General features: G+C 73.7%; 47 protein-coding genes (1 of these 47 running past the window's edge). 34 read left to right on the forward strand and 13 right to left on the reverse strand.

Annotated features, from left to right (window positions below):
• Window positions 1-29: 29 nt before the first annotated feature.
• From AB0A74_RS13125 to AB0A74_RS13200, 16 genes are read left to right on the forward strand one after another with little or no spacing between them, the layout of a single operon-like run.
• Window positions 30-5,801: an amino acid adenylation domain-containing protein gene (locus tag AB0A74_RS13125; RefSeq protein ID WP_358249015.1), complete on the forward strand. Its 5,772-nt coding sequence runs from the start codon at window positions 30-32 to the stop codon at window positions 5,799-5,801.
• Window positions 5,801-6,907: a cysteine synthase family protein gene (locus AB0A74_RS13130; protein WP_358249016.1), complete on the forward strand. Its 1,107-nt coding sequence runs from the start codon at window positions 5,801-5,803 to the stop codon at window positions 6,905-6,907. The genes AB0A74_RS13125 and AB0A74_RS13130 overlap by 1 nt, the downstream gene beginning before the upstream one ends.
• Complete coding sequence (gene vioC, locus AB0A74_RS13135) at window positions 6,904-7,920, forward strand: arginine beta-hydroxylase, Fe(II)/alpha-ketoglutarate-dependent (RefSeq protein ID WP_358249017.1); 1,017 nt, start codon at window positions 6,904-6,906, stop codon at window positions 7,918-7,920. The genes AB0A74_RS13130 and vioC overlap by 4 nt, the downstream gene beginning before the upstream one ends.
• The gene (gene vioD / locus AB0A74_RS13140; RefSeq protein ID WP_358249018.1) at window positions 7,920-9,038 is read left to right on the forward strand and encodes a capreomycidine synthase; all 1,119 of its coding nucleotides are present in this window, start codon (window positions 7,920-7,922) and stop codon (window positions 9,036-9,038) included. Before vioC ends, vioD begins: the two co-directional genes overlap by 1 nt.
• A gap of 46 nt (window positions 9,039-9,084) precedes the next feature.
• The gene (locus tag AB0A74_RS13145; protein ID WP_358249019.1) at window positions 9,085-10,332 is read left to right on the forward strand and encodes an MFS transporter; all 1,248 of its coding nucleotides are present in this window, start codon (window positions 9,085-9,087) and stop codon (window positions 10,330-10,332) included.
• 14 nt (window positions 10,333-10,346) lie between these two features.
• A complete protein-coding gene (locus tag AB0A74_RS13150) occupies window positions 10,347-13,517 on the forward strand; it encodes an amino acid adenylation domain-containing protein (protein ID WP_358249021.1) in 3,171 nt (1,056 codons plus the stop codon).
• Complete coding sequence (locus AB0A74_RS13155) at window positions 13,514-16,372, forward strand: amino acid adenylation domain-containing protein (RefSeq protein WP_358249023.1); 2,859 nt, start codon at window positions 13,514-13,516, stop codon at window positions 16,370-16,372. The genes AB0A74_RS13150 and AB0A74_RS13155 overlap by 4 nt, the downstream gene beginning before the upstream one ends.
• Window positions 16,369-17,115, forward strand: a complete 747-nt coding sequence (locus AB0A74_RS13160) for a thioesterase domain-containing protein (RefSeq protein ID WP_358249024.1) — start codon at window positions 16,369-16,371, stop codon at window positions 17,113-17,115. The genes AB0A74_RS13155 and AB0A74_RS13160 overlap by 4 nt, the downstream gene beginning before the upstream one ends.
• On the forward strand, window positions 17,112-18,758 hold the full coding sequence (locus tag AB0A74_RS13165) for a condensation domain-containing protein (RefSeq protein WP_358249025.1): 1,647 nt from the start codon (window positions 17,112-17,114) through the stop codon (window positions 18,756-18,758). The genes AB0A74_RS13160 and AB0A74_RS13165 overlap by 4 nt, the downstream gene beginning before the upstream one ends.
• Window positions 18,755-19,906: an acyl-CoA dehydrogenase family protein gene (locus AB0A74_RS13170; protein ID WP_358249027.1), complete on the forward strand. Its 1,152-nt coding sequence runs from the start codon at window positions 18,755-18,757 to the stop codon at window positions 19,904-19,906. Before AB0A74_RS13165 ends, AB0A74_RS13170 begins: the two co-directional genes overlap by 4 nt.
• A gap of 2 nt (window positions 19,907-19,908) precedes the next feature.
• The gene (locus AB0A74_RS13175; protein WP_358249028.1) at window positions 19,909-20,907 is read left to right on the forward strand and encodes an ornithine cyclodeaminase; all 999 of its coding nucleotides are present in this window, start codon (window positions 19,909-19,911) and stop codon (window positions 20,905-20,907) included.
• Window positions 20,904-21,791 (forward strand): ornithine carbamoyltransferase, encoded by an 888-nt coding sequence (locus AB0A74_RS13180; RefSeq protein ID WP_343936832.1) that lies wholly within the window; start codon window positions 20,904-20,906, stop codon window positions 21,789-21,791. Before AB0A74_RS13175 ends, AB0A74_RS13180 begins: the two co-directional genes overlap by 4 nt.
• A complete protein-coding gene (locus AB0A74_RS13185) occupies window positions 21,784-22,989 on the forward strand; it encodes a condensation domain-containing protein (RefSeq protein ID WP_358249030.1) in 1,206 nt (401 codons plus the stop codon). The genes AB0A74_RS13180 and AB0A74_RS13185 overlap by 8 nt, the downstream gene beginning before the upstream one ends.
• 8 nt (window positions 22,990-22,997) lie before the next feature.
• Window positions 22,998-23,186, forward strand: coding sequence for an MbtH family NRPS accessory protein (locus tag AB0A74_RS13190; RefSeq protein WP_121228839.1), 189 nt, complete (start codon window positions 22,998-23,000; stop codon window positions 23,184-23,186).
• Window positions 23,183-24,937: an amino acid adenylation domain-containing protein gene (locus AB0A74_RS13195; RefSeq protein ID WP_358249033.1), complete on the forward strand. Its 1,755-nt coding sequence runs from the start codon at window positions 23,183-23,185 to the stop codon at window positions 24,935-24,937. The genes AB0A74_RS13190 and AB0A74_RS13195 overlap by 4 nt, the downstream gene beginning before the upstream one ends.
• A 5-nt stretch (window positions 24,938-24,942) precedes the next feature.
• Window positions 24,943-26,289: a lysine 2,3-aminomutase gene (locus tag AB0A74_RS13200; RefSeq protein WP_358249035.1), complete on the forward strand. Its 1,347-nt coding sequence runs from the start codon at window positions 24,943-24,945 to the stop codon at window positions 26,287-26,289.
• Between the two features lie 135 nt (window positions 26,290-26,424).
• Here the strand turns inward: AB0A74_RS13200 and cph are convergent, their stop codons facing one another.
• Window positions 26,425-27,270: a capreomycin phosphotransferase gene (gene cph / locus AB0A74_RS13205; RefSeq protein ID WP_358249037.1), complete on the reverse strand. Its 846-nt coding sequence runs from the start codon at window positions 27,268-27,270 to the stop codon at window positions 26,425-26,427.
• 220 nt (window positions 27,271-27,490) lie between these two features.
• Between cph and AB0A74_RS13210 the strand changes: the two genes are divergently transcribed.
• The gene (locus AB0A74_RS13210; RefSeq protein WP_358249039.1) at window positions 27,491-28,327 is read left to right on the forward strand and encodes an NYN domain-containing protein; all 837 of its coding nucleotides are present in this window, start codon (window positions 27,491-27,493) and stop codon (window positions 28,325-28,327) included.
• On the opposite strand, the gene AB0A74_RS13215 is transcribed toward AB0A74_RS13210, so the two are convergent.
• Window positions 28,328-29,065: a polyprenol monophosphomannose synthase gene (locus tag AB0A74_RS13215; protein ID WP_358249041.1), complete on the reverse strand. Its 738-nt coding sequence runs from the start codon at window positions 29,063-29,065 to the stop codon at window positions 28,328-28,330.
• Window positions 29,066-29,112: 47 nt separating this feature from the next.
• Window positions 29,113-30,555, reverse strand: coding sequence for an NAD(P)/FAD-dependent oxidoreductase (locus tag AB0A74_RS13220; protein WP_358249043.1), 1,443 nt, complete (start codon window positions 30,553-30,555; stop codon window positions 29,113-29,115).
• 261 nt (window positions 30,556-30,816) lie between these two features.
• Between AB0A74_RS13220 and AB0A74_RS13225 the strand changes: the two genes are divergently transcribed.
• The 4 genes from AB0A74_RS13225 to AB0A74_RS13240 are packed head-to-tail and all read left to right on the forward strand — an operon-like array spanning window position 30,817 to window position 33,153.
• The gene (locus tag AB0A74_RS13225) at window positions 30,817-31,074 is read left to right on the forward strand and encodes a hypothetical protein (RefSeq protein WP_358249045.1); all 258 of its coding nucleotides are present in this window, start codon (window positions 30,817-30,819) and stop codon (window positions 31,072-31,074) included.
• Complete coding sequence (locus AB0A74_RS13230; protein WP_358249047.1) at window positions 31,071-31,598, forward strand: hypothetical protein; 528 nt, start codon at window positions 31,071-31,073, stop codon at window positions 31,596-31,598. Before AB0A74_RS13225 ends, AB0A74_RS13230 begins: the two co-directional genes overlap by 4 nt.
• Window positions 31,599-31,635: 37 nt before the next feature.
• The gene (locus tag AB0A74_RS13235; protein WP_358249049.1) at window positions 31,636-31,998 is read left to right on the forward strand and encodes a hypothetical protein; all 363 of its coding nucleotides are present in this window, start codon (window positions 31,636-31,638) and stop codon (window positions 31,996-31,998) included.
• Between the two features lie 33 nt (window positions 31,999-32,031).
• A complete protein-coding gene (locus AB0A74_RS13240; RefSeq protein WP_358249050.1) occupies window positions 32,032-33,153 on the forward strand; it encodes an acyl-CoA dehydrogenase family protein in 1,122 nt (373 codons plus the stop codon).
• 107 nt (window positions 33,154-33,260) lie between these two features.
• Here AB0A74_RS13240 and AB0A74_RS13245 read toward each other — a convergent pair whose 3' ends face one another.
• Complete coding sequence (locus AB0A74_RS13245) at window positions 33,261-34,592, reverse strand: endo-1,4-beta-xylanase (protein WP_358249052.1); 1,332 nt, start codon at window positions 34,590-34,592, stop codon at window positions 33,261-33,263.
• A gap of 246 nt (window positions 34,593-34,838) precedes the next feature.
• Here AB0A74_RS13245 and AB0A74_RS13250 point away from each other — a divergent pair, with 246 nt between their 5' ends.
• The 3 genes from AB0A74_RS13250 to AB0A74_RS13260 are packed head-to-tail and all read left to right on the forward strand — an operon-like array spanning window position 34,839 to window position 37,707.
• Window positions 34,839-36,386 (forward strand): SpoIIE family protein phosphatase, encoded by a 1,548-nt coding sequence (locus AB0A74_RS13250; protein ID WP_358249053.1) that lies wholly within the window; start codon window positions 34,839-34,841, stop codon window positions 36,384-36,386.
• The gene (locus tag AB0A74_RS13255) at window positions 36,383-37,384 is read left to right on the forward strand and encodes a B12-binding domain-containing protein (protein ID WP_358249055.1); all 1,002 of its coding nucleotides are present in this window, start codon (window positions 36,383-36,385) and stop codon (window positions 37,382-37,384) included. Before AB0A74_RS13250 ends, AB0A74_RS13255 begins: the two co-directional genes overlap by 4 nt.
• On the forward strand, window positions 37,381-37,707 hold the full coding sequence (locus AB0A74_RS13260) for an STAS domain-containing protein (RefSeq protein WP_358249058.1): 327 nt from the start codon (window positions 37,381-37,383) through the stop codon (window positions 37,705-37,707). The genes AB0A74_RS13255 and AB0A74_RS13260 overlap by 4 nt, the downstream gene beginning before the upstream one ends.
• Window positions 37,708-37,710: 3 nt before the next feature.
• On the opposite strand, the gene AB0A74_RS13265 is transcribed toward AB0A74_RS13260, so the two are convergent.
• Window positions 37,711-38,586 carry a hypothetical protein gene (locus AB0A74_RS13265; RefSeq protein WP_358249060.1) on the reverse strand — a complete coding sequence of 292 codons (876 nt, stop codon included), beginning with the start codon at window positions 38,584-38,586 and terminating at the stop codon, window positions 37,711-37,713.
• A 168-nt stretch (window positions 38,587-38,754) separates the two neighbouring features.
• Between AB0A74_RS13265 and AB0A74_RS13270 the strand changes: the two genes are divergently transcribed.
• The 3 genes from AB0A74_RS13270 (at window position 38,755) to AB0A74_RS13280 (ending at window position 40,751) form a co-directional block, all read left to right on the forward strand.
• Window positions 38,755-39,150 carry a nuclear transport factor 2 family protein gene (locus AB0A74_RS13270; protein WP_358249061.1) on the forward strand — a complete coding sequence of 132 codons (396 nt, stop codon included), beginning with the start codon at window positions 38,755-38,757 and terminating at the stop codon, window positions 39,148-39,150.
• Window positions 39,151-39,297: 147 nt separating this feature from the next.
• On the forward strand, window positions 39,298-40,047 hold the full coding sequence (locus AB0A74_RS13275) for a hypothetical protein (protein ID WP_358249063.1): 750 nt from the start codon (window positions 39,298-39,300) through the stop codon (window positions 40,045-40,047).
• 176 nt (window positions 40,048-40,223) lie between these two features.
• A complete protein-coding gene (locus AB0A74_RS13280; RefSeq protein WP_358249065.1) occupies window positions 40,224-40,751 on the forward strand; it encodes a transposase in 528 nt (175 codons plus the stop codon).
• Between the two features lie 38 nt (window positions 40,752-40,789).
• On the opposite strand, the gene AB0A74_RS13285 is transcribed toward AB0A74_RS13280, so the two are convergent.
• Window positions 40,790-41,656, reverse strand: a complete 867-nt coding sequence (locus AB0A74_RS13285; RefSeq protein ID WP_358249066.1) for a hypothetical protein — start codon at window positions 41,654-41,656, stop codon at window positions 40,790-40,792.
• 394 nt (window positions 41,657-42,050) lie between these two features.
• Here AB0A74_RS13285 and AB0A74_RS13290 point away from each other — a divergent pair, with 394 nt between their 5' ends.
• Complete coding sequence (locus AB0A74_RS13290) at window positions 42,051-43,565, forward strand: M28 family peptidase (protein ID WP_358249068.1); 1,515 nt, start codon at window positions 42,051-42,053, stop codon at window positions 43,563-43,565.
• 37 nt (window positions 43,566-43,602) lie between these two features.
• On the opposite strand, the gene AB0A74_RS13295 is transcribed toward AB0A74_RS13290, so the two are convergent.
• On the reverse strand, window positions 43,603-43,740 hold the full coding sequence (locus AB0A74_RS13295) for a hypothetical protein (RefSeq protein ID WP_358249070.1): 138 nt from the start codon (window positions 43,738-43,740) through the stop codon (window positions 43,603-43,605).
• A 56-nt stretch (window positions 43,741-43,796) separates the two neighbouring features.
• Window positions 43,797-45,587 (reverse strand): helicase-associated domain-containing protein, encoded by a 1,791-nt coding sequence (locus AB0A74_RS13300; protein ID WP_358249071.1) that lies wholly within the window; start codon window positions 45,585-45,587, stop codon window positions 43,797-43,799.
• A gap of 111 nt (window positions 45,588-45,698) precedes the next feature.
• Between AB0A74_RS13300 and AB0A74_RS13305 the strand changes: the two genes are divergently transcribed.
• From AB0A74_RS13305 to AB0A74_RS13320, 4 genes are all read left to right on the forward strand, one after another.
• Complete coding sequence (locus tag AB0A74_RS13305; protein WP_358249072.1) at window positions 45,699-46,853, forward strand: glycoside hydrolase family 6 protein; 1,155 nt, start codon at window positions 45,699-45,701, stop codon at window positions 46,851-46,853.
• 132 nt (window positions 46,854-46,985) lie between these two features.
• On the forward strand, window positions 46,986-47,522 hold the full coding sequence (locus AB0A74_RS13310; RefSeq protein WP_358249073.1) for a hypothetical protein: 537 nt from the start codon (window positions 46,986-46,988) through the stop codon (window positions 47,520-47,522).
• A 91-nt stretch (window positions 47,523-47,613) separates the two neighbouring features.
• Window positions 47,614-48,543 (forward strand): aminotransferase class IV, encoded by a 930-nt coding sequence (locus AB0A74_RS13315; RefSeq protein ID WP_358249074.1) that lies wholly within the window; start codon window positions 47,614-47,616, stop codon window positions 48,541-48,543.
• A gap of 355 nt (window positions 48,544-48,898) precedes the next feature.
• Window positions 48,899-49,990, forward strand: a complete 1,092-nt coding sequence (locus tag AB0A74_RS13320) for an acyltransferase (RefSeq protein WP_358249075.1) — start codon at window positions 48,899-48,901, stop codon at window positions 49,988-49,990.
• A gap of 36 nt (window positions 49,991-50,026) precedes the next feature.
• Here AB0A74_RS13320 and AB0A74_RS13325 read toward each other — a convergent pair whose 3' ends face one another.
• The 3 genes from AB0A74_RS13325 to AB0A74_RS13335 form a co-directional block, all read right to left on the reverse strand.
• Window positions 50,027-52,882 carry a glycoside hydrolase N-terminal domain-containing protein gene (locus tag AB0A74_RS13325; protein ID WP_358249076.1) on the reverse strand — a complete coding sequence of 952 codons (2,856 nt, stop codon included), beginning with the start codon at window positions 52,880-52,882 and terminating at the stop codon, window positions 50,027-50,029.
• 164 nt (window positions 52,883-53,046) lie between these two features.
• Window positions 53,047-53,535 carry a SigE family RNA polymerase sigma factor gene (locus AB0A74_RS13330; protein ID WP_358249077.1) on the reverse strand — a complete coding sequence of 163 codons (489 nt, stop codon included), beginning with the start codon at window positions 53,533-53,535 and terminating at the stop codon, window positions 53,047-53,049.
• Window positions 53,536-53,580: 45 nt separating this feature from the next.
• Window positions 53,581-54,006 carry a DUF6196 family protein gene (locus tag AB0A74_RS13335; RefSeq protein WP_358249079.1) on the reverse strand — a complete coding sequence of 142 codons (426 nt, stop codon included), beginning with the start codon at window positions 54,004-54,006 and terminating at the stop codon, window positions 53,581-53,583.
• A 181-nt stretch (window positions 54,007-54,187) separates the two neighbouring features.
• On the opposite strand from AB0A74_RS13335, the gene AB0A74_RS13340 reads away from it, so the two are divergent.
• The gene (locus AB0A74_RS13340) at window positions 54,188-55,234 is read left to right on the forward strand and encodes a glycosyl hydrolase (protein WP_358249168.1); all 1,047 of its coding nucleotides are present in this window, start codon (window positions 54,188-54,190) and stop codon (window positions 55,232-55,234) included.
• A gap of 304 nt (window positions 55,235-55,538) precedes the next feature.
• Window positions 55,539-55,979, forward strand: coding sequence for a hypothetical protein (locus tag AB0A74_RS13345; protein ID WP_358249081.1), 441 nt, complete (start codon window positions 55,539-55,541; stop codon window positions 55,977-55,979).
• Here AB0A74_RS13345 and AB0A74_RS13350 read toward each other — a convergent pair.
• Window positions 55,960-56,508 carry a hypothetical protein gene (locus AB0A74_RS13350; protein ID WP_358249083.1) on the reverse strand — a complete coding sequence of 183 codons (549 nt, stop codon included), beginning with the start codon at window positions 56,506-56,508 and terminating at the stop codon, window positions 55,960-55,962. The genes AB0A74_RS13345 and AB0A74_RS13350 overlap by 20 nt on opposite strands.
• Before the next feature lie 104 nt (window positions 56,509-56,612).
• A protein-coding gene (locus AB0A74_RS13355) for an aromatic amino acid ammonia-lyase (protein ID WP_358249085.1) crosses the window boundary here: on the reverse strand, window positions 56,613-57,671 show its 3' portion. Its footprint extends 627 nt past the window's final position; only the last 1,059 of its 1,686 coding nucleotides appear in the window; its start codon lies off the right edge, out of view — the gene reads right to left on this strand; its stop codon occupies window positions 56,613-56,615.

Consider the following 57,671-nt stretch of genomic DNA (forward strand, 5'->3'; position numbering starts at 1 on the left):
GCGACCGGTTCGCCGCCGACGGCCCGCCCGTGCTGGTGACCGACGACGACGCGACCCGGTTCGCCCACCACCCGAGCAGCGCGCCGCCGGCGTCGTCCGGCCCGGACGACCTCGCCTACGTCGTCTACACCTCGGGATCGACCGGGCGGCCCAAGGGCGTGATGGTCGAGCACCGGGGCATCGCGTCCTACCTGCGCGGAATGCAGCACGACTTCCCGCTCACGCCCGAGGACCGCGTGCTCCAGGCGACCTCGCTGTCCTTCGACGTGTCGGTGTACGAGATCTTCTGGCCGTTGCAGGTGGGCGCGGCGGTGGTGCTGCCCGCGCCCGGCGGGCACACCGACCCGTACCACCTGTCGGAGCTGATCCAGCGGCACGGCGTGACGTGCCTGCACTTCGTGCCGTCGCTGATGCGGTTGTTCGTGGAGGAGGCCGACCCGGGGGCGGGCGCCGGGCTGCGGCGGGTGTTCGTGTCCGGTGAGGCGCTGGACCCGTCGCTGGTGGCGCTGGTGCACGAGCGGACCTCGGCGGAGCTGGTGAACCTGTACGGGGCGACGGAGGTGTCGGTCGACTCGACCTACTGGACCGCCGACCGCGCCAAGCCCGACCGCCCGGTGCTGGTGGGGCGGCCGATGGCCAACGCCACGGCGTACGTGCTGGACCAGCGGTTGCGACCCAAGCCCGCGGGCGTGGTCGGCGAGGTCTTCCTGGGCGGCGCGAGCGTCACCCGCGGCTACCACGCGCGGCCGGCGCTGACGGCGGAGCGGTTCGTGCCCGACCCGTTCGGGCCACCCGGGTCGCGGCTGTACCGGACCGGCGACCTGGGCCGGGTGACCCCGGACGGCGAGCTGGAGTTCCTGGGGCGGCGCGACCACCAGTTCAAGCTGCGCGGGTGGCGGGTGGAGGCCGGCGAGATCGAGGCGGCGATCACCGCGCACCCCGGCGTGAACGGCGCGGTCGTGGTGACCGAGGGGGCGCACGAGCACGCGACCCTGCTGGCCTACGTGGGCGCGGACGCGGGGCTGGACCAGGCGGCGCTGCGGGAGTTCCTGGCGCGGCGCCTGCCCCGACCGCTGGTGCCGGCGCGGTTCATCCGCCTGGACCGCCTGCCGATCTCCCCCAACGGCAAGGTGGACCGCGCCGCCCTGCCCAAGCCCGACCAGGCGCCCGCCGAGCCCGCGCCGACCACCGCGGCACCGCCGACGCACGCCGCGGACGGTCGGCCCGCGTTGGAGCACGCCGCGGACGGTCGGCCGGCGCTGGAGCGCGGCTCGGACGGTCGGCCGGTGTTGGAGGTGGTGCTGGCGGTCGCGGCCGAGGTGCTGGGCGCGCCGATCGGGCCGGAGGACAGCTTCTTCGGCTCCGGCGGCAACTCCATCCAGGCCACCCGGCTGGCCGCCCGCCTGCGCGCCGCCCTGCGCACCGACGTCCCGGTGCGGCTGGCGTTCGAGGCGCCCACGCCGGCCGCGATGGCGGCGCTGCTGTCCCCGCCGTCCCCCGAGCCCGTCGCCGAGGTCTCCCGGGCCGAGCAACGGATCTGGCTGCTCAGCCGGCTCGGCGGCCACCCCGCCGAGTACGCGATCCCCGTGGCGCTGCGCCTGGCCGGCCCGCTGGACGTCGCCAAGCTCAAGAACGCCGTGGACGCGGTCGTGCGCCGCCACGAAGGCCTGCGGCACGTCTTCCCCGAGGTCGACGGCTCCCCGACGCGGGCCGTGCTCGACCCGGGCTCGATCACCGTGGCCGAGGAGGCGAACCGGTCGGTGCGCGAGGTGCTCGCCGAGGGTGTCGCCGCGCTGGACCCCGCGACCGGCCCACTGGCCCGCTTCACGCTGGTCAACCAGGGCCCGCAGGACCACGTGCTGGCCATCGTGCTGCACCACCTCATCGCCGACGGCTGGTCGGTGGACGTGCTGCTGCGCGACATCGCCGCCCACTACACCGGCGCGCCGACCGCCACCCCCGGCCGCTACGCCGACTACCTCGCCCTGGAACGGGCCGAGGAGCAGGACGGCGCCCTGGGCCGCGCCCTGGAGCACTTCGTCACCGCGCTGGACGGCGTGCCCGACGAGGTCAGCTTCCCGCCCGACCACCCCCGCCCCGCGCAACGCACCGGGCGCGGCGACGTCGTGCGCCACCGGATCGACGCCGCGCCGGTCACCGCGCTGGCCGAACGCCTGCGCACCACGCCGTTCGCGGTGCTGCTGGCGGCGGTGGGCGTGCTGCTGCACCGCGTCGGCGGCCACCGGGACGTGGTGGTCGGCACGGCCGTCGCCCGCCGGCCCGACGCCGGGCTGGACCACCTGGTCGGCCTGTGCCTGAACACGCTCGCCCTGCGCTGGCCCGTGCAGCCGCACGACACGCTGGGCGAGGTGGTCCGCGCCGTGACCGACCGGCTCGCCGACGGCCTCCAGCACGACGCCGCGTCGTTCGACCGGGTGGTGGACAAGCTCGCCCCCGCCCGCGACAGCGGTCGCACCCCGGTGTTCCAGGTGATGGCCCTGTACGAGGAGCCGTACGAGACCGCGCTGGCGCTGCCGGACGTGACGACCACCGACGTGACCGTCCACTGTGGATCCGCGCAGGCGGACGCGGCGTTCGGGTTCGTGCCGCGCGAGGGCGGGATCGACCTCACCCTCCAGTTCTCCACCGACGTGTTCACCCGCGCCACGGCGAGCCGGTGGGCGCGCCGCCTGGCGACCCTGCTGGCCGGCGCGCGGGCGGACACCAGGGTCGCGGACCTGCCGCTGCTGCCGGAGGACGAAAGCCAGGACCTGGAACGCTGGAGCGGCACCACAGGGGAAGCGCCGACCACCACGCTGCACGCCCTCGCCCACGAGATCGCCCAACGCCACCCCGACCGCCCGGCGATCCACTTCGGACAGAACAGCCTGACCTACGGCGAGTTCGACGCGCGATCCGCTCAGCTCGCCCACGAGTTGCGCGCCCGCGGCGTCCGAGCCGAAACCCCGGTCGTGGTGTGCCTGGAACGCTCTCCCGAGGCGCTGATCGCCGTCTACGGCGTGCTGAAGGCCGGCGGCGCGTACGTGCCGGTGGAGACCAGCAACCCCGACCTGCGGATCGCCGAGCTGATCGCCGACTCCGGAGCGGCGCTGGTCCTCACCCAGCGGCGACTCGCCGACCGCCTGGCCGCGCTGGGCGCGGAGGTCGTGGTGGTGGACGAGCCGCTGCCCCGGCACCCCACCACCGACCCGGAGCCGCTCACCGGTCCCGACCACCTGGCGTACGTGATCTACACGTCCGGCTCCACCGGCCGCCCCAAGGGCGTGATGGTGCAGCACGGGTCGGTGCTGAACTTCCTCGACGCGCTGGACCGCCGCTTCGACCTCACCCCCGACGACCGGCTGCTGCACAAGTCCCCGCTGGCGTTCGACGTGTCGGTGCGCGAGGTCTTCTGGGCGCTGACCCGGGGCGCGTCGGTCGTCGTCGCCGAACCCGGCCGGCACGCCGACCCCGGCCACCTGGTGGACCTGGTCGAGCGGGAGCGGGTCACCGTCGCGCACTTCGTGCCCAGCTCGCTGGCGGTGTTCCTGGAGGGCCTGCCCGGACCGGGCCGGTGCCCGACCCTGCGGCACGTCCTCACCAGCGGCGAGACGCTGCCCGTGACCACGGCCCGAGCCGCGCGCGACCTGCTGGGAGCCCGGCTGCGCAACATGTACGGCCCCACCGAGACCACAGTCGAGATGACCGACCACGACGTCGTGGACGACACCGTGGACCGGCTGCCGATCGGCCACCCGTTCGAGGGCGCGGTCGTGCGCGTGCTGGACGCGGACCTGCGGCCGGTGCCGCCGGGCAGCACCGGTGAGCTGTGCGTCGGCGGCCTGCCGGTGGCGCGCGGCTACCTGGGCCGCCCGGCGCTGACCGCCGAGCGGTTCGTGCCCGACCCGCTGGGGCCGGCGGGCGCGCGGCTGTACCGCACCGGCGACCTGGCCCGGCTGCTGCCCGACGGGCAACTGGACTTCCTGGGCCGCAACGACTTCCAGGTCAAGGTGCGCGGGCACCGGATCGAGCCCGGCGAGGTCGAGGCGGTGCTCGGCGCGCTGCCCGGCGTGCACGGGGCGCTGGTCACCGCGCACGACGACCGGCTCATCGGCTACGCCGTCACCGACCGGGACGGCGAGGAGCTGCGGACGGCGCTGGCCGAGCGGCTGCCCGAGCACCTGGTGCCCTCGGTGGTGCTGACCCTGGACCGGTTCCCGTTGACCGGCAACGGCAAGCTCGACCGCGCGGCGCTGCCCACCCCCACCGGCCGGCACACCGGCGACAGCCGCCCGCTGACCGCGACCGAGGCGGCGCTGGCCGCGATCTGGCGCGACCTGCTGGACGTGCCGGAGGTGCGGGCGGACGACCACTTCTTCGCGCTGGGCGGCCACTCGCTGCTCGCGGCCCGGGTCGCCGCCCGCGCCGGCGCCGCGCTGGGCGTGGCGCTGCCCTTGCCGACCGTGCTGCGCTTCCCCCGCCTCGCGGACCTGGCGACCGCGGTGGACGGCACGCGCGCCGACCGCGAACCCGTCCGGCCCCGGCCCGACCGGCGGCGCCGCGCGCCGCTGTCGTCCGCGCAGCGCCGGCTGTGGATCGAGGAGAACCTGCGACCCGGCACCGCCACCTACACCGTGGCCGAGGCGTTCCGCCTGCGCGGCGAGCTGGACGAGGAGGCGTTCGCGGCGGCCGTGGACGACGTGCTGCGCCGCCACGACGCGCTGCGCGCCCACGTCGAGTCCGTCGAGGACGGTGAACCGGAGCTGGTGGTCGCGCCCGAGCCGCGCACCGCGCTGCGCGTCGGCGACCTGCCGGCCGACCGGGTGCGGGACGCGCTGGCCGCCGAGTCGGCCCGGGTGTTCGACCCGGCCGGCCCGCTGGTGGCCACGAGCCTGCACCGGCTCGCGCCCGACGAGTGGCTGTTCCAGTTCACCGCGCACCACCTGGTGGTGGACGGCTGGTCGCTGGACGTGCTGTGGCGCGACCTGGCCGCCTGCTACCACGACCGCCGCGCAGGCCGCGCGCCGCGACCGCGCGACGGGCTGACCTTCACCGACTACACGTGGTGGGAGCGGGACGTGCGGTCCCGCGACCTGGAACCGCACCTGGCGTTCTGGCGCGGGGAACTGGCCGGGTTGCGCCCGCAGCCCCCGGCCGACGCGCACGGCCCCGGCGCGGTGCTGGACTTCGCGCTCGGCGCGGCGCTGTCCGACGAGCTGCGCGCCACCGCCGCCGGCCTGGGCGTCTCGCCGTTCGTGCTCGGGCTGACCGCGTTCGCGCTGGCGCTGGGCGAGGACTCGCCGGGCGCGATCGGCGTGGAGGTGGCCAACCGGGCCTCCGCCGAGACCGCCGACCTGGTGGGGCTGTTCGTCAACCACGTGCCGGTGCGGGTGGCGCCGCGCGGCACCGGCCGGGCGGCGGTGGCGGCGGTGGACGAGGCCCGCCGGCGCGTCCTGCCGCACGAGCACGTGCCGTTCGACCTGGTGGTGGACCTGCTGGGGCCCGGGAGGGCGCCGACGAGCGTGGCGTTCTCGCACCTGGACGTGCGCGGGCACTCGCCGCGGCTGGACGGCGTCACCGCCACCCGGCTCACCCCGCCGCACAACGGCACCGCCAAGTTCGACCTCCTGCTGGAGGTGCTGGACACCGAGCACGGCCTGACCGGGGCGTTCGAGTACCGGCCCGAGCGGTTCACCGCCGCCCGCGTCGCGCAGGTCCGCAACCACTGGGAGGCCGCGCTGCTGACGCTGCTGGCCGACCCGGACCTGCCGGTGGACGCCCGCCGACCCGATTTCGCGTGATGTCGAGGGGGAACGACGTGCTGTCAACGGTCGATCCGGCGGCGGAGCTGAGCACCACCGCCGCCGAGGTCCTGGAACACGTGGACGCCGCGGTGGCGGCGTACCCGGAGGTGCCGATCGCCCGCGTGCGGGTCGAGGTCGCGGGCATCCCGCGCACCCTGCTGCTGAAGCTGGAGGGCCGCTCGCCGTGGCGGTCCATCAAGGGCCGCACCGCGCTGGGCCTGGTCCGCTCGATCGCGCCGCGCATGGCGTCGCGGGACGTCACGGTCGTGGAGTCCACCTCGGGCAACCTGGGCGTGGCGCTGTCGGCGATCTGCCGCGACCTGGGCCTGCCGTTCGTGGCCGTGGTGGACCTCAAGCAGTCGCCGGTGATCCAGGCGGCGATCGAGGCCAACGGCGCGCGGCTGGAGGTCGTGCGGACGCCGGCGGCGGCCACCACGCACCTGCTGGACCGGCTGGACCGGGTGCGCAAGCTGGTCGCCGAGATCCCCGGCGCGGTGTGGCCCAACCAGTACGAGAACGACGCCAACCGGCACGTGCACGAGACGTGGACCGCGCCGGAGATCGACCGCCAGGTCGGCGGCGAGGCGCAGGCGGTGTTCGTCGCGGTGTCCACCGGGGGCACGCTGGCGGGCCTGGCCGCCCACTTCCGCCGCGCCCGCCCGGCGACGCGCCTGGTGGCCGTGGACGTCGAGGGCTCGACGGTGTTCGGCGGCGTGCCCGGCGGGCGCGTGCTGACCGGCATCGGCGCGAGCCGCCGCTCCACCTTCCTGACCCGCGCCGAGTGCGACGACCTGGTGTACGTGCGGGAGGCGGCGGCGATCGCCGCGTGCCACGTGCTGCGCGCCGACACCGGGATCGCGGTCGGCGGGTCCAGCGGCGCGGTCGTCGCAGGCGCGCTGGACCACCTCGCCGCCCACCCCGGGCTGACCACCGCCGTGTGCGTGTGCGCCGACCTCGGCGAGAACTACGCGCGCACGGTCTACGACCCCGACTGGCTGGCGCCGCTGCGCCTCACCGACGACCCCGGACTCCTGCGGTCCCGCCTGCGCGGGGCGCGCTTCCACCACGCCGAACCGGACACCGGACAGGAGAGCACCCCATGACCGCCATCCGCGAGATCCGGCTCAGCGAGCCGGAGTCCGCGCAGGCCGCGCTGCTCGCGCTGGAGTGCGCGCAGCGCTACGCCGAACCCGACTCCGCCGACTTCCTCGCCGACGCCGCCGTGCTGGCCCACGACCTGCCCCGGGCGGTGCGCCGGGAGGTCGAGCGCGCCCGCCTGGACGACCGGCTGCACGCGCTGGTCGTGCGCGGCAACGACGTCGACCAGGACGCGCTCGGCCCGACCCCGCCGCATTGGCGGCAGGCGCGCACCGCCGCGTCCCGCCGCTACGGCTTCCTCCTGGTGCTCTACGCCTCGCTGCTCGGCGACGTGGTCGGCTGGGCCACCCAGCAGGACGGCCGCGTGGTGACCGACGTGCTGCCCATCGAGGGGCAGGAGGACTCGCTGGTCAGCTCCAGCAGCAGCGTGGAGCTGGGCTGGCACACCGAGGACGCGTTCTCCCCCTACCGGGCCGACTACGTGGGCCTGTTCTCGCTGCGCAACCCCGACTCGGTGGCCACCACCGTGGCCGGGCTGGACCCCGACCTGGTCGGGCCGGCCGTGGTGGACGTGCTGTTCGGCGAGCGCTTCCACATCCGCCCCGACAACTCCCACCTGCCCACGCACAACAGCGGCGGCCGGTTGAGCGACTACTTCGCCGGCATCGTCGAGGCGGTGGAGAACCCGCGCGCGGTGTCGATCCTGCGCGGGCACCGCGACGCGCCGCAGTTGTGCGTGGACAGCGACTTCACCACCGCCGTGGACGGCGACGCCGAGGCCGCGGGCGCGTTGGACACGCTCATCAAGCACCTCGGCGGCGCGCTGTACGAGGTGGTGCTGGGCCCGGGTGACGTGGCGTTCCTGGACAACCGCAACGTCGTGCACGGCCGCCGCCCGTTCCGGGCCCGGTTCGACGGCACGGACCGCTGGCTCAAGCGCATCAACGTGACCGCGGACCTGCGCAAGTCGCGGGCGGCGCGGCGCGACGCCCAGGCGCGCGTGCTGGGTGAGGCGTGATGGTGCGCGACCTGCCGGCCGCCGCGCTGGAGGACTGGTTGCGCGAGCGGTACTTCACCGCCCGCGTGGACGTCTCCAGCAGCGGTGTGGCCGACCACCGGCTGGCGGACCTGCGGCGGTTGGGCGGGATCACCGTCGAGGAGCTGGACGCGGTGGTGTTCCGCGACGGGCCGTCGCTGGGCGCGGAGCGGCTGCGGGCGGCGCTGGCGGACCGGCTGCGGCCCGGACCCGACCACGTCGTGATGACCGCGCACGGGTCCAGCGAGGCGTTGTTCCTGGCGATGACCGCGCTGGTGCGGCCCGGTGACGAGGTGGTGGTGCCCGACCCCGCCTACCACTCGCTGTCGGCGCTGGCGCGGGCGTGCGGGGCGGTGCTGCGGCCGTGGCCGGTGCTGGGCGCGGCACCCGACCCGGCGGACCTGCGGGCGTTGTTGACGCCCCGCACCCGGCTGGTCGTGGTGAACTTCCCGCACAACCCCACCGGGGTGACCGTGGACGCGGCGGTGCAGGCCGAACTGCTCGACGTGGTCGGGCGCAGCGGGGCGTACCTGTTGTGGGACAACGCGTTCCGCGACCTGGTCTACGACGCGCCGCCGCTGCCGGAGCCGACCGCGCTGGGCGGGCGGGTGCTGTCCACCGGCACGCTGTCCAAGGCCCACGGGCTGCCCGGCCTGCGGGTCGGGTGGTGCGTGCTGCCCGCCGACCTCGCGCCGGAGCTGGTCCGCGTCCGGGACTACCTGACGCTGAGCCTGTCGCCGCTGACCGAACTGCTCGCCGCGGTCGCCGTGGAGCACGCCGACGAGCTGATCGCGCCCCGGCTGGCGGAGGCGACCGCCAACCGGCGGCGGCTGCTGGACTGGGCCGCCGCGCACGGCGTGGACTGCCCCGCGCCGGGCGGCGGGGTGACCGCGTTCCCCCGGTTCCCGGGGGTGGCCGACGTGACGCCGCTGTGCGACCGGCTGATGTCCGAACACGGCGTCCTGACCGTTCCGGGCGGTTGTTTCGGATTCCCCGATCGAATGCGGATCGGATTCGGCTGCGACCCCGCGGTGTTCGCGGCCGGGTTGACCGCGCTGGGCGCCGTGCTGGCGGAAAAACGGTTGCCGGCAAAACTGTGACTGGTTGACTACGCAGCGCAACATCGCCGTTTCGAGAGGAATCACCGTGGCAGCCATCGAGAACGCGCCACGCAGGCTGCGCGACAACAGGGACTTCCGGTTCTGGTGGGGCGGCACCGTGCTGTCGGCCATCGGCGACGAGGTCACGCTGATCGCGTTTCCCCTGCTCGTGCTGTTCCTGACCGGGTCGCCGACGCACGCGGGCCTGGTCGGCGGCGTGGCGGCCGTGCCGCCGCTGCTGCTGAGCGTGCCGATCGGCGTGCTGGCCGACCGGACGTCCCGGCGGGCGCTCATGCTCGGCGGTTCGGTGGTCAGCGCGATCTCCATCACGTCCATTCCGGTCGTGCACCTCCTGGGTGAACTCACCCTTCCGCATTTGTACGTGGTCGCATTTGTCAACAGCGTTGCGGCGACCGTGTACCGGATCGCCGACACCGCCGCGCTGCCCCGGATCGCGGGCGAGGAGAAACTGGGCGAGGCGGCGTCCCAGAGCGAGACGATCTGGGGCATCTCGGCCATCGTCGCGCCGCCGCTGGCCGGTCTGCTGTTCGAGACCGCCGGGCCGACCTCGCCGTTCTGGATCGACGCCGTGTCGTTCGTCGCGATCATGGTGTGCGTCCTGGCGATCCGGGCCCGGCTCGGCGCGGACAAGCCCTACCCGGAGGTGTCCTGGCGGCAGGACCTCACCACCGGCGCGCGCGTCACGTTGAGCCGGCCGCTGGTGCGGGCCCTGACGATCCTGACCGTCGCGGGCGACTTCCTGTTCGCGGGCATCGGCCTGCTGCTGATCGTCATGGTGCGGGAGAACGGCGCGTCGGGGCTGGAGACCGGCACGGTGTTCACCGCCGCCGCGGTGGGCGGCATCCTCGGCTCGATGCTCGCCGGCCGGGTCGAGGACCGGATCGGGATGGTCCCGGCCGTGCTGACCAAGCACTGGCTGACCGCCGCGCTGTTCCCGCTGCTGCTGGTGGACCTGCCCGGCTGGGCCACCGGGCTGGTCTGGGGCCTGATCTCGTTCCAGATCTCGATCCTCAACGTGATCCAGATGAAGTACCTGATGAGCGTCATCCCCAACAGCAAGCTCGGCCGCGTCGAGGGGTTCCTGACGTTCATCGAGCAGGGCAGCCTGCCGCTGGGCTACGCGCTCACCGGCGTGCTGCTGGGCCTGCTCGGCACCACGTCCACGCTGCTGGCCTACGAGGCCGTGCTGCTGGTCCTGGCCGTCTTCGCGACGGTCAGCCGGGGCCTGCGCACCCCCGCGCACCCCGACGAGCCCGCCCGATCATCGGGCTGACGCCAGGAGAGCTGATGACCCAGGTCGACTTCACCCGGTGGGACCTGCGCACCGACGCCGAGAAGCACGCCACCCCGACCGTCCTGAGTGGACCGCCGCCGGCGTGGTCGCCGGACACCACGTTGGCGCGGCTGGTGCTGGACCAGGCCGACCGCACCCCGGACGCGGACGCGGTCCGCATCGGCCCGGACGCCCTGACCTACCGCGAGTTGGCCGCCGGCGCGCGGCGGGTCGCGGCCTGGGTGGCCCGGCAGCCGCACACCGGGCCGCCGCGCGTCGGCGTGCTCGGCGAGCGGTCCCTTGCGACCTACCCGGTGCTGCTGGGGGTGCTGCTGGCGGGCGGCGCGTACGTGCCGCTGGACCCGGCGGCGCCGCCCGCCCGGCTGCGCGCGGTGCTGTCCCGGGCCGACGCGCACGCCGTGGTGACGACCGCGGAGAGCTGGGCGTTGTTGGAGCAGCCGGGGCTGCCCGCGCTGCTGACCGACCAGCCGCTGCCGTTCCAGCGGTCCAAGGTGGACAGCGGGCGGGTCGCGGTGCTGGCGGGCCTGCCCGACGCGGGCGAGCCGGTCGGGCCGACGCCGGACGACGTGGCCTACGTGATCTTCACGTCCGGTTCGACCGGCACGCCCAAGGGTGTGGTGGTGCAGCACCGGGCGGCGGTGAACCTGACCTGCTGGGCCCGCGACCTGGTGCCGATGGGGCCGGGCAGCCGGGTCACCCAGAACGCGTCGCTGCACTTCGACGCCTCGGTGCAACAGATCTTCCCGGCGCTGGCCTCGGGGGCGACGCTGTTCCCGGTGCCGGAGCGGGTGCGACTGTCCGGGCCGGAGCTGGCCGCGTGGCTGGCCCGGCACCGGATCACGCACTGGGACTCGGTGCCCTCGCTGTGGACGCCCGTGGTGGAGCACCTGGCCGACCGGATCGCCGCGGGACAACGGGTGCTGCCCGACCTGCGGGCCGTGCTGCTGGCCGGCGAGCCGCTGCCGGCGCGGCAGGTGGACCGGTGGCGGTCGTGGGAGCAGGGGCACCGGCTGTTCAACGTCTACGGGCCCACCGAGGTGACCGTGAACGCGACCGCGTTCGAGGTGACCGGGCCGGTGGGCGCGGTGGTGCCGATCGGGCGGCCGTTGCCGGGGATCACCGCGTCCGTGCTGGACGCGCACGGCAACCCCTGCCCGGTGGACGCCGACGGTGAGCTGTTCCTGGGCGGGGTGGGGCTGGCGCGCGGCTACCTGGACGACCCGGAGGGCACCGCGCGGTCGTTCGTGGAGCGCGGCGGCGAGCGGTTCTACCGGACCGGTGACGTGGTGCGGGTCGGCGCGGACGGCCTGCTGGTGTTCGTGGGCCGCCGGGACGACCAGGTGAAGCTCAACGGCGTCCGCGTCGAGCCGGCCGAGATCGAGCACGCCCTGCTGGCGCACCCCGGCGTGACCGAGGCGGTGGCGGTGGTGCTGCGCGAGGAGGGCCGGGCGGAGCTGGTGGCCTGCGTGGCCTCGGCGGTCGAGCTGTCCACGGAGGACATCCGGGCCGGGCTGGCGGAAGAGCTGCCGGCGGCGCTGGTGCCGTCGCGGGTGGTGGTCGTGGAGTCGTTGCCGCACAACGCCAACGGCAAGCTGGACCGGGCCGCGTGCGCGGAGCTGGCGCGCGACCTGTCCGGCCCGTCGGGCGGCGCCGGGCCGCTCGGGGCGACGGCGGCGACGCTGCTGGGCATCTGGCGGAGCGTGCTGGGCCGTGACGACATCGGCCCGGACGACGAGTTCTTCCAGGTCGGCGGCAACTCGATCACCAGCATCCGGCTGCGCCGGGAGTGCGTGGAGGCGGGGTTGCCGATCCGGGCGGTGGACGTGTTCCTGCACCCGACCGTGCGGCGGCTGGCCCGGTACGTGGACGACAACCGGACCACGCTGGCCGCCCGCGCCCGTCCCGCGCCGGAGGAGTCGCCGACCGACGGCGAGTTCCCCCTGCTGCCCGCCCAACGGCCGCTCGCCCTGACGGCGCTGCTCAGCGACGGCGGCGCGCAGCGCGGTCTGGTGCAGGAGACCGTCACCTACCGGGTGCCGCTGGACGTGGACGCCGTGCGCGGCGCGCTGGAGGTGCTGCTGGAGCGGCACGAAGTGCTGCGGACGGCGGTCACGCCGGGGCTGGCGCAGCGGGTGCTGCCGAAGGTGCCGGTGCCGTTGGAGGTGGTGGACCTGACCGGCGTGGCCGACCAGTGGGGTGCGGTGCTGGAGGCCGCCGACCGGGACTACGCGACCCCGTTCGACCTGGCCGAGCCGCCGCTGGTGCGGGTGCGGGCGTTCGACCGGGGCGAGGTGTTCTCGCTGACCTGGACCCTGCACCACGTCATCTCGGACGGGTGGTCGTGGGAGATCGTGCAACGCGAGTTCGACCGGCTGCACGTGGCCCTGCGAGCGGGCCGGTTCCGCCCGCTGCCGCCACCGGTGCTGCCCCTGCGCGCGCTGGCCCGCCGCCTGGGGTCGGGCGGGACGCCGGACCCGGAGTGGGTGGCGCGCCTGGCCGCCACGCCCGCCCTGCTGCTGCCCGCCGACGGCAGCGGCGTCGGCGGTGAGCACATCGAGTGGCCGATCGACCCCGGGACGCACCGCGAGTTGGCCGCCCGCGCGCAGGCCGCGGAGGCGTCGCCGGCCGCGATCCACCTCCTCGCCTTCACCGAGGCCCTGCGGCGGGTGTGCCGGCAGGACTCGTTCGCCGTCGGCGTCGTGTCGTCGGGCCGCAACGTGGACGTGCCGGGCGTCGAGGAGGCCGTCGCGTGCCTGGCCCGGACCGTGCCGCTGCCGGTGGACGCCGTGGGCGGCGCCGAGGCCCGCCTGGCGCGGCTGCACCGCGACCTCGCCGTGGTGGTCGGCATGGACGACGTGGACACCGACGTGCTCCCGGCCGACGTGCCCGCCGGCGTCCGCCACCCGGTGGCGACCTTCGTCTTCCAGAACTACCCGGACGCCGCCGTGCCGCCCGGCCACCGGCCGCTGCCCGAGGTGCCCGAGGAGGGCCGCTGGCGCGAGGCCGGGTCCGACCCGCTGGCGCTGGTGTGCTTCGAGGACGACGGCGTGCCCGGCTGCCGGCTGGAGTTCGACACCGCCGCGGTGTCCCGGGCGACCGCCGAGCTGGTCGCCAGGGAGGTCCGCCGGGCCCAGAACCGACTCGCGAAGGGGATGCAGCCGTGACCGCGGACGCCGCGCTCGAACCCGACGAACGGGCCGCCTGGCTGGCCTACAACGACACCGCCGAGGACTTCCCCGGCCCGCACCTGCTCGCCCGCCTCGACGCCGTGGCGCGCGAGCACCCCGACCGCCCCGCCGTGCACGCCGTCGACGGCGTGTGGACCTACCGCGAACTGCACCGCCGCGCCGACGCGGTGGCCGCCTTCCTGGCCGCGCGGGGCGTCCGGCCGGGTTCGGTGGTGGCGATCGCGGCCACCCGCGCGCTCGCCCCGTACGCCGCGCTGCTCGGCGTCCTGAAGGCCGGGTGCGCCTACGTGCCGGTCAACCCGGACGACCCCGCCGACCGGGTGGCGTTCGTGCTGGCCGACGCCGGCGCCACGCCGCTGCTGCTGGACACCGACCCGGCGAGCCTGCCCGCCGCGCCCGCGCCGGACGTGCCGCACGAGCCGGACCGGGTCTGCTACGTCATCTACACCTCCGGCAGCACCGGCCGCCCCAAGGGCGTGGTGATGGCCGAACGCGCCGTGGACAACCTCACGCACTGGGTGGTGCGGCGGCACGACGTGCGCCCCGACGACCGGCTGGGCCAGACCGCGCCGCTGACGTTCGACCCGTCCGTGCAACAGGTCTTCCCCGCCTGGGCGACCGGCGCGTGCCTGGTCACCGTGCCCGACGACGTCCAGCGCGACCCGGCCGCCTTCCTGGACTGGCTGCGCGCCGAGCGCGTCACCCACCTGGACCTGGTGACCTCGCACTGGGTCCACCTGCTCAACGCCGCCGAGGCGCGCCCGGCGGAGCTGCCGGACCTGCGCTGGATCATCATCGGCGGCGAGACGTACTACTACCACCAGACCCACCGCTGGCACCGGGTCGTGTCCTCCCCCGCGCGGCTGAACACGATCTACGGCCCCACCGAGGCGGCCGTCAACGCCACCGAGCACCTCACCGAACCCGACCTGGACCACGGCCAGGTGCCCATCGGCGTCCCGCTGCCCAACTACCGCCTCTACGCCCTGGACGACGACGGGCGGCTGTGCCCGCCGGGCATCACCGGCGAGATCCACATCGCCGGCGCCGGCCTCGCGCGCGGCTACCGGTCCGCCGAGGCCACCGCGAAGGCGTTCCACGAGCTGGAAGTCCACAGTGGACGGACCGAGCGGCTGTACCGGACCGGCGACCTCGCCCGGCTGGTGCGCCACGCCGACCGGTGGGCGCTGGAGTTCCAGGGCCGGGTGGACAGCCAGGTCAAGATCTCCGGCTACCGCGTCGAGCTGGAGGAGGTGGACGCGGCGGTCAAGGCCGTGCCGGGCGTGCGGGACGCGGCCGTCGTGGTGCGCGGCGAACCGGCCGAGCAGCTCGTGTGCTGCTACGTCGGCGACGTGCCGCCGGACCGGCTGCGGTCGCGCCTGACCGAGCGGTTGCCCGCCTACCTGGTGCCGCACCTGCTGGTGCCGGTGGAGGCGTTGCCGTTCACCCGCAACGGGAAGATGGACACCGCCGAGCTGGCCGAGCTGGTGCGGCGGTTCGCGCGCGACTCCGCCGGCCGCGCGCCGCGCCCCGGCGTGGAGTCCGTGGTCGCGGCGGTGTGGGCCGAGGTGCTGGACCTGCCGGAGGTGTCGGCGGACGCGGACTTCCTGGGCCACGGCGGGTCGTCGCTGCTGGCGTTCCGGGTCGTGGACCGGCTGCGCCGGCGCGGGATCCGGGTGCGGCCGGCCGACGTGCTGCGCGAGCGCACGGTCGCGGGCCTGGCCGCCGTCGCCGAAGAGGACCTGGTGCTGACGCCCTCGACGCGGCTGGCGCTGCGCCGGCCGGGCGGCAACGCCACCCTCGACATCGGCCTCCCCGCCGACGTGCCCGCCGAACGGGTCCGCGCCGTGCTGGAGGACATCGTGCGGCGGCACCCCGTGCTGCGCGCCCGGATCGACGACGACGGCCCGCGCGCGGTGCCGGTGGACCGGTTCGAGCTGCACACCCCCGACGGCCCGGTGGACGACGCCAAGGCCCGGCTCGCCGAGTCCACCGACCTGACGACCGGGCTGCCCACGGCAGCCGCGCTGGTGGCGGGCCGGCTGCTGGTGTCGATCCGGCACGAACTGGTCGACGGCGCGGCGCTGCGCCGGGTCGCCGAGGAGGTCGCGGCCGGCCTGGGTCGCGCGCCGCGGCCCCGCCCGGTCGTGCCCGTGGCCGACCAGCCGCTGGGCGGACCGGCCCCGGACGGGCTGCGCGGGCACCTGGTCCGCTTCCTTGAGGCCGAGAAGGCCGCGTTGGCCGCGCTGCCGCGCGAGCACCGCGACCGGGTGGTGGAGGTGGACCTGGGGCACGCGCCCGACGCGCTGCTGGACACCCCGCCGACCCGGTGGCACGCCCGCCTGGTCGCCGCCGCCGCGACGGCCGCGCGGTCCTGGCTGGGGCTGGTCGACGTGCCGGTGGGCGTGCCCCGGCACTGGCCGGGCGCGGGCGGGTCGGTCGCGAACCTGGCCGACGTGCTGCCCCTGGTCGTCGCGGACGACGACGAGGCCGACGCGCAGTGGCGGCGCTTCGCCGACCCGGCCGTGCACTGGGGCGCGGCGCTGCTGGACGCCTGCCCCGACCTCGCCGACGACTGGCCCGCGCCCCGGATCGCGCCGCAGGGCTCGTTCCGGCTCGTGGTGACCGCCGACGACGAACCGCTCGCGCCCGACCTCCCGCTGCACGAGAGCCCGACCGCGTTCGACCCGGCGTCGGCGGGCGCGGTGGAGTTCGCGGTCGTCGCGGGCGACCGCCTGCGGCTGCACGTCACCGGCTGGGACCTGCCCGCCGACGAGGTCAAGGCCGTGGCCGCCGGCTGGGTCGAGGCGTTGGCGGGTGAGCGGCGGTGACGCCGGACCCGCACTGGCTGCGCCCGGTGGGCGGGCGGTCCGGCGGCCCGGTGCTGCTGTGCCTGCCGCACGCGGGCGCCGGCGCCTTCGCCTACGCCGGCTGGGACCGGCAGGACGCGTTCGACGTCGTGGCCGTGCAACCGCCCGGCCGGGAGGACCGGTTCGCCGAGCAGCCGATCACCGACCCCGAGCACCTCGTCCGCGAGATCGCCGACGCGCTGGGCGACCTCGCCGAGCAGCCGCTGGCGCTGTTCGGGCACAGCCTGGGCGCGCTGATCGCCCACGACCTGGCCCGCGAGCTGGACCGCCGGGGCGCGCCCGACCCGCTGCTGCTCGCGGTGTCCGGGCACGTGCCGCCGCACCGGCTCGACCCCGACCGGGCGCGCGACCGGTCCGACGCCGAACTGGTCGAGCACGTCCGCGAACTCGACGACGACCCCCTGGACGACGTGCTGGCCGACCCGGAGTGGCGCGCGATGCTGCTGCGCCCGCTGCGCGGCGACCTGGCCCTGCACGACGCCCACACCCACCGCCCCGGCCCCCGGCTGCGCGTGCCCGTGCTCGCGCTGACCGGCGCGGACGACGACGCCACCCCGGCCGAGGACACGGCGGCGTGGGCGGAGCTGACCGAGGGCCCCTTCGCCCACCGGGTCCACCCCGGCGGGCACTTCTACCTCCGCGCCGCCAGGTCGGCCGTCCTCGACGACCTCGCGCACCACCTCGAAGGAGCGTGGCGACCATGACCACCGAGACCCCAGCGACCACCGGCGCCCCGGCGACCACCGGCGCCCCCGCCCCACCGGGCCGGGCCGAGATCGTCGCCGCCGTGCTGCCGGTATTCGCCGAGGTGCTCGACGCGCCGGACCTCACCCCCGACAGCGACTTCTTCGTCCACGGCGGCAACTCGCTGCTGGCCATCCGGGTCGCCGGGCGGGTGGGCCGCAGGCTGGGCCGGCAGGTCCCGCCCGCCGGCGTGCTCAAGCACCCGACCCCGGACCTGCTGGCCGCCCACCTGGAGGAGGAGTTCCGCGGCGGCGGCGCGCCGCCGATCCCCGCGCCGCGCGCCGGGGCGGAGGCCGACCGCCGGCCGTCCACCGCCCAGGAACGGGTGTGGCTGCTGCACCAGCTCGACCCCGACCGGCTCGACCACCTGGTCACCGTGGCGCTGGACGTGGCCGGGACGGTGGACCCGGCGGCGTTCACCGCGGCGTGGACCGCGGTCGTGCGCCGGCACGAGGCGCTGCGCAGCCGGTTCGTCAAGGCCGACGACGACCGGGTCGCGGTCGTCGTGGACGCCGAGGCCGCGCCGGAGATCAGCGTGCTGGACCTCGCCCGCTTCCCCGCCCCGGTGCGCGACCGGCTCGCCGAGGAACGGGTCCGGCTCCTGCGCACCACCCCGATCCGGCTGGACACCGGCCCGCTCGCCCGGTTCGCGCTGCTGCGCCTGGCCGACCGGCGGTACCGGATCGAGCTGGCCGTGCACCACATCGTGTGCGACGGCTGGAGCCTGGACACCCTGCTCGCCGACTTCCTCGACGCCTACGGCCGCGCGCTGGCGGGCCGCTCCCCCGCGCTGCCGCCGCCGGCGGTGGGCTTCGCCGACTACGTGGCGTGGGAGCGGGACGTGGAGTCCTCGCGGTGGCCGGACATGGCCGTGCGGCTGGCCCGCCGGTTCGCCGACCGGCCCGCCGACCTGCCGCTGCCGGTGGACCCGGTGGACGTGCCGGCGCACGAGGACGGCGACGACGTGACCGTGCACGCCCCGCCCGGCCTCGCGGCGGCGGTGGAGCGGGCCCGGACCTCCTTCGGGCACACCGCGCTGACGTTCCACCTGACCGCGCTGGGCGTCCTGCTCGCCCGGATCACCGGGGTGGACGACCTGGTGGTGGCGGTGCCGGTCGCGGGCCGCGCGCAGACCGAGCACGAGGACCTGGTGGGGCTGTTCGTCAACACGGCCCTGGCGCGGGTGCGGCTGGGCGGCACCTCGGACGTGCGGGTGCTGCTGGAGCGCAACCGCGACGAGGTGGACGAGCTGGTGGACTGCCAGACCTTCCCGTTCGACCGCCTGGTGGACCTGCTCGGCGCGCGCCGCGCGGGCACCAGGGTGCCGCTGGCCCGGGTGTCGCTGGCGGTGCAGAACTTCGACGACCCCGGCACGCCCGCGCCCGAGCTGGGCTTCACCTGGCAGTTCCGCGACCCGCCGGAGCGGCAGAGCAAGTTCGACCTGGCCTTCACCGTCTCCGACACCGACGGCCTGCGGTTGACGGTCACCTACCGGCCGTCGCTGTTCCGCCGGGCCACCGTCGCCGCGTGGGCCGGCCAGTACCTCGTGGCGCTGGAGCACGTCGTGCGCGGCGTCGCCGACCCGGAGGGGAGCGCGCGGTGAAGCTCAACCGGCAGCACGAGTTGTTCCGCGAGTCCGTGCGGATGGTGCTCGACCGCGAGTGCGTCGAGCTGGTCGACGACTGGGAGCGCGACGGCGTCATGCCCGTGCACCAGCTGTGCAAGACCCTGGCCGCCGAAGGGCTGCTGGGCCTGACCATGCCGGTGGAGGACGGCGGGCTGGGCCTGGACCTGGGCTACTCCTACGTGTGGGCGCAGGAGCTGGGCCGCGTCCCGGCCGGCGCGCCCGCGATGGCGCTGTCCGTGCAGACCGACATCGTCGCGCCGCTGCTGGCCCGCGCCGGCACGCCCGAGGTGCGCCGGGACGTGCTGCGGCCGGCCATCCGGGGCGAGCTGGTGGCGGCGCTGGCCGCGACCGAGCCGGCGGGCGGGTCCGACCTGGGCGCGCTCACCACCACCGCCGTGCGCACCGAGCGCGGCTTCACCGTCAACGGCACCAAGGCGTTCATCACCAACGGGTCGGTCGCGGACTTCGCCGTGGTGCTGTGCCGCACCGGCGAGGCGGCCGGCATCGGCGACCTGGCGCTGCTGGTGGTGCCGACCAACCTGGCCGGGGTGCGGCAGGTCCGCCACACCGGCAAGCTCGGCCACCGCTCGTGCGACCACGGCACGCTGACCTTCACCGACGTGGAGGTGCCCGCGGCCTACCTGCTGGGCGAGGTCGGCGAGGGCTACGAGCTGCAGACCCGCACGTTCACCCGGGAGCGCTGCTTCCTGGCCGTGGTCGCGCTCGGCCAGGCCGAACGGGTGCTGCGCGCGACCGTGCACCACGCGCGCCGCCGCCGCGTCCTGGGCCGCGCGCTGACCGACCACCAGGCGATCGGGTTCCGGCTCGCCGAACTCGACGCCGAACTCGACCTCGTGCGCAGCTACGCGGGCGAGGCCTACCAACTGCTCGCCGACGGCGCGCAGTGCCTGCGCGAGGCCAGCATCGCCAAGCTGCGCGCCACCCGCCTGCTGCGCGAGGTCGCCGACGTCGGGCTCCAGGTCCGGGGCGCGGCGGGCTACCTGGGCGTGGACGACGTCGAGCGCACCTACCGCGACGCCCGCGCGGGCAGCTTCGCGGGCGGCGCGGACGAAGCGCTGCTGCACCTCATCGCGGGCCACCTGACCGGCACCGAACAGGAGTGACCATGACGCCGAGCGAAGAACTGCTGTTCCTGGACCGCGAGACCGTGCGGGCCTGCGTCGCGGGCGTGGACCCCGTCGAGGTGGTCGAGTCCGTGCTGCGCAGCCACGCCGCCGGCCGCACCACCCTGCCCGCCGAGGGCTACCTGCCGTGGGAGAACGACCAGGGCGCGTACTGCCGGTCCATCGCCATGCTGGGCGCGGTGGACGGCGAACGCGGCCCCACCTACGGCATCAAGCTGATCAACGCCGCCGTCTCCAACCCCTCGATCGGCCTGGACCGGGCCGGCGGCTGCGGGTTCCTGTTCGACCCGCGGACCGCCCGGCCCGTGGTGCTGGCGGAGGCGGCCTACCTGTCGGGACTGCGCACCGCCGCCTACACGATGGCGAGCCTGCGGCACCTGGGGCCGGTGGGGTTCGACGCGGTGAGCTTCATCGGCACGGGGGCGCAGGCGCGCGTGCACGCCGCGCTGCTGGCCCGCTACTTCCCGGCCGTGCGGGACCTGCACGTGTTCGACACCGAGCGCTCCAGGGCCGAGGCGTTCACCGGCGCGTCCGGGCACACCGTGCACGTGCACGACACCGCCGAGGCCGCCGTGCGCGCGAGTCACGTCCTGGTCACCCTGACCACCGTCGACGACGGGTACATCCCGCACGACTGGTTCCGGCCCGGGTCGTTCGTCGCGCACGTGTCGCTGGACGACCTGCTGCCCGAGGTGTTCTTCAAGTCCGAGGCGCTGTTCGTGGACGACCTGGAGCTGATCCGGGAGAACCCGCGCCGGGTGCTGGGCGCGCTGCTGGCCGACGGCGACGTCCCGGTCACCGGGTCGCTGGGCGGGGTGCTGACCGGGGCGGTGGCCCCGGTGCGGCCCCGGGACGGGGTGGTGGTCAGCAACCCGTTCGGCATGGCCGTGCTGGACGTGGGCCTGCTGGCGGAGGTCGCCGCGCACGCCCGCTCCGCCGGGCTGGGCACGACCCTCGACCTGCTGGGCGCGGCCCGATGACCGGCCTGTACTCGCTGGCGGACCTGTCCCCGGCGGACGTCCTCGCCCTGGCGGACCGGTCGGTGCAGCTGCACCGCGACCGGACCGCGCACGACCGCCCGCTGACCGACCTGGTGGTGGGCACCCTGTTCACCAAGACCTCCACCCGCACCAGGACCGCGTTCACCACGGCGGCGCTGCGGCTGGGCGCGTCGGTGGTCGCGTTCGGCCCGGACGAGCTGCAGACCGCCACCGGCGAGTCCACCGCGGACACCGGCCGGGTCCTGGCGTCCATGCTGGACGGGCTGGTCGTGCGCACCGCCGGGCCGGTCGCGCGGCAACGGGAGTTGTCCGGCGGCGGCGTGCTGCCGGTGGTCAACGCCATGAGCCGCGAGGAGCACCCCACCCAGGGCCTGACCGACCTCGCGGTGCTGCGCCACCACTTCGGCGACCTGGCGGGCGTGCGGGTGCTGTACGTGGGCGAGGGCAACAACACCGCCGCCGCCCTGGTGCACGCGCTGGCCGCCGTCCCGGGCTGCGAGCTGGTGCTGGCCTGCCCCAAGGGCTACGGGCCGCGCGACCCCGGCCCGTGGCGGGAGGTCGCGGACCTCGCGGAGGTCACCGGGGACGTGGACGTCGTCTACACCACCCGGTGGCAGACCACCGGCACGGCCAAGGCCGACCCGGACTGGCGCGAGGCGTTCCGGCCCTTCCACGTGGACACCGCGCTGATGGACCGGTGGCCGGACGCGGTGTTCCTGCACGACCTGCCCGCCCACCGGGGCGAGGAGGTGGCCGGCGCGGTGCTGGACGGCGCGCGGTCGCTGGCCTGGACGCAGGCCGCGATGAAGGCGGCGAGCGCGATGGCGGTGCTGGAGCGGTTCGTCGGGGGTCGTCGTGCTTGACCTCTCCCCCGCGCAGCGCAGCCTGTGGGTGCTGCACCAACTGGACGACACCGGGTTCACGCTGTCGTCGGCGCACCGGCTGCGCGGGCCGTTCGACCTCGGCGCGTTCACGGCGGCGGTGGACGCGGTGGTGGCCCGGCACTCGCCGTTGCGCACCCGGTTCCCGGTCGGGACGGACGGCGGGCCCGACCCCGTGGTGGACCCGCCGGGGCCGGTGGTGGTCGAGGCGGTCGCGGCGGAGGGGTTCACGGCCGCGCACGCCGAAGCCGCGCGGTTCTGCGCCCGGCCGTTCGACCTGGCGCGGGAGTGGCCGCTACGGGTGCTCGTGGTGCGTCTGTCCACAGAGGACCATGTGGTGGCGTTGGCGGTGCACCACATCTCCTGTGACGGCGTGTCGCTGGGGCTGTTGCACGACGAGCTGTCCCGGCTCTACGACGGTGCGGAGCTGCCGCCGGTCGCCGACCACCGGGAGCTGGTGGCTCGGCGCGCGGTGGACCCGGCGGCGGTGGCCCGGTGCCGGGACCGGCTGGCGGGCGTGCCGCCGCTGGCCGCCGACCGGCCCGCGGTGCGGTCGGGCAAGGGCGACCAGGTGTGGTTCACCGTGCCCGCCGACCTGACCGGCGCGGTGCGGGCGTGCGCGCGGCGGCACCGCGTCACCGCGTTCATGGTGTTGCTGGCCGCGTTCCAGCTCGTCCTGCACCGGCGGACCGGGCAGACCGACTTCGCGGTCGGCGTGCCGGTGGCCGGGCGCGGCGACCCGGACAGCGAGAACGTCATCGGCCTGTTCACCAACACCGTCGTGGTGCGGGCCGACCTGGCCGGCGAGCCGGGCCCGGCGGAGGTGCTGCGCCGGGTGCGGGAGGCCGCGTTCGACGCGTTCGCCGACCAGGACGTCCCGCTGGGCGCGGTGGTGGCGGCCGTGGGCGAACCGCCCGACCCGGCGCGCACCCCGTTGTTCCAGGCCCTGTTCACCTTCCAGGACGCGCCGGTCGGGCGGCTGGCGCTGCCCGGCGTGCGGTGCGTGGAACTGGACCTGCCCACCGGCGCCGCCGCCTCCGACCTGGAGCTGGAGCTGGTGCGCGACGGCGACGAGCTGGCCGGGTCCCTGGAGTACTCGACCGACCTGCACGACAGCGGCACGGCCGCGGCGCTGACCGCCGACTTCCTGGCCGTGCTGGACGAGATCACCGCGGAATAGGGGGAAACGTGGACACGTACCTGGTGGTCGTCAACCACGAGGAGCAGTACTCGGTGTGGCCGGCCGACCGGCCGCTGCCCGCCGGGTGGCGTGCCGAGGGCACGTCCGGCGACAAGGAGCAGTGCCTCGCGCACATCGAGACCGTGTGGACCGACATGCGCCCGCTCAGCGTGCGCCGCCGCGCGGAGGCGGTGTGACCGCGCTGCACCGCCTCGACCAGCTCGCCGGCGCGCGGCCCGACGCGCCGGCGTTGCTGGACGAGGCGGAGACGGTGTCCTACGGGCGGCTGTGGCGCGAGCTGACCGGCGTGGCGGGCGCGTTGCGGGCGGCGGGCGTGCGGCGCGGGGACCGGGTGGTGGTGCCGGCGGACCGGACGTGGCAGGGCATCGTGTCGATGCTCGGTGTGCTGCGGGCGGGGGCGGCGTACGTGCCGGTGGACGCCGGCGACCCGGTCGAGCGGTTGCGGCACGTCGTGCGGACGGCGGGCGCGGCGTGGGTGACCGGGCGGGCGGAGGCGCTGGCGGCGTTGCCGGACCTGGGCCTGCACCCGATCCCGTTCGGCTCGGCCCCAGACTCGGCCTCACGCTCGGCCTCAGGCTCGGACTCGGGTTCGCACTCGGCTTCCGGAGGCGTCGGCGGGTTGCCCGATCCGGAGGACTTGGCGTACGTGATGTTCACCTCCGGGTCCACGGGCACGGCGAAGGCGGTCATGGTGCCGCACCGGTCGATCGCGCACGCCGCCCCGTCGCTGGCGCGGCGGTGCGGGATCACGCCGGACGACCGGTTCCTGAGCTGGGCGTCGCTCGTGTGGGACACCAGCGGCGAGGAGCTGTACTCGACGCTGCTGTCCGGCGCGGGCCTGGTGCTCGACCGCGAGGCCACCTCCGGGTCGGTCCCGGCGCTGCTGCGCGCGGTCGAACGCCGGTCGGTGTCGGTCGTGGACCTGCCGACCGCGTTCTGGAACCAGGTGGTCGACTACCTGGAGACGACCGGCGAGGCGGTGCCGGAGTGCCTGCGGCTGGTCGTCGTGGGCGGCGAGGAGGTGCGGGCGCGGCAGGTGCGGGTCTGGGCCGAGCGCGCGCCGGACGTCCGGCTGCTCAACACCTACGGGCAGACCGAGACCGTCATGGTCACCCACGCGGCCGACATCGGCGGTCTCGCGCCGCCGGACGGGGGCGCGGTGCCGATCGGGCACCCGCTGCCGCACGTCCGCCAGCACCTCGAACCGGTCGGCGACGGCCTGTTCGAGCTGCACGTCGGCGGTCCCACCCTCGCGTGGGGCTACCGGGACCGGCCCGCGGCGACCGCCGAGCGGTTCCCGCCCGACGAGCGCGGGCGGCGGTTCCGCACCGGGGACCTGGTGCGGGTGGCCGACGACGGCGCACTGGTGTTCGTGGGTCGGGCGGACCGGCAGGTCAAGGTGCGCGGGGTGCGGGTCGAGCCGGCCGAGGTGGAACGCGCGCTCATGGCGTGCCCCGGGGTGACCGCGGCGGCGGCGTTCGTGGTGGACAACGCGTCGGACGGCGTCCTGCTGGTCGGCGCGTTCGTGCCCGGCGACGGCGACGCCACGCCCGCGACGGTCGCGGCGGCCCTGCGCACCAGGTTGTCGCCCGCGCTGCTGCCGCACCGCCTGGTGTCCGTGCCCAGCATGCCGCTGCTCACCACGGGCAAGATCGACCAGGCCGCGCTGGTGGAGCGGTTCGCGCGGTCCGACGTCGCGCCGGGCGCCGGCCTGGCGGGGCAGCTCGCGGTGGTGTTCAGCGAAGTCCTGGGCACGCCGTGCGCGGCCGACGACGACTTCTTCGACCAGGGCGGTGACTCCGTGGTCGCGACCCGGCTGCTGACGCGCATCCGGCGCAGCTACCGGGTGGAGCTGACGTTCCGCGACGTGTTCGACCACCCGAGCCCGACCGCGTTGGCGGGCCTGATCAGCCGGACCCCGAGGTGAGCGCGGTGCCCGTCCAGCCGCACGAGCACGTCCGGCGCACGCCGGTGGAGCCGTCCTGGCGGCGGTTCCCCGGCTGGCGGGACGTGACGCGGGAGCAGTGGCGCGACCCGCGGTGGCAGCGCGTGCACTGCGTCCGGAACACCCGGCAGTTGCGCGCGGTCGTCGGTGACCTGCTCGACGAGCGGTTCTACGACGACCTGGCGGCCGACCAGGAGTCGTTCGCCACGATGTCGATGCTGCTGCCCCCGCAGATGCTCAACACGATGGTGCCCGAGGGGGCGGCGGACTTCACCGGGGCGTTCTACGCCGACCCGGTGCGCCGGTACATGCTGCCGGTGCGGTCCGACCGCGACCCCGAGTGGCCGAGCCACCCGTACTCGTCACGGGACTCGTTGCACGAGGCCGAGATGTGGGTGGTGGAGGGCCTGACCCACCGGTACCCGACGAAGGTGCTGGCGGAGCTGGTGTCCACGTGCCCCCAGTACTGCGGGCACTGCACGCGGATGGACCTGGTCGGCAACTCGACCCCGCAGGTGCGCAAGCACAAGCTGGAGCTCAAACCGGTGGACCGGCAGGACCGGATGCTGGACTACCTGCGCCGGACGCCGGCCGTGCGGGACGTGGTGGTCTCCGGCGGTGACGTGGCGAACGTGCCGTGGCCGCAACTGGAGTCGTTCCTGGCGCGGCTGCTGGAGATCGAGACCGTGCGCGACATCCGGTTGGCCACCAAGGCGCTCGCCGGCCTGCCCCAGCACTGGCTCCAACCGCAGGTGGTGGAGGGCATGTCCCGCGTCGCCCGCACGGCCGCGAGCCGGGGCGTGAACCTGGCCGTGCACACGCACGTGAACCACGCCCAGTCCGTGACGCCGTTGGTGGCCGAGGCGGCGCGGGCGCTGCTGGACGCGGGGGTGCGGGACGTGCGCAACCAGGGCGTGCTGATGAGGGGCGTGAACGCGACGCCGGACGACCTGCTGGAGCTGTGCTTCGCGTTGCAGGGCGAGGCGAACATCCTGCCGTACTACTTCTACCTGTGCGACATGATCCCGAACGCCGAGCACTGGCGGACGTCGGTGGCCGAGGCGCAGGACCTGCAGGCGGCGATCATGGGTTACTTACCCGGCTACGCGACGCCGCGCATCGTGTGCGACGTGCCGTACGTGGGGAAGCGGTGGGTGCACCAGGTGGTCGAGTACGACCGCGAGCTGGGCGTCTCGTACTGGACGAAGAACTACCGGACGGGTATCGAATCAGACGACCCGAACGCCCTGGACCGCCGGTACCCCTACTACGACCCGATCTCCACGTTGGGCGAGACGGGCCGGCGGTGGTGGCGCAAACACGAACGAGCCTGACCCGCACGCGCCCCGACGGCTCAACGGTCGTCGGGGCGCGGCACCGGCACGGGCGGGCGCGGGGTGGGCCGGCCTGGCGTGCGCGGGCCTGCGGCGAGTGTGGGCGTGCGGGTGGGCTATGGCGGAGCGGTGGACTCAGCGGTAGGCGGTCAGGCCGTCTTCCAGTTCTTCGTCGTCGCCGTCCTCGGCACCCGCCAGCGCCTGCTGCAACGCGAACGTCCCCTGGTAAGCCCGGATCCGCGGCCACAGGTCCCCCGCCCCGAGCAGCGCGACCACCCGCTCCACCAGCTCAGGCCCATAACTGGCCCCCACCGCCGCCAGGTCCTCCGCCGGGTCGCCCACCTTGGCCTCGTCCCAGTCCACGATCCCGGTCAGCCGCGGCAGCTCCTCGACCTGCTGCCACAACACGTTCTCCCCGCCGAGATCCCCGTGCACCAACCCGGTGGCGACGTGGTCCATCGCCACGGCCGCCGCCAACTCGCGCTCGGCCCGCGCCCGGCCGTCCTCCGACATCAGCGGGAACAGCGTCGCCCGGACCCGCCCGGCGAACCCGCGCCACCGCCCGGCGTCGGCGACCGGCAGCACCAGCCGCAACTTCTCCACATCAGCGCCGGCCATCGCCCGCAACACCCGCGCGAACTCGGCGGCCACGACGTCGATCACCTCGGGCGACGTCGCGTCCCCCCGCTCCAACGGCGTGCCGTGCAGCCGGCTGAGCACCAGGAACCCGTGCGGACCGCCGTCCCGCACCTCCGACAGCGGAACCGGCACCCCCACCCCCAGCTCCACCGCGTCGACCGCCGTCAGCACCGCCACCCGACCCGGCAGCTCCGCCGCCGCGCCAGCCGTCTTGGGAAACCGGAACACCCGGTCACGCGCGATCAACACGTCGTGGAACTGGCCGGAGTGCACACCGGCACCCTCAAGATCGACATCCGGGTGGGCACGCCGAACCACGTCAACAAGGTGGGACAAGGTCATGCCCCCACATAGTGCCGACCCACCGAAGCCACCGCGACCGATTTATCTCACGGTCCGCACCCGTCCCACTACTCAGTGAAATCCCTTACAACGATCGGGTGAATCGCCGCACAGCACCCGAACCGAACCCACGCCCGCGCACGAACCACTGGAGCCGTCCGGCGCACGGCGGAATCGTGCGCCGGACGGGCCTGCGCGTGCCGCCGGTTAGAGTTCGCGGGTGGGGAATGGCGAGCGGATCGGGGTGTTCTACGACGGCACCTGGTTCGCGTATTTGAGCGACTACTTCGCGTCCGTGCACCCGCGGGCCGCCCGGGTCTCGCTGGACGGGTTCCACGACGCCCTGCGCTGGTACGTGCACACCGTCACCCACCAGCCGTTGGACGAGTGCGTGGTCAGTGAGGCGCATTACGTCCGCGGCCGGATCGACACGCCGGCGGTGGCGTTCGACGCCGTGTTGGCGGCGGCCGGGGTGGTGCGGCACGACCTGCCGCTGCACGCGGGCAAGGAGAAGGGGGTGGACGTCCACCTCGCGCTGGAGGCCTGGGAGCGGGCCACCTCCGTGCCGTTGCGGTGGGTCGTGCTGGTGACCGGCGACGCGGACTTCGCACCCCTCGCCACCCGCCTCAAGACACGCGGCGTCCGGGTCGTGGTGCCGGTCGTGGACGGCGGGGTCGTCGCGCCGGCGTGGATGCCGCGCACGGCGGCGCCGCTGCGCGCGGCGGCGTCGGCCACGCCCACGTTCGACGACCTGTTCACACCCGCGGAACGCGACGACTACCCGCTGCGGGCGCCGTTCGTGCGGACCTCCGGGGGCGGCGCGTCCGTCGCCGGCGAACCCCGCGGCCGGCGCAAGGGCACCGTCACCGGGTGGAAAACCGGCCAGCCGCACGGGTTCATCACCGACACGCGCGGCGCGTCCTGGTTCGTCTCGCGCGACGACCTCCCGCTGGGGCTGGTGGCCCTGCCGGTCGGCACGTCCGTGTCGTTCTCCGGCCCGTCCACTCCCCCGGCCGGACGCAAGTACCCGCGGGCGTACGCGGTGCAGACGGAGTGATCAGCCCTTCTTGAACAGCAGCTTCCACGGCATGACCGCGGACTCCAACTGCACCCCGAAGCTCATCTTGGACGCGCCCTCCGCCCGCTCCTCGAACCGGATCGGCACCTCGGCGATGCGCATCCCGCGCTTGACCACGCGGTGGTTCATCTCGACCTGGAAGGCGTACCCGTTGCTGCGGATCGAGCCGACGTCGATCCTGCGGAGCGTCGCGGCGCGCCAGCACTTGAAGCCGGCGGTGGCGTCCTTGACGCGCAGCCGCAGGATCGCGTTGACGTAGACGTTGGCCCACAGGGAAAGCGCCTTGCGGTGCCACTTCCACTCGCCGGACACCGACCCGCCGGGCACGTAACGCGAACCGATGACGACCGCCGCGTCCGACGTCCGCAGCACCTCGATCATCGTCGGGATGGCGCTCGCCGGGTGCGACAGGTCGGCGTCCATCTGGACGACCAGGTCGGCGCCGTCGTCCAGGGCCTTCAGGATCCCCGCGACGTACGCGCGCCCGAGGCCGTCCTTCTCCGTGCGGTGCAACACGGAAAGCGGAAGCGGGCCTTCGAGCGCCAACTTGTCCGCGAGGTCGCCGGTGCCGTCGGGGGAATTGTCGTCGACCACCAGGACGTGCAGGCCCGGCACACCCAGGTCGGCGAGCAGGTCGACCAGGACGGGCAGGTTGTCCCGCTCGTTGTAGGTCGGCACGACGACGGTGGTCCTGAGCGAGTCCGGTTGTTTCGACATTCCCCCGAGCTTACCCGCGCGCGGACGCCGGGAAGTGCGCGACCGCCTCAGTCGTGCCAGGGGAGTTCGTCACGTAGTCCGGTGTGGATCGCATAAGCGTTCTTGATGGCGGCTTTCACCGAGCCTTCCGCCCAACGCCGGTGCCGGCGGTCACAGGCGTCGTTGGCGAACCACACCCGGTTCACCGGGCGGATCACGTCCTCGTAGAACGACTCGCTCATCTCGTAGGCGCGGAACAACGGGCCGATGCCGCACGCGAACCAGTCCAGCGCCCAGTCCTTGTAGACGCCGAATTCGAACGTCTCGCGCGCCTCGGGGTGGATCTTCGACAGGTCTTCCAACGCCTGCATCACGCATTCCTCGCCCGCCAGCGGCGTGTACGGCATGCTGTCCTGTTCCCAGCAGTAGGAAGCGATCATCACGCCCTTGCCGTGCTTGCGGTCCTGGCCCGCCGGCGGGTAGACGACGTTGCGGATGGCCAGGTCGGTGACCGTCGTGCCGTGCGTGATGCCGTACCGCGTCTCCCACCAGCGTTCGCTGAACTGCATGAACAACTTGTGCGCGCGCCCGTAGTAGGTGTTGCGGATGGCGTACCACTTCTCCGGGTCCAGCCCGGAGATCTCCATGTGCCGCAAGCTCGCGAACGGCACCGTCACGACGCACTCGTCCGCTGTGACGGTCCGCACGTCGCGGCCGGTCCGGAAGTGCACGCGCACGTCGCTGTCGGACTGCTCGACGCCCTGCACCACCGCGCCGAACCGGATGTCGTCCATCAGGTGCGGCTCGAACGCGCGGGGCAGCGCGTCCGCGCCGGCCGGGAGGTAGACCAGGTCGCCGAAGACGTCCTCGTAGTAGTGCGAGAACCACTCCAGCAGCGAGAAGTGGTAGCGGCCCTCCAGGTTGAACAGCGGTCCGAGCATGGCCAGCGCGCCGTCGCTGAGGCCGCGTTCCTTGAGGAAGCCGAGCAGGGTGTACCGGTCGTAGTCGGTCAGCAGCCGGTGCCAGGCCGGGTCCGGCTCGTCGTTCTCCATGACCTCGACCAGCGGGTGCACGACGCGCCGCAGCAGCTCGTGCGGCGTCCGGCCCTTCTCCTCGGGCGCGAGGTCGAACCGGAACGAGGACGCGTCGAACTCGCTGCGCCGAACGCCCTTGCCTTGCAGGAAGATGAACGTGTCCTCGTCGTACATCGGGAACGGCGCGGTCTCCAGGCCGAACTTGTCGACGATGAGGTGCTGCACCAGCGGGTGCTGGCGGGGGAAGCGCATCGCGCCGAACTCGCCGTACATGTCGCCCGCGAAGTCGCGGTGGGTCAGGATGCGCCCGCCCAGGCGGTTCTGCCCTTCCAGCACCACCACGTCGTGTCCCGCGTCCTTGAGCAGCAGGGCGGTGGTGAGCCCGGCGATCCCCGCGCCCACGACGACCACGCGGCGACGGGGTTGTCGGCTTTCCGGGAGGCCGTCGCGGAGCAGGCTCAAGGCGTCGAAGTCCATAACCGCACTCCTTCGTGCGAGGTCTCGGGATGACGCGACCGTACCGACGCGCCGACGACCGCGACCATTACCCGAAGGGGTAAACCCTTTTGCCGCACCGGACTCCGCTCGATTTCCGATTAATGCGGGTATTCGCTCTTCCGAGCAGCCCCGCGACCCGTTCGGCCGCACGAAATCGTCCGTTGAGGACGGTCCTCCCCGCCCCACCGCCGGCTCTCACTCGTTCGCGTGACGGGGGTGCTGGACCGTATGTTGTCGGGCGTGCCTTCTGGTCGGGTTTCGGTCCGGGTGCCGATCGTCGTCGGGGTCATCGGCCTGGTCGGCGTCGTGGTCGGGCAGTTGATCAACGCGCGCCGCGAGGACCGGCGCTGGGAGCGGGAGACCGCTCGCGAGGAGGTGCGGTACGAGCGGGAGCGGGAACGCCTGGCCGGCGAGCGCGCCCACGCGGACGCGGCGCGGCGGGTGAAGGAGGCGTTCCTGGGCGAGGTGCGCGCCGAACTGGGCGTGGACGCGTCATGAGACCGTCGTCGTACCTCGGCATCGAGGGCTACGAGCCGCGATGGCTGCACGGGTGGCGTCCCACGCACGACGCACACGGCGACCGCCTGCGCGGGCTCGTCGGCCGGGTGCTCACGCGTGGCCGGGTGGCCTGGGACCCGCCGGCGGACCGGTGGGTCACCGAGTGCCCGGTGCTGTTGGACTTCGAAGGCGAGCAGGTCGAGGTCAACCACAAAGCCGCCACGGCCATGTCGATCACCTGGAACACCATCGACCCGGCCCGGCCCGTGGTCTGGAACGGTCACCGGTGGGTCTGGCGGGACGACGTCGCGCCGGAGCTGGTGGCGTTGCGCGGCCGGCGGGTGCGGGCCGTGGACCTGCTGGAGTGGCACGTGCCCGACGACGTGGACGACGACGAGGTCCGGGAGGTCGCGGTCGCGTTCACCATCGGGGACACCGAGCTGGTGGTCTACAACGAAGCCGACGACACCCGCCTGCGCACCGGCCCGCCGACCGCGTGGCACCGCCGCCACCGGCTCGGTTGACCGTCACCCGCGAGCGGACCGACACGAGTGGAGTTCCATGGCTGACAGGGGTGCCGGGGTGTTGTCGCCGGGCGTGCGGCGGGGCTTGCTCCTCGCCGGGCTGGGCGTCGCCGCGTGGGCGGTGGTCCGGGTCGTGTTGCTGGTCGCCGGGGTGGACGGGGTCGTGGCCGATGACGACCCGCACGGGTACGGGGCGATCTTCTCGCTGTTCCTGACGCCGGTGTTGGCGCTCGCGGTCGGGCTGCTCGTCGGCGCGTTGCGGCGGGGTGGTCCACTCCGGGCGGGGGCCGGTGTCGCCGTGGCGGTGGCGGCGCCACTGGCGAGCCCGGTCGCGCTGGTCGCCGTGGCGGTGGGTGTCGCGATCGTCGTCGCGGCGCTGGTCGAGCGCCGGAACCCTTGATCACCGTCCTGACGAGGCGTCACAGTGGCGGGCATGACGATGCCGTTGCCCGACGACCACCCACTGGGCCCTCCCGCGGACGAGCAGTCGTGGGTGCGGGTCGCCGCGGAGCTGGCCGCCGACTTCGCCGCCACCGCCGACGAGCTGGACCGGACCGCGCGGCTGCCCCTCGACAACCTGCGGGCGCTGCACGCCAGTGGCCTGGACCGGGCGACGCTCCCGCACGAGTGGGGCGGCCGGTCGTTGAGCTACCGGACGGTCGGCGCGGTGCTGCGGGTGTTGAGCGCCGCCGAGCCGTCCACCGCGTGCCTGTGGCTCATGCACATCGGCGCCGCCGAAGCGCTCGTGCGCCACTCGACCCCCGAGGTCGCCCGCTACTACGCCGACGAGCTGATCGCCGGACGGCGGTTCGCCAACGCCCTGTCCGAACCCACCGGCGGCAACCAGTTCCTCACGCCCCAGCAGGTCGCCGAACCCGTGGCGGGCGGCTACCGGCTCACCGGCGCGAAGCGGTTCATCTCCGGCTGCGAGATCGCCGACCACTTCCTGATCAACGCGCTGGTGGACGGCCAACCCACCCTGTTCGGGCTCGAACCCGACGACACCGTGACCTTCGCGCCGCAGGACACCCTCGGCCTGCGCGCCACCCGCAGCCACCTGGTCGGCCTCAACGGCACCGTGCTGCGCTCCGACCGGCGCTGCCCGCCGGCGGCCCCCGGCCCCAACCACATCGCCGCCGGCCTGGCGTGGCTCTCGCTCGGCGTCGCCGACACGGCCCTGGCCACCCTGCTCGACCACGCCCGCACCCGGACCCTGCCGACCGGCGAACCCCTCGCCGCGCAACAACACCTGCGGTTCGACGTGGCCAAGGCCGTCCTCGACCTGGAGGCCGCCACCCTGGTCGCCCACAACACCGCGTGGCTGGCCGACCGGAACTCCCCCGCGTTCCTACCCGCCACGACCCGCGCCAAGCCCACGGCCAACCGCGTCGCGCGCGACCTGGCCCAGCTGTGCCTCCAGGTCGGCGGCGGCTCGGGCTTCGTCACCACCTCCCCGATCCAGCGCGTCTTCCGCGACGCCCAGACCGGCTGGCTGATGGCCCACTCCGTCGAGTTCTGCCTCAACCACATCGGCGCCACCACGATGACCCCGTGACCGAAGTGGCCGCCCGACCCACCTCGGGACGAGGCGGGTCGGGCGGCCACCGCGGGTCGGGCGGAGTCCGGGGTCGGGCGGAGTCCGGGGTCAGGCGGAGTCCGGGGTCAGGCGACCCGGCAGGAGACGCTGGGCCAGGTCCAGTTGCCGCCGTGCATGACGGTGAAGCCGAACGTGTTGCCGTTGCCGTTGGGACGTGCCGTCATCACGTTGGCCGTCTCCCACGTCGCCGTGGTGTTCCAGGTGGCGATGATCCGCTGCGGCGAGCTGACCGTGACCGTGACGACCCAGTTGTTCGTGCCCGTCACCGTCACCTGGCCGTTGAAGCGGTCGCTCCACTTCTCGCCCTCGGCGTAGGTCGCGGTGCAGCCGCCGGGGTCGGGGTTGGACGTGCTGGTGGTCGGGGTGGTGGTGCCCGTGCCGCTGTTCAGGACGTTGAGCACGGACGTGTAAGCGGCCTTCTTGTTGCCGGAGGAGTCGAACAGCAACGGGGTGCCGGACGCGCGCCACGAGTCGCTGTCACGGATGCCCCACACCGTGATGCCGGTGCAGCGCGACACGGCCAGGCACGCCTGCACGACGCCCTGGTACTGCTGGGCTTGCGTGCTGCCGGAGCCTTCGATGTCCAACTCGGTGATCTGGACGTCCACGCCGAGGTTGGCGAAGTTCTGCAACGTGGTGTGGTAGTTGGACGGCACCGGGTTGCCGCTGTTGAAGTGCGCCTGGAAGCCGACGCAGTCGATCGGGACGCCGCGGGACTTGAAGTCCTGCACCATCCGGTAGACGCCCTGGGTCTTGGCGTGCGACCAGTTGTCGGTGTTGTAGTCGTTGTAGCAGAGCTTGGCGCCCGGGTCGGCCGCGCGGGCGGCGCGGAAGGCGGCCTCGATCCAGTCGTTGCCGGTGCGCTGGAGGTTGGAGTCGCGGCGCGCGCCGGAGGTGCCGTCGGCGTACGCCTCGTTCACCACGTCCCAGGCGTAGATCTTGCCCCGGTAGTAGGACGCCACCTGCGTGACGTGGTTGAGCATGGCCTGGCGCAGCGCGCTGCCGGACATGTTCTGCATCCAGCCCGGCTGCTGGGAGTGCCAGGCCAGGGCGTGGCCGCGGACCCGCTTGCCCTGGTTGCGGGCGTGGTTGACGATCCGGTCGGCGTTGCCGAACGAGAACTGGCCCTGGTTGGGCTCGGTCGCGTCCATCTTCATCTCGTTCTCGGCCGTGACCATGTCGAACTCGCGGTTGAGGATCCCGACGTAGGTCGAGTCGCCGAGCTTGTTCGCCGCCACCGCGGTGCCGAAATAACGCCCGCTCTGCTGGGCCGCGGCGGCGAGCGTGGCCGCCGCGCCGCTGGCGGGCGCCGCCACCAGCACCGCGGCGCCCGCCGTGGCGGCCACCAGGCTCGCCACGAGCGCGACTCGTGAGACCGACTTCGCTGTCAGCTTCATGTTGCGCACCGAAACTTTCGATTGAGTTTACGATACTTGCAGAGGGCGACGATAACCACAGCGGGACGGCCTGGGCAACGCCTCCGACCGGCTAAATAAATGCGCGATCCCATTAGCGGCGGCACCCCGCGGGGCGTGACCGGGTGCCCGCCGTCGCTACACTGTTGGTGAACCGTCAACCGACTTCTGTGAGGTGGAGGGCCCCCGCTCCGGGAGTCCGCGCGCGTGGTGGATACCGAACGTGCAATGCGTCGGCCGGAGGTCGGCGACCCGGTGTGGCGGGAGGCCCCCTACCCCGCGCTCGTGGTGGAGAGCGGCGGAGTCGTGCGGGAGGCGAACGCGGCGGCCGGGGTCCTGGTGACCGCCGGGACCGCCCTGCGCGGGACCGTGGACTGGCTGGCCGACGCGCACGAGGCCTTCCCCGCCGGCGGGCCGGTGGCCTCCGGGCCGATCGGCGACCGCGCGTACGAGGCGCACCCGGTGCCGCACGCGGACGGCGCGGTCACGTGGTGGCTGGTCGACGACACCGACGTGCGGCGCGCCCGCGAGGAGTTGCGCGTCGAACGGGAGCGCACCGCCCTGCTGAGCAAGGTCTCCTCGGCCCTGCTGACCTCGCTGAACCCCGACCGCTGCATGCAGCTCACCGCACAGCTGGCCGCCGACCACCTGGCCGACGCCGCGTGGGTGATCGCCCCCGGCGGCGTGGCCGGCCACCCGGCCACGGTGTGCGTGCGCGGCGACGCGCCGGCGCACCACCGGCTCGTGATCGACCCCGACGACGTGGCGGGCCTGGGCGAGGCGTTGCAGGGGTTCCCGCCGGTGCCCTCGCGGTGGATCGACCCGGTGTCCGCGCCCGACTGGCTGGTGCCCGACGGCTTCGGCGAGATCGGCTCGATCGTGGTGACCCCGCTGCCCGGCCACGGCGTGCCGGCGGGCGCGCTGGTGCTGCTGCGCCGCAGCGCCGACCGGGCCTACACGCCGGACGAAGAGGTGTTCGCGCGGCTGTTCGCGGCCCGCGCCGGGTCCGCGATCTCCGCCGCCCGCAGCTTCGCCGCCCAGGCGTCGATCACCGAGACCCTGGTGCGCGAGCTGCTGCCGCCGGTGCTGCACCGCGTGGAGGGCGTCGAGCTGGCCGGCCGCTACCGGCCCGCGTCGGACTCCGAACGGGTCGGCGGCGACTTCTACGACGTCCACCCGGTCGGCGACGAGCACCTGGCGGTGCTGGGCGACGTGTGCGGCAAGGGCCTGGAGGCCGCCGTGGTGACCGGCAAGGTGCGCAGCGTCGTGCAGGCGCTGCTGCCGATGTCCGACGACCACCAGCGGGTCCTGACCCTGCTCAACGACGCGCTGCTGGGCCGGCACGGCACCCGGTTCGTCACCCTGGTGCTGGCGTCGGTGCGCCCGGTCGAGGGCGGGGTGCGGCTGCGGCTGACCTCCGGCGGGCACCTGCCGCCGCTGGTCGTGCGGACCACCGGGGCGGTCGAGGAGGCCCCGACGTCGGGGACGCTGGTCGGCGTGCTGCCCGAGGTCGTGTCCACCACCGCCGAGGTCCTGCTCGCGCCCGGCGAGACGTGCCTGCTCTACACCGACGGGATCACCGAGGCCGTGGGCGGGCCGCTGGGCGACGAGATGTTCGGCGAGGAGCGGCTGCACGCGGTGCTGGCCTCGTGCGCGGGGATGCCGGCCGACGCGGTGGCCGAGCACGTCCACATGGTCGCGGCCGAGTGGATCGGCGGCGGCAGCCACGACGACATCGCGCTGCTGGCCGTCACCGCGCCCCGGTACGCGTCGTGACCGCCGCGGGCGTCGCGGACGCGTTGTGGGCCGCGGTCGTCGCGGGGGACGAACCGGCGGCGACCCGGGCCGTGCTGGGCGCGCTCGACGCGGGCCTGGACGCCGAGTCGGTGCTGCTCGACGTCGTCGGCGGCGTGCAGCGGCGGGTCGGCGCGGAGTGGGCGGCCAACCGGCTCACCGTCGCCCAGGAGCACGCGGCCACCGCCATCAACGAACGGGTGATCGCGGCGCTGGGCGCGGTCGTCGAACGCCCCCGGCCGCACCTCGCGCACGTCGTGGTGGCGTGCGTGGACGGCGAGTGGCACGCCCTGCCCGCCCGGCTGCTGGCCGAGGTGCTCGCCCTGCGCGGGTTCCGCGTGGACTACCTGGGCGCGCAGCTGCCCGTGCCGCACCTGATCACCCACCTGCACACCACCGGACCGGCGGCGGTGGCGCTGTCGGGGTCGCTGGCCGTGCGGCTGCCGACCGCGCACGCGACGATCACCGCCTGCCAGGCCGCCGGGACGCCCGTGCTGGTCGGCGGCAGCGCGTTCGGCCCGGACGGCCGGTACGCGCGCCTGCTGGGCGCGGACCTGTGGGCGCCCGACGCGCGGGCGGCGGCGGACCTGCTGGCGGGCGGCCTGCCGCTGCGCACCCGCGACGCCCACCAGCCGATCGACGACCTGCCGCACCTGGCCGACCAGGAGTACACGCTGGTGTCCCGGTCGGCGCGGCGGCTGGTGCGCTCGGGCGTGGCCGCCGGCAGCCCGCCCGAGGACCTGGCGCACATCGTGGACTTCCTGTGCGCCGCGCTCTACACCGACGACCCGACACTGCTCACCGGCTACCTGGCGTGGCACGCCGAGGTCCAGGCCGCGCGCGGCGCGCCGCTGTCGGCGCTGGGCCCGGCGCTGGACGTGCTCGCCGCCGAACTGCGCGACTTCCCCCGCGCCACCCGCCTGCTCGACGCGGCCCGCTCGGTGGCCGGCGGGTTCGCCGACCAGGGGCCCGCGGCGTGAGCGCCGCGCTGACCTGCACCCTGTCCACCACCGACGGCCACGCCACGGTGGCGCTGTCCGGCGACCTCGTCTACGGCCGCGACGACGGGCTGATCGGCGTGGTGGACCAGGCGCTGGCGACCCGCGCGGCGGTGGTCGTCCTGGACTGCGCCGGCCTGACCCACTGCGACTCCCACGGCCTGTCCACCCTCCTCGCCGCGCACCACCGCGCGTCCGCCGCCGGCGCGGCGCTCACCGTGCGCAACCCGCCGGCCGTGCTGGAGCGCTTGCTGCGCCGCACCAACACCCACCTGCACCTGACCGGCGACACACCCGCGCGCTGACCGTCACGCGCTCTCGAACAACGGGTCCAGGGCGGCGGCGAGGACGGTCACCTTCTTGGCCGCCGCGGCGAACCCGGTCGAGGCCGGCTGTTCGGTCAGCACGGCCACCAGGAACCGGTCGTCCACGACCCCGGTGGTGTTCAACGCCCGCTGACCGCTGTAGCAGCACGCCCAGCCCTGCTTGACCGCCCACCGGTGCCCGGCGAGCCCGGCGGGGATGCCGAAGGTCTGGTCCACGCCGTCCGCGCCCCGCGGCGTCGCGTTCGCCAGCGCCGGCAGCACCACGTCCGCCCGCGGCGAGTCCAGCACGTACCGGTAGACGGCGACGACGTCGCGGGCGGTCATCAGCGTGTCGCCCCACATGTTCGGGTCCGGGGGCGGCACGAGCCCGTCGAGCCCGATCCGCGCCGCCCAGGTCCGCGGGATCGCCTGCCGCCACAACCGGTTGGCGATGCCGTCGTCACTGGTGGACAGCATCTCGGCCACCACGTCCGGCGCGGCCGTGCCCCGCTCCAACGCGTCGAGGGCGATCAACAGCTTGATCACCGAGGCCGCCGGGAACGCCTCCTCGGGCCGCTCGGCGAACACCTCCGCCCCCGCGTCCCGGTCGAACACCACCACCCCGCGCCGCACCCCCGGTGCCACGCCCGCCAGATCGACCGTCGGCGGCGCCTGCACCTGCGGTTCCACCACCGGCGGTTCGGTCGGCGTCACGGTCGTGGTCGTGGTGGTGGTCGGTTGCGTCGTCGTCGGTGCCGTGGTCACGACCGGCGCCTCCGCCACGATCGCCACCGGGGCGGCAGGCCCCTCCCGCCGCTCCCCCGGCCCCGCCACCACGGCCACCGCCATCACGGCCACCGCGCCGGCCCCCGTCGCCACCAATGCCACTCGAATTCCCCTCACATCCACTGAAAAGGCTCTCGGGGGCCTGCGACGTTGACCTGTCGGCGAGGCAACTTTCCCGCCGCCCACGGCGTCCGCGCGCGGTTCCTCGCCCCCTGCGGGCCGGGAGATCCGGTGGTGCAATGAGGACAGTGGAGGTGCGACATGGGCGACCGCGACGACTTCCTGGCCTGGGTCGGCTCCCGCCTCAGGGAGGCCGAGACCGCGCTGCACAACGGCGATCCCGCGCCCCGACGCGCCCTGTGGTCCCGCGGCGATCCCGTCACGGTGCTCGGCGCGTGGCGTTCCGCGACCGGCTGGGACGAGGTGGACCGGCTGTTCACCGACCTGGGCGACACCTTCAGCGACTGCACGCGCCACGAGTACGAGATCGTCGCGGCCGACGTGGTCGGCGACCTGGCGTACACCGCCGGTTACGAGCACACGCGCGCGTCCGTGGACGGCGAGGCGCGCGAGTACACGTTGCGCGTCACCCAGGTGTACCGCCGCGAGAACGGCGAGTGGAAGGTCGTCCACCGCCACGCCGACACCCTTCGGTGACACCTCCCCGGCGACACCTCCCCGGCGACACCTCCCTGGCGAGCCTCCGAAAGCCGCCCGCGTTGCCGCCGAACGGTGCATTGGGAGCGCTCCCAGAACTGCGTAGGGTTCGGGTGACGTCCACCGGCACCCCGAGGGAGACCCGCTGTGCGCAAGTTGCTGACGGCCTGCTTGGCCGCGTTGCTCGCCGTGCCCACCGCGGTGACGGCGGACGCGAAGCCGGCCCCGTGCTCCCGCGCCGACCTGCTGTTCTGCGAGGACTTCGAACGCGTGCCCACGGGCGGCGCGACCAGCCTCAAGTGGGGCGTGGACACCAAGGACGGCACGCTGACCGTGGAACGGCACGGGCGCAACAAGGTCCTGCACGCCCACACGGTCGGCAACGGCCGCGCGTTCCTGCGCGTGGACCACTTCTCGGCCCCCGGCAACAGCTTCCACGGCCGCGCCCGCATCCGCGTTGCCGCCTTCCCCACCGAACCCGACTGGGCGCACTACACCCTCGTCGAAACCACCGGCGACGGCCCGGAGATCATCCGCCCGTTGGGCGGCCAGTACGTGCCCACGCTCGACAAGGCGCTGTGGGGCGTCGGCGCGGACGGCGGCCCGACCGGCGACTGGACGAACTGGCGCGAATCCGCCCCGTCGCGCGCGGGCGTGTGGCAATGCGTGGAATGGCACATGGACGCGACCGACAACCGCGTCACCGTCTCCATCGACGGCCAACCCGAACCGGACCTGACGGTGTCCACGAAGGACCACGGCGGCAACCCGGTCGACTTCCTGTTCCCCCGGTTCGACGCGGTCAAGTTCGGCTGGCAGCTCTACCAGCCCAACTCCGGCACCTACGACGTGTGGCTGGACGACCTGGCCCTGTCCACCCGCCGCGTCGGCTGCTGAGACGTGTTCCGGGCCCGCCACAATCGCGACTCGCGCTCGTATTCGTTGATCAAGGGATATGTGCGGCAGAAATCGGCTGCACCGTTGACCGACCGGTGACGACCACTGGGCGACAAGCAGTCCCCATAGCGTGGAATCCGCCATCTCATGTCGGCGCGCGGCGCACAATCCCCGTCGTGTCGCAGGACCTCGTCGAAATGCTCGTGCCGTGTCGCGTGTGGCAGTTGGTCCACCCGGCGTTGCCCGAGTGGCCGAGACGGCGGCAGGGCGGCGGCACCGAGCCCAAGGACGACCGCGCCTCGTTGGCGGCGGTGGCTTTCGTGTTGGTCTCGGGGTGCTCCTGGCGGGAGGTGCCGCCCGTGTTCGGGATCTCGCGCGCCACCGCGCACCGCAGGTTCGTCCACTGGACGGAGGCGGGCGTGTGGGACGCGCTGGACGGCATCGCCGTGCCCGGGGACGGCTGGGACGCGGAGTTCCGCTGGCTCGACACCGTCCGCCGCGCCGCCCGGCGCCGCACCGCGCGGCCGGAGGCGGGCGGACGCGGGGCAGTTCGGCTCGACGGGTCGCGACGGTCCGGCACGGCCACGCGAGACACCGCCGGTGGTGATCGAATCCGCCCCGCCGGGACTCCCCTCCCGGCCGAGGGCAGGTCGACGGAGTTGAGGAGGGTGCTCGTGGGCGGCGACAAGACCGACGACGACTGATCCACGCGGGCGACGCCCGGCGTCGAGCCGGGCGTCGCCTACTTCAGGTCCAGCCGCACGCCGAAGCGGTGGCGGCCCGGCACGTCGGTGGCGGTCAGGGTGACCTGCGTGCGGCCCGTGTCGTTGGCCTTGACGATCAGGTCGTACCCGCGGTCGCCTTCCGCGAAGCCGATGGGCTCGGCGTAGGCGTCCTCCCCCTCGGGCAGCACGATCACGTAGCGGACCGCGTCGGCGGGCCGGGCGAAGCGCAGGAAGAAGTCGTCCGGTTGCCGTTTGCGGACCAGGGGTTCGCACATGCCGGGCCAGTCCAGGTCGATCACGAGCCGCAGCTCGTCGCCCGCCTTCACCGGGGAGGCCAGGTGCGCGATCACCTCCAGCCGGCCGTCGGCGAGCCACGTCTGCGTGGTGTCGCACCGCGGACCGGGGGTGGTCGCGCCGGACAGCGTGCGGACCCGGCAGGTCACCTTCGCCCGCTGCCGCTCGGGCTGGTTCCACGCCGGGCCGATCCGGAAGCGGACGAAGGGCGCGACGTCCGCCTCGACCCGCGCGCGGACGGCGACGGTCTCCGCCGCGCCGCCCCGGTCGTCGATCACGGTCACGTCGTCCCAGCTGAGGTAGTGCAGGGGCCCGCCGATCGCCTGCTGCACCAGCTCGCAGTACCGCGCGATCAGCCGCCGGTCCCGCAGCCGGTCGGCCTCGCCGCGCCGGCGGTGGGCCACCAGCGCGGCGAACGCGGCGAGCACGCCGATCCCCGCGACCACCACGGCCGCGGTCTTCGCGACCGGACCCCCGAACACGGCGCCGAGCACCGCGCCGACGGACAGCACGGTCAGCGACGCTTCGAGCAACCCCGCCAAGCCGGCCCGCAGCACCTGCGCCTCGAACCACGCCACCAGACCGCGCATGTGACGCCCTCCCCACCCCGCGCGATACCGCACGGGGTCGCCGCGCGGTATGCGGAAGCACAGATCGTGCAGTGACGGGCAGGTCGCGTCCATGCGCGCGTTGCATGACCATGCGAATCCGTTGAATTGCGGTTCGCCCAAGGCATTCCACGTCAGCGGGGAAGCATGGTGTTATGGGTTCCGTGATATGGGACCATTTTCGCGCGTGGTCCCGTGTGCTTCTCACGCAACCTTGAAGTGTGGCGGGGAATTTCGCCGGCGGGTACCTACCGGAAGCCCTATTCGCGCGGCGCGCCGGGGTGCGACGCTGCGGTGGTTCGACCGCACCCAGCCGGGCCGCCGCCCGCGTGGGGCCGGTGCGGTCGGCTTCCCCCTGCCTCACGAGGAGCATCGGATGAAGCACAGAACCCTGGGCGCGGCGGTCGCCCTCGCGACCCTCGCCTGGACGGGGGTCCTCGCGCCGACGGCCCAGGCCGACCCGAGCGCGGCGACCCTCGCGCCGGCAGGCCACGCCGCGCCGGCCGCGGCACCTTCCGCGCCGGCGGTCCAGGCCTCGCCCGCCGCAGCGCCGGCCCAGCCCGTCGCGCTCGCGCCGCCGAACGTGGACGTCGCCGCCGTGCAGGCGCACCTCACCCAGTTCAACGGCTTCGCCACCGCCAACGGCGGCCACCGGCGCGCGGGCAGCGCCGGGTACACGCAGTCGCTCGCGTACGTGAAGGGCAAGCTGCAAGCCGCCGGGTACACGGTCACCGAGCAGCGCTGCACCTCCTGCACCTACGTGTCGAACAACCTGATCGCCGACTGGCCCGGCGGCGACGCCAACCAGACCGTGGTGTTCGGGGCGCACCTCGACGGCGTGTCCGCCGGTCCGGGGATCAACGACAACGGCTCCGGGTCCGCGGTCCTGCTGGAGAACGCGCTCCAACTCGCCGCCCGCAACCCGTCGATGACCAAGCACGTCCGGTTCGCCTGGTGGACCGACGAGGAGCAGGGCCTCAACGGATCCCGGTTCTACGTCGGCCAGTTGACCTCCGCCCAGCGCACGGCCATCAAGGCGTACTACAACTTCGACATGGTCGGGTCGCGCAACGCGGGCTACTTCGTCAACAACATCTCCACCGCCGCCGCGGCCCCGCTGCGCGAGTACTGGACGTCGCTGGGCCTCGCGCCGGAGGAGAACGTCGAGGGCGCGGGCCGGTCCGACGACTACTCGTTCCAACAGGCGGGCATCCCCTCCTCCGGCTACGCCACGGGCGCGTCGGCCCGCAAGACCAACGCCCAGGCGGCGAAGTGGGGCGGCACGGCCGGCGCGGCCTACGACCCGTGCTACCACGCCCGCTGCGACACGACCGGCAACATCAACCCCACCGCGCTGGACCGCGCGGCCGACGGCGTCGCCCACACGATCTGGAAGCAGGCGGTCAACGAGAGCCCCGCCAACGACTTCTCGTTGTCGCTGTCGCCGTCGTCCGGTTCGGTGGCGGCCGGCGGTTCCACCACGTTCACCGTGACCACGTCCACCACGGCCGGGTCGCCGCAGACCGTCACCCTGTCGGCGACCGGCGCGCCCAGCGGTGTGGCGGTGACGTTCGACCCGGGCACGGTCCAGTCGGGTTCTTCCTCCACGGCAACGGTTTCCGTCCCGGCCTCGACGGCGTCGGGCACCTACTCGATCACCGTCACCGGGACCGGCACGACCGCCCGTTCGGCCACCTACGCGCTGACCGTCACGGGCGGCGGGCCGGGCGGCTGCGACGGCGTCCCGGCGTGGAGCGCGTCGGCGTCCTACGCGCCCGACGACGTGGTGTCGCACAACAACCACAAGTGGAAGTCCACCTGGTACTCGTCGGGCGCGGAACCCGGCGCGCCCGGCTCGTGGGCCGTCTGGCAGGACCAGGGCGCCTGCTGACCCGCGCCGGGGGCGGCACTCCAGCCGCCCCCGGCGTTCAGGTCACGACGAACACGCACCCCCTCCGGCCGGCGGCCGGCCCCGCCACCAGCCGCGGCACCAGCGAGTCGAGCAGCACCGCCTTGGACACCGAGGGCGGCACCACCAGGACCAACCCGTCCCCGCGGTCGGCCACCGCCAACCGCCACCACGTGGGCCGGCCGACCGGGATCTCCCCGACCGCCGCCGCGCCTAGGGCAGCGCCGGCGTCACCGACGTGATCCGCTCCACCCGGAACTGCCGATCGGCCTCCCGCAAGTGGCACCACGCCAGGAGGAACGGCCCGTCCCACCCCGCGGGCGTGATCGTGCGCTGCGAGGACTCGCCCTTCCCGTCCACGTACTCGATGCGCACGTCCGACCGGCCGTCGATGGCCCCCGCCAACAGCTCCACCGCCTGCTTCGACAACTTCCGGTTCCTGCGCCGCACGACCTGAGCCGTCGTCGGTTCACGCGCAGGCACCCCAGCCGAAGCAGCCGGAGCGACTGGCGCGACCGCGCGCCGTCGGACCACCACCCCACCCGACGCGGGGTCCTCCACCACCGAGAACCCCTGCGCCAGCAACAGCGGAACCGCCTCCGCCGACGCCATCCCGGTCCCCGCCACGGTCGGCGCCAACTCCACGAACCCCGGCACCCGCACCACCTCCGCGACGACCCCCTCCTCAGCCACCACGCAACACCCCACCTCCCGCACGCTGACCCGCCCCCGCCCACGCTCCCCCAACAACACCCGCAACGCCCACGGCAGGCCCCCGCCCGTCAGCCCTTCCAACGCGGCCGGCAACGACTCCGCCGTCCACCCGCGCGCGAACGCCGCCCGCACGCTCGCCCGGGTGAACCGCCACACCCGCGCCCCGTCCTCCACCCGGCTCTCCGCCGCGTCCGCCAGCACCCGCGCGGCCTCGACCGTCAACTGCCCGAACACCACGGCCGTCAGGTCGTCGGAGAACTCCACCTCGCACGGCATCGGCACCACCACCCCGGCCACCGCGCGCGCCAGCGCGTCCACGTCGTCGGCGGCCGGCAGCGCCTCCCCGCACACGCTCAGCGCGTCCCCGACGACCACCCCGACCATCTCCGCCTCACGAGCGACCTCGCCCACGTGCTCGTGCACCGCCGGGCAGAACCAGTGCGCTGCGGCGGCGATCCCGTCCACCGACCACCCGCCCCGCGCCGCCCGCAGCACCGCCCACCGCGCCGCCCGGGGGTGTGACGACTCGACCTTCGGCGCGGCCGGGACCCGCCGCGCCGTCGGGGCGTGCGGCATCCGGAACCAGGCCCACGCCAGCTCCGCCCACTGCCGCGCCGGCGTCGCCGCCCGCCACCGCTCGTACCGCGCGGTCACCCCGAACGCCGTCCCGTGCGACCCCAGCAACCCGGCCGCGAACACGAGGTCCAGCACCAGCACCAGGAAGTCGTCGTCCAGCCCGAGCGCCTCGCGCAGCCGCTGCCGCTCCTTGGCCCCCACCCCGCCACGCCGCAACGCCACGATCGGCTCGCCCGTGTCCAGCACCGCGTAGGCCGAACGCAACAGGTGCTGCACCGCGGACCGCAGCTCGCCGTCCGACCCGCCCCGCCCGCGCTCGACCGCCGGCCGCCCGGTCACCTCCACCGGTCCCGTCGCCCGCCGCCACCGGTCCACGACCGGCGGCACCAGCCGCACCACGTCGCCGGCCGGCCACGCCACCCCCACCCGCCGCAGCTCGCCCAAGGCCGACCGGACCGCCTCCCGGTCCCCGCCGGTCGCCGCCGCCACCGACTCGACCGTGGCCGAGGCCCCCAGCACCGCCGCCGCCCGTCCCGCGGCCACCGCGTCCCGGCTCACCAGCCGCAGCGCGGACAACGCCCCGCGCCCGCTCAACCACTCCGCCAGCTCCTCCGGCGCCGCGCCGACCGGCACGTCCGGCCGGAGCCGACGCACCTCGGCCAGGTCCGGCCGGTTCATCCGGTCGAGGTACGCCGCTAACGACCCGTCGCCCATACCGGTGATTCTGCAACGCGCCGCGAAGGGCTTGTGATCTACCGCACGACCATCCATGCTAGGCCGACCCTTGGGAGCGCTCCCAGACTCAACGAGGAGGAGCAGAGGACCGTGGACAAGCGAGGGACGAGACGCCGGACCGCCCTGGCCGGGCTGGCCGCCGCCGCGCTGGTCGCCGGCGCGTTCGCCGCGACGGCGACCGCCGGGACCGGCGAGCGCGACGGCCCGCCGCACCTGCCCCGGGGCACGGAGTTCTACGTGGACCCGGACTCCGGCGCGGCCCGGCAGGCCGCGATCTGGCGGCGGGAGGGCCGCGCCGCCGACGCCGACCTGATGGACGCGATGGCGTCCCACGGCCAGGCGATCTGGTTCACCACGGCCGGCGCGGACAAGGTGCGCGACGACGTGCGCCGGGTCGTGCGGGCGGCCAAGGCCCAGGACCGCGTGCCGGTGCTCGTGGCGTACTTCGTGCCCTACCGGGACTGCTCGCAGTGGTCGGCGGGCGGCGCGCGCAGCGAGCAGGAGTACAAGGAGTGGATCGACGCCTTCGCGCAGGGCATCGGTGACGAGAAGGCCGTGGTCGTGGTGGAGCCGGACGGCCTGGCGCTGCTGACCAGCGAACCGTGGTGCACCATCGGCCCGGACGAGGAACTGGTGCCGCAGCGGTACCGCGAGATCAACCACGCCGTGGACGCCCTCAAGCGCGGCAAGCACACCCGGGTCTACCTGGACGCGGGCCACTCGGCGTGGCAGGCGCTCAACGACTACGACGCCGGGTACGGCGAGCCCCGGCAGCAATCCGGCATCGTCAACCGCCTGCTGCGCGGCGGCGTGACCCGAGCCGACGGCTTCGCCCTGAACACCTCGAACTACCGCACCACCGAGGACCTGGTCCGTTACGGGACACGGGTTTCCCAGTGCATCCACCTGCGCGGGCAGGGCGCGACGAGCTGCCCGTCGGACGCGGAACTCGACGCGCTGCCGGTGCACAAGCCCGGCATGACCCACTTCGTCCTCGACACCAGCCGCAACGGCCGGGGCCACTACACCCCGGGTCCGGGCGAGACCGACTGGTGCAACCCGCCGGGCCGCGGCCTGGGCGAACGCCCGACCGCGAACACCGGCGTCCCGCTGGTGGACGCGTTCCTGTGGGTCAAGCGCCCGGGCGAGTCGGACGGCGAGTGCCAGGGCGGCCCGCCCGCCGGCCGGTGGTGGCCGGAGCAGGCCCTGGAACTGGCGAAGCTCGCCTCTCCCCCGCTGCGGTAGTCCTCCGGACGCGGGAAGGCCTCCCGGGTGGTGCGAGCGGAGTTCGCGCACACCCGGGGGGCCTGCCGGGCGCGGTTGGGCGTGTGCCGGAACGGGTATCGGCGGAGGAGTCGATCTCGGGGGAGGTTTCCGGTGGCGCGACGGACGTCCAACCGCAAGGCCGTGCTGATGGGGCTGCTCGCCGGCGCGATGTTCGGTGTGACCCAGGGGTTGTTGCGGGACAACGTGTGGGTCGGGTTGGTCATGGGGCTGTTCTTCGGCCTCGGCATGGGGCTCGCCATGCGGCACGTGTGGGGCTCCACGGCGTTGAACGGCCTGGACCGCCGCGAGCGCCGCGCCATCTCCCGCGCCATGCGCCGAGGTGAGCCGGTGGAGGACCCGCGGCTCGCCCGGCCGCTGGTGGACCAGGTGGACGCGTTCCTGGCGATGCCCTTCCCGGTGTGGGCGGTGCGGGTGCTGTTCGGGCTGCTCGCCGTGCTGGGCCTGGTGGTCGCCGTGCTGGAGTTCCGCGGCGGGGAGGGCGTCGGCGGTGGCGTGCTGCTCCTGGTGATCTCCCTCGCGATGCTCTTCGGCCTGCTCCCGTGGGTGTCCCGCCAACGCGCCCGGTTCCGGCAGTCGCAGGAGGCCACGTGGCGGCGGCACTCCGACGTCTCGACGACGGCTGACTGACCGCTGGCGCCGTGGTCGAGTCCCGGTCGCCGGCGGTGTGCCACCCGTCCCTACCGCGTCACAGTGGTCCGGACTTCGCGGAGGGTGGCGCATGGACGAGGTGGGGCAAGGTGTCGCGTTCATCGACGGGCGGTTCTGCCCGGTCGGGGAGGCGCGGATCTCCGTGCTGGACATGGCCCTGACCAAGGGCGACAGCACGTACGACGTCGTGCACGTGTGGAAGGGCCGGTTCTACCGGCTCGACCGCCACCTGGACCGGTTCCAGGCGGGCATGGCCGCCCTGCGGCTGGACCCCGGCCTCACCCGGCGGCAGATCGAGGACGTGCTGCACGAGTGCGTCGGCCGCGCCGGCCTGCGCGACGCGTACGTGTCGATGACCTGCACGCGCGGGCGCACGACGGTGCCGGGCAGCCGGGACATCCGGGCCGCGCGCAACGGGTTCTACGCCTTCGCGGTCCCGTTCGTGTGGATCACCACCCCGGAGCAGCAGGAGCACGGCGCGTCGCTGTGGATCAGCTCGCGCCCGCGCATCGCCCCCGAGAGCGTCGATCCGGCGGTCAAGAACTACCACTGGCTGGACATCCAGATGGCGCAGTTCGAGGCCTACGACCACAACGCGCAACTGGTCGTGCTGCGCGACCAGTCCGGCGGCATCACCGAAGGCGCGGGCTACAACGTCTTCGCCTTCGTGGACGACCGGTGGGTCACGCCGAAGAACGGCGTGCTGGGAGGCATCACCAGGCAGTCGGTGATCGAACTGCTCGCCGAGGACGGCGTCGCGCTGGAGGAAGGGCACTTGAGCGCGGACGCGGTGCTGCGCGCGACGGAAGTCGTCGTCACCTCGACCGCCGGCGGCGTCATGCCCGTCACGGAGGTCAACGGCCGGCCGGTGGGCTCGGGCCGCCCGGGCCCCCACACCCGACGCCTCCGCGACCGCTACTGGGCCCGCCACGAAGACGACCGGTGGTCAACGCCGGTCCGACCGAGGCCGGCAACGCAATTGCCAGAAGTATTCAACTAGCGCGTTCAGTCACGCCCGGTAAACGCTCGGAACACGTGCGTCACCAAATGCGGTTACCGCCTCAAAAGGTACGTCCACAACTGGTGAAGGCCCACGGACTCCGAATGGCCGCAGGCGGATATCGGCGTGGCCGAACTCCCGCAAAAATTGCTGCCCAACGGTGCTGATCAGGCGCATGACCTGCTCTGTTCGGGTGCTGTGCGGGCGGGCAGTCGTGCGCTGATACTGGGCGAATCGACGGCGCTCTTGGGGGAAGGCCGTCGCCCGTCCGCACTATCCAGGGGGTACATCCGTGGCGCATGGAACTGTCGATCCTCGATTGAGCACACCGCCGGCACAAAATGTGCCGACCCGCTTGCCGTCACTGACCGGCGCGCGTTTCGTCGCCGCCGGTCTCGTTTTCTTCTTCCACGCGACCCTGCTCTTCCCGTTCGTCTCGCCCGACGCGCAGGAGAACGCCGACACGCTGTTCATGCAGGGCGGCTTCACCGGGGTGACGTTCTTCTTCATGCTCAGCGGCTTCGTGCTCACCTGGTCGGTGCGGCCGGGCGACACCGCGCCGGCGTTCTGGCGCCGGCGGTTCTTCAAGATCTACCCCAACCACCTGCTCACGTTCGTGGCCGCGCTGGTCGTCCTGGGCCTGGTCACGGGGGCGACGCTGGACGCGGGGGACGGCGTGCTGAACGTCCTGCTGCTGCAGAGCTGGCACCCCGACCTCACCGTCCGCACCGGGTTCAACGTGGTCGCCTGGTCGCTGTCGTGCGAGGCGCTGTTCTACTTCGCCTTCCCGTTCCTGATCAAGCTGGTCGAGCGGGTCCGGCCGGAACGGCTGTGGCTCTGGACGACCCTCTCGGCCGCCTCCGTGCTCGCGCTGCCGAGCTTCGCCGCGCTGCTGCCCGAGGGGCAGCCGTTCCCGTTCGGCTACAGCGACCGGGAGCTGTGGTTCGTCTTCCACCTGCCGCCCACCCAGCTGCTGACGTTCGTCTTCGGCATGTTCCTGGCCAGGATCGTGCTGACCGGTCGGCCGCTGCCGCTCAAGCTCGGCGGGGCGGTCGGGTTGGCCGTCGGCGCGTACTTCGTCGCCTCGCTGTTCGGGCCGCTCTACCGGTTCAGCGCGGTCATGCTGGTCCCGCTCGGCCTGCTGGTGGCCGCCGCCGCGGTCGCCGACGTGGACCGGCAGCCGACGTTCCTCGGCAGCAAGCTCATGGTGTGGCTGGGTGACGTGTCGTTCGCCTTCTACATGTGGCACTACCTGGTGCTGGTCCTGGGTCAGCACTGGCTCGGCACGGGCCAGGACTGGAGCACCACGACCACGGTCGTCGTGATGCTCCTGCTGTTCGCGGTCACCCTGGTCCTGTCCTGGGCGACCTTCACGTTCGTGGAGCGGCCGATCATGAGGCGGTTCGCCACTTCACGCCGCAAGCGCGAACCGGTCCTGGCCGCCTAGCCGGACGGGGGCCGGTGTTCCCACCGGCCCCTCCGACTAACCGAAGACCTGGACCTCCGCCAGGGACAACGGCCGGTCCGAGCCGACCAGTTGGACCCGGACGTACCGCGCGGTGCGGTTGACCGGCAACGACAACGTCGTGCCGACCGCCGTGGCCTGGAAGTGCTTCCACACGCCCGGCTGCCCGGCGGTCACCTGCGGGTCGGTCGACGTGAACGGCGTGTCCGAGGCGAACACGTAGAACTGCCGCAACCGGTCGGCGCAACAATCCGTGCGGTTGGACAACTTCACCGTGCTCACCGCGTGCGAAGCGCCCAGATCGACCTGCCACCACGGGTTCGCGTCCAGCGGGCGGTCCGAGGTGTGCGTGACCGAACCGGCCCAGAAGTCACCGTTGGTGTTCCCGTCCACGGCCCGGCTCGCGACCGCCCCGGTGTGGTACGTGCTCGACTGGCCGGCCGCCGCGCGCAACGCGAGGTTGGCCGGGTCGAGCGTGCCGGTGGCGCGGTAGGTGCGGCCGGCGGTGGCGGCGAAGGTGACCCGGTCGCCGACCCGGGTGCCCGCGACCGGCTGCCCGGTGGCGGTGTCGATGAGCGTGTGCCGGCCGGTGAAGATGCCGTTGCGGACGGTCAGGGGACCCGAGCCGGCCGGTGTGACGGTGAAGTCGACGCCGCCCGCCGCCGTCCAGGACGCGTTGACGGTGACGTCGCCCCGGGCCTTGAGACCGGCGACCGAACCGCCGGTCCAGGCGCTGGGCTTCGCGGGCAGGACGTGGACGTCGCCGTTCTGGCTCTGCAGCAGCATTTCCGTCATGCCGGCGGTCGCGCCGAAGTTGCCGTCGATCTGGAACGGCGGGTGCGTGTCGAACAGGTTCGCCAACGTGGACGACTTGAGCTGTTCGGCGACCATCTTGTGGGCGTGGTCGCCGTCGAGCAGCCGCGCCCAGAAGTTGATCTTCCACGCCTTGCTCCAGCCGGTGCCGCCGTCGCCCCGGTCGAGCAGTGTGGCCTTCGCGGCCTCGCCGAACGCCGTGCCGGCGGTGATCCGGCGTCCGGGGTGCAGCGCGTAAAGGTGGGACACGTGCCGGTGCCGCGGTTCACCGGTGATGCCGTCGCTCTTCCACTCCTGCAACCGCCCGCCGCCGCCCACCCGCAGGCCGGGGTCCATCGCGTCGAGCTTGGCCTGCACGCGGGACCGGAAGTCGGCATCGACGCCGAGGGCTCGCGCGGCGGCGATGGTGTCGGTGAACAGTCCCCACACGATCTGCTGCGCCATCGCGCCGCCGGCGGTGAACGGGCCGTGCTCGGGCGAGTAGCTCGGTGTCGCGACCAGCCTGCCGTCGCGCGGGTCGGTGCGCAGGTTCGCCAGCCAGAACTCGCTCGCACCCTTGAGCAGCGGGTACGCCCGGTCGAGCAGGGCGGGGTCCCGGGTGAAGGTGGAGAGGTCGTAGACCTGGGAGGCCAGCCAGCCGTTCGCCTCGGGGAACCAGAACGCGGTGGCCCAGTCGTGCACGCCGGTGAAGCCGAACGGGTTGGTCTCGTTGTGCACGACCCACCCGGCGGTGCCGAACATGCCGGCCGCGGTGACCTGACCGGGCGCCTTGAGCGCCTCCACGAACCGCACGAACGGCTCCGCCGTCTCGCCGAGGTTGGTCTGCGCGGCGAGCCAGTAGTTCATCTGGACGTTGATGTTCGTGTGGTAGTCCGCCGACCAGGGCGGGGAGGTGGAGTTGTTCCACACGCCCTGGAGGTTCGCCGGGAGCGAGCCGGTCCGCGACGACGCGATGAGCAGGTAGCGGCCGTACTGGTAGAACAACGCCTCCAGCGCCCGGTCGTCCGGCGAGGAGCCACCGGTGTAGGCCGCGCGCAGGTCGTCGGTGGGCTTGTTCGGCATCACCTGGCCGATGTCCAGCCGCACGCGGTCGAACAGCGCCCTGTGGTCGGCGGTGTGGTTGGCGCGCAGGGTCGTGAAGGACCTGGCCGCCGCACTGTCCACTCTGGACTTGACGCGTGCGCTCGGGTCGGTTCCGCGGTAGTTGGGGTAGGTGTCGGCGTAGTTGGTGCCGGCACCGAGGACGAACATGGCGCTGTTCGCGCCGGACACCGTGATCGAGGACCCGTTGCCGGTCACGGTTCCGCCGTCGGTGACGACCTGGACCTGGGCCTCGAACACCATGCCGTTGTCGGCCAACGCGCCCCGGATCGTCAGCCGCCCGCCGGACGCGGTCGTGGTGAAGTCGCCGCGCGGAGAGGTGTAGCGGAGGGTGAACGACACCCGGCCCGGCTGGTTCGCGGCCAGCCGACCCACCACCACGCCGTCCGGGTGGCTGGCGAAGTACTCGCGGCTGTGCACGACGCCGTTGTCGGTGTAGCTCACCTTCGCGATGGCGTCGCCGATGTTCAGCTCGCGCCGGTACCCGGAGTGGGCGGTGCCGTGCCCGGCCATGTCCAGGCGCAGGTCGCCGAACGTCTGGTACGCGCCGAAGTTGGTCTTGGGCTGACCGAGCTTGCCCGCCACCCAGGACGGGTCGGCCGAGCCGTTCCGGTCGATGGCGGCGACGACCTCGTCCAGCGCGCCGGGCCGAGGGGAGGTCCAGTTGCCGGAGTCGTAACCGCCGACCGCGCCGGGACCGCCGGTCCACAGCGACTTCTCGTTGAACTGCAATTGCTCGGACGTGACGCCGCCGAACACCATCGCGCCCAGCGCGCCGTTGCCGATCGGCAGCGCCCGGCTCTCCCAGTCGGTGGCGGGCTCGTCGTACCACAGGGTGTTGCCGTCCGCGGCCTGCTGGGCGTGCGCGCGCGGCGGCCGTTCGGACAGCGCCGCGAGGCCGGCCGACACCAGGGCCAGCGCCACGAACGCCGCCGACGACTTCGCTAGCGGTCTACGCATGGACACCCTCCGTTGGGTGGGGTGATCGGATTCCGAGGCCCGGCCAGACCTCGGGCAGCATAGATCCGATGTATGCACGACCGATAGCCCTCAACGGTGGGTTGGCAACGAACCGACAGCGCCGAAACGTCCGATGTGAGGAGCAGACCCTCGCGGTCGGGCCCTCAGGCGGCGGCCCGGTCGGAGGTCAGGATCTCGCGCAACGCGGCCAGCCCCTTGGCCGCCTGGCTCTTGACCGTGCCCTCGGCGCACCCCAACCGTTCGGACGTCTCGGCCACGCTCAGGTCCGCGCAGTACCGCAACACCACGGCCGCGCGCTGGCCGGGCGGCAACCGCACCAGCGCGGCGCGCACGTCCAGCACGTCCTCGACCGCGGCCGGTGACACGCTCACCGGCGGCAACTCCTCGACCACGGTCTCGCGCTTGCGGAACGACCGCCGGGTCTCGTCCATCGTCGTGCGCAGCACCACTTTGCGGGCGTAGGCGTCCAGGTTCACCTCGCGGCCCAGGCGCGGCCAGGCCACGTAGAGCTTCGCCAGCGTGGTCTGCGTCAGGTCGTCCGCGAGGTGCCCGTCACCGCACAACCGGTAGGCGAAGCGGCGGATCATCGCGGCGCTGGCCGCCGCGTAGCGCTGGAACTCGTCCTCGGTCACACCTGTTTTCCGTCGCAGGGCCGCTTCGCGTCCCCGTGACCTCGGTCACACGCTGCGGAGCGCCTGGACCACCGCGACGGCCCGGTCGAGCAGGTCGATCGGGCAACCCCAGTAGTCGTAGATGCCGCCACGGGCGCGGTTGCTGCCGCAGACGACGAACACGCCCGTGCCCAGTTCGGCCTTCAACCTGGTGGCCAGCCACCCGACGAACCCGCTGTTGTCCACCTGGTCGGGGAAGTGGAACGAGAACACCCCGAACCGCTCCACACTCCCGCGGTCGTGGGTGAGCGGCGCCAACCGACTCCAACTGTCCCGATCCCGCACCACCGCGAGCGTCTCGCCGGTGATCTCCGGCGGCTGGTCGGCCGGGAACTCCTCGAACCCCCACACGCCGTCGTGCACGACCAGGTCGGCCTCGGCGATCACCCGACGCAACCGCCGCTCGGACTGCTCCGCCGTCTCCACGCTCACGCTGACCATTCCCCGCCCCCTTCCACCCGTCCCCCGTGGCAACTCCCCCACCCCACCGCCCATTCCCGTCCCGCCGCCTCGCCCTTGACCGCTTAACCGGTTAATCGCTACCGTCAGCACTCCGCCGCTCCCCCGGAAGGCCGCCACCTTCGAGAGGTAGGACGCAGTGCGCACAGCGATGATGCTGTCGGCCCTGCTGCTGGTAGCCACGGCACCGGCAGCGCAAGCCGCACCCCCACCCCGTCCGGTCGTCGATCTCCTTAACCGAATAAGTGGAACGGCGACGATCAGCGGGATGCACAACAAGGAGCCCAACTCCGACCCCACCCGCCACACCGCCAAGGTGCACGCGATCACCGGCCGGTACCCCGGCCTGTGGGGCGGCGACTTCCTGTTCGCCCAGGACGACGTCAACCACCGCCAGACGATGGTCGACCAGGCGAAAACCGAGTGGCGCAACGGTTCCCTGGTCACCCTGACCTGGCACGTCTGCCCGCCCACCCGGCCGACGGCGTGCGGCTGGGACGCCGGTGTGCAGGACGACCTCACCGACGCCCAGTGGACGCAGCTGATCACCAACGGCACCGCGCTCAACAACGCCTGGAAGTCGAGGTTGGACGAGATCGCGCCGTTCCTGCGCCAACTCCTCGACGCCGGCGTGCAGCCGCTGTTCCGCCCGCTGCACGAGATGAACGACGGCTGGTCGTGGTGGGGCGGCCGGCCGGGCGCGAACGGCAGCCGGCGGCTCTACCAGATCACGTACGACCACCTGGTCCGCGCCAGGGGCCTGACCGGCATGGCGTGGGTCTGGAACGTCAAGGACCTCGACCCCGCAGGCATCGCGGCCTACTACCCCGGCGCGGCGTACGCGGACGTGGTGTCCCTGGACGCGTGGAACAGCTTCTGGCCGTCCCAGACCTACTACACCACCCTGAAACAGATCGCCGCCGGCAAGCCCCTGGCCCTGGCCGAGGTGGGCCGCGTCCCGTCCCCGCAGGAACTGGCCGGCCAGCCGGACTGGACGTACTTCATGGCGTGGCCGGAGTTCTTCGACGACAAGCAACTCAACCCCGACACCGCCGTCCGCGCCACCTACCACCACCCCCGAGTGTTGAACCAGGGCGAACTGACCCCCAACCTGGCCCAGGACCGCCCAGCGCGGTCCACCGCCACCGAAAGCCCGGCCTACCCACCCACGAACGCGTTCGACGGCAAACGCGCTACGTAAAGCGCTACACCTTCCCACGCGCCACCCCATACGGCTGCTCCCCAAGGGAACTCGCCGTCCAGCAACCCACCCTCCGGCGGGCGCCCACCGCGGCGCCCGCCGGCCCCGCTTGTCCGCCCGGTCGTGCCGCCCTTCCGGGCAACCAGTGGATCAGATTCACCCGAAAGTCCACACCAACCCTTCCAGGTGATGCGACGGCCGGTGCGTGTATACGCGTGCGTGGCGGCTATCCGTGCGCAACGGGCGCTGGTCCGCCGGAAGAGGTCCGGCGCAAGCGCGTTCATCACGGATTTGGGGACAGGCTGTGAGGACCACGACTCTGCTTCGCACCGGCATCATCGTGCTGGCACTGTGGCAAGCGGGGCCCGCGCTGTGGGCCGTCGTGTCGCCTGAGGGGTTTTACTCGGGGTTCCCGACCCCCGACCACGCCTGGGTCAGCGCGCACCCGCCGTACAACGAACACCTGGTGCGCGACCTCGGCCTGGCGGCGCTGCAACTCGCCCCCGTGGCGGCGGTGTGCGTCAAGTGGCCGGAGCCGGTGTTCGTGCGCGCGGTCCTGATCGCCTCACTGGTGTTCAGCCTGCCCCACATGATCTACCACGAGACACACGCCGCCCACACCGAGGACCTGCTCTGGCAACGAGTAGCCCTGTGGCTCCCCATCCTCCTCGCGATCTCCCTCCTACCCCTGACCCGCGCCCGCAGGAGGAGCGCCGGCAGCTTCCCTAGTCGGACGAATCTCTGACCTGGATCGACTTCCACTCCAGCTCGGGCAGCGGGCCGCTGGTGATGTCGAGGTCCGTGCGGGCGTGGTTGTAGAAGGTGTTGCGTAGGCGCATCGCGGTTCGGTACGCCTCCGCGAACGACGACCGGTCGGGGTCGGCCTCGCGCAGGATCCGCTCCAGGCGCCACACCTGCTCGCTCCACGCCCGCGCCGCCGAGATCGTGTCCGGTTCGCCCAGCAGCAGGACGGTTTCCCACCTGGCGGCGCGCTCGGTCTCGGCTTCGGCGAGCGCGGCGAAGGTCGCGTCGAGGTCCACGGGTTGGCCGGTGGTCAGGAAACCCCTGGTCTCCGCGATCCGGCGGCACAGCCGGACCATGTGCTTCACCGACTCGGCGTACTCCGAATACGCGGCCAGGCGCTTGTCGTCCCACCTCGCCGACTGGGCCCGTCGCCACCGGGTTCGCTCGATCGTGTGAGTGGCGACGAAGGTGGCCGCCGAGCCGAGCAGGACGCCGGCGATGGTCAACACCTGTGCGACGATCGGGTTCACAGTTCGCAGCGTCCCGACACCGGGACCGCGGCTCAAGCGCCCATCTGCCCGACCCGAGCCGAACCACTAGGGCGCGTTCACCGACCGATTCGCGTGATCGGGTGTCATGCCGCGCACTTGTTGTCGGCGGGTGCGGTGGCGGCGCGGACTTCTCGGCTGATGGCGGCGCTGCGGACGAGGTCGGTGGTCTTCTCCAGGTCGGGGGTCAGGTAGCGGTCGTCGTCCAGGCGGGGCACGTGGCGGCGGACCAGGTCGTGGACGCGTCGGGTGCCCGCGCCCAGGGGCAGGCCGGTCATCTTCTCGGCGATGAGGTCGATGCCCTGGGCGGCCATCAAGACCTGCACCGCCAGGACCGTTTCGAGCCGGTCGAGGTTGTCGTGCAGGGCGCGCACCGAGGCCATGGCCATGGTGTTGTGGTCCTCCTGGCCGAACTTGGCCGGCCGGGACAGCGTGCCCGCCGGGGTGGCCAGCCGCTGCATCTCCGGCACCAGCGCGACGGCGACGCTCTGGACCTGCACCATGCCGGAGTTCAGGCCCACCTCCCCGCCCGCGAGGTTGGCGGGCAGGTGGTAGCTCCACTTGTCGGCCAACAGGCGCGCGGACAACTCCTGCGACAGCACCCCCAGGTCGGCGACCTGCGCGTTCAGGGCGTCGATCTCGTGGCCGAGCAGGGCGGCGTCCCAGTTGCCGCCCATCACGAACTCGTGCCCGCCGCCGGCCTTGGGGAAGACCAGGGGATTGGACGTCGACGCGTTGGCCTCGCGCTCGATGTGGCCACGCGCGTCGGCCAACCGCTGCCGCAACGCGCCGGTGATGTGCGGTGTCGCGCGCACGGACACCGCGTCCTGGACACGGGGGTGTTCCTCCCCCAGGCGCTTGCGGCCCTCCTCGGTCATCCACCCGGTGCCGCAGATCAGGGCCCGGACCGTCGCCGCCGCCCGCACCTCGGCCGGGATGCGCCGCTCGTCGTGGGTGCGGGCGTCGAACGCGCCCTGCTCGGCCCGCGTCGCCTCCAGGAACAGGGTGAACGCGCCGTCGAACGTGTCCGCCAGGCGTTCGGCCCGCACGGCCGCGTCGACGTAACGAGCGGTGAGCACGCTGCTGCCGCTGATCAACGGCAGCGCTTCCCCTTGCTCCAACGGGAAGTCCACCGGCAGTCCGGC

Origin of the sequence: Saccharothrix sp. NPDC042600 (assembly GCF_040647305.1) — a bacterium.
GTDB lineage: Bacteria > Actinomycetota > Actinomycetes > Mycobacteriales > Pseudonocardiaceae > Actinosynnema > Actinosynnema mutabilis.

What these genes read in the sequence shown, in the direction of transcription:
- AB0A74_RS13175 (WP_358249028.1), top strand. Translation starts at nt 19,909, where the DNA reads ATGACGCCGAGCGAAGAACTGCTGTTCCTGGACCGCGAGACCGTGCGG.
- vioC (WP_358249017.1), top strand. Translation starts at nt 6,904, where the DNA reads ATGACCGCCATCCGCGAGATCCGGCTCAGCGAGCCGGAGTCCGCGCAG.
- AB0A74_RS13220 (WP_358249043.1), bottom strand. Translation starts at nt 30,555, where the DNA reads ATGGACTTCGACGCCTTGAGCCTGCTCCGCGACGGCCTCCCGGAAAGC.
- AB0A74_RS13270 (WP_358249061.1), top strand. Translation starts at nt 38,755, where the DNA reads ATGGGCGACCGCGACGACTTCCTGGCCTGGGTCGGCTCCCGCCTCAGG.
- AB0A74_RS13315 (WP_358249074.1), top strand. Translation starts at nt 47,614, where the DNA reads ATGGACGAGGTGGGGCAAGGTGTCGCGTTCATCGACGGGCGGTTCTGC.
- vioD (WP_358249018.1), top strand. Translation starts at nt 7,920, where the DNA reads ATGGTGCGCGACCTGCCGGCCGCCGCGCTGGAGGACTGGTTGCGCGAG.
- AB0A74_RS13180 (WP_343936832.1), top strand. Translation starts at nt 20,904, where the DNA reads ATGACCGGCCTGTACTCGCTGGCGGACCTGTCCCCGGCGGACGTCCTC.
- AB0A74_RS13130 (WP_358249016.1), top strand. Translation starts at nt 5,801, where the DNA reads ATGTCGAGGGGGAACGACGTGCTGTCAACGGTCGATCCGGCGGCGGAG.
- AB0A74_RS13245 (WP_358249052.1), bottom strand. Translation starts at nt 34,592, where the DNA reads ATGAAGCTGACAGCGAAGTCGGTCTCACGAGTCGCGCTCGTGGCGAGC.
- AB0A74_RS13285 (WP_358249066.1), bottom strand. Translation starts at nt 41,656, where the DNA reads ATGCGCGGTCTGGTGGCGTGGTTCGAGGCGCAGGTGCTGCGGGCCGGC.
- AB0A74_RS13150 (WP_358249021.1), top strand. Translation starts at nt 10,347, where the DNA reads ATGACCCAGGTCGACTTCACCCGGTGGGACCTGCGCACCGACGCCGAG.
- AB0A74_RS13235 (WP_358249049.1), top strand. Translation starts at nt 31,636, where the DNA reads ATGGCTGACAGGGGTGCCGGGGTGTTGTCGCCGGGCGTGCGGCGGGGC.
- AB0A74_RS13340 (WP_358249168.1), top strand. Translation starts at nt 54,188, where the DNA reads ATGCTGTCGGCCCTGCTGCTGGTAGCCACGGCACCGGCAGCGCAAGCC.
- AB0A74_RS13325 (WP_358249076.1), bottom strand. Translation starts at nt 52,882, where the DNA reads ATGCGTAGACCGCTAGCGAAGTCGTCGGCGGCGTTCGTGGCGCTGGCC.
- AB0A74_RS13215 (WP_358249041.1), bottom strand. Translation starts at nt 29,065, where the DNA reads ATGTCGAAACAACCGGACTCGCTCAGGACCACCGTCGTCGTGCCGACC.
- AB0A74_RS13165 (WP_358249025.1), top strand. Translation starts at nt 17,112, where the DNA reads ATGACCACCGAGACCCCAGCGACCACCGGCGCCCCGGCGACCACCGGC.
- AB0A74_RS13290 (WP_358249068.1), top strand. Translation starts at nt 42,051, where the DNA reads ATGAAGCACAGAACCCTGGGCGCGGCGGTCGCCCTCGCGACCCTCGCC.
- AB0A74_RS13230 (WP_358249047.1), top strand. Translation starts at nt 31,071, where the DNA reads ATGAGACCGTCGTCGTACCTCGGCATCGAGGGCTACGAGCCGCGATGG.
- AB0A74_RS13300 (WP_358249071.1), bottom strand. Translation starts at nt 45,587, where the DNA reads ATGGGCGACGGGTCGTTAGCGGCGTACCTCGACCGGATGAACCGGCCG.
- cph (WP_358249037.1), bottom strand. Translation starts at nt 27,270, where the DNA reads ATGACCTTGTCCCACCTTGTTGACGTGGTTCGGCGTGCCCACCCGGAT.
- AB0A74_RS13250 (WP_358249053.1), top strand. Translation starts at nt 34,839, where the DNA reads ATGCGTCGGCCGGAGGTCGGCGACCCGGTGTGGCGGGAGGCCCCCTAC.
- AB0A74_RS13240 (WP_358249050.1), top strand. Translation starts at nt 32,032, where the DNA reads ATGACGATGCCGTTGCCCGACGACCACCCACTGGGCCCTCCCGCGGAC.